Source organism: Arthrobacter sp. efr-133-TYG-104 (assembly GCF_030208915.1).
Taxonomy (GTDB): Bacteria; Actinomycetota; Actinomycetes; order Actinomycetales; family Micrococcaceae; genus Arthrobacter.
In genome coordinates this window covers 1-53470 of sequence record NZ_JARVTA010000024.1, presented here as the reverse complement: position 1 = coordinate 53470, position 53470 = coordinate 1, and the positions used below count along the sequence as shown (strand labels likewise).

The following is a 53470-nucleotide window of genomic DNA, read 5'->3' as shown; positions in this document are numbered from 1 at the left end:
TCACCAGTGCCCTGGAAGACGGCATTTCGTGGCCATACGGGGGATCAGTCTCGGGCAGGTATCACAGATGTATGGTTGTGTTGACGGGGAATACCGCAGGACCCAAGGCGAGGAAGCCACGAGGGTGCATGTATGAACGAATACGAGGCTTCGCTGGTTATCAAGTCGGGAACGGAACTGCTGTCTACGGCTTCCTCCGATCCCCGTTCGGAGGAAGGATATGCGGCGGTCAAGGCCAATATCTCCGAAGCACTCGAGCGCATAGCGGAAGCTCTTGGCAACTTTGAAGCAAGTTCAGGAGTGCCCAGCCGTTCGACCGGTTGGGTTCAGGACCTTCGCCGGATAGCGGACGACCTGGGGGAATGACAGGGCTGAAACGCCGATGACGGCCCTTGCCACTGATTAAACGGTACGGACAGCATCCGCTGGACGGCTCTGGGGCCCTGGATTCGGTGGATAGCTGTATCGTTCGAAGTCAGGAACCTTTCGGTTCCGCTACAGGAGCAATCATGGCTGACAAATCCCCCCGCCAAACAGCATCCAAGAAATCCGCCAAGAGCATCAAGGAAAAGCGCGCCGATAAGAAGGCCGCCGAGGCACCCGCCAGCTCACTTGATAAGGCCACTGCCGCCAAGTCCACAAGCCCGAAAAAGAAGTGACCGGTATGACCGGTCACCTCACCCTCGGCGTCCTCTCCAGCACGCGAAAACCTGACGAGCGGCGCCTGCCCATTCACCCGCTGCACCTCAAGCGCATCGCCCCCGAAATCCGGCAGCACCTCATTTTTGAGGAAGGCTACGGCGACCGTTTCGGCATGTCGGACTCCCATCTGGCCCCACTTGTGGGGCGCGTCGTCCCGCGCGCGCAATTGCTGGCGGAGGCCGACGTCGTCCTCCTTCCCAAACCGCAACCCGACGACCTTTCGGAACTACGTGACGGGCAGACCCTTTGGGGCTGGCCGCACTGCGTCCAGGACCGCGCCATCACCCAGATAGCAATCGATAAGAAACTCACGCTGATCGCCTTCGAGGCGATGAACCACTGGGCCAGCGACGGCGGATTCGGGCTGCACGTATTCCACAAGAACAACGAACTGGCCGGCTACTGCTCCGTGCTGCACTCCCTGGCCCTGACCGGCTCCACCGGGGACTACGGCCCGAGACTCAGCGCCGTCGTCATCGGGTTCGGCGCGACCGCCCGCGGAGCCGTCACGGCCCTCAATGCCCACGGCATCCATGACGTCCAGGTGCTGACCAACCGCGGGGTGGCCGCCGTGGGTTCGCCCATCCATTCGGTGCGGATTGTCCAGTTCGATCACGACCCCAAAGCGCCGTTCCTCAGCGAGGTCATCACCGAACGCGGACGGGTTCCGCTGGCGCCGTTCCTTGCCGAACGCGACATCGTGGTCAACTGCACCCTACAAAACCCCAATGCACCTTTGACCTACCTGCGAACCGAGGACCTTGACGCTTTCCGGCCCGGCAGCCTGATCGTGGACGTTTCCTGCGATGAGGGGATGGGCTTCAGTTGGGCGAAAACCACCACGTTCACCGAGCCGATATTCACGGTGGGGGACCACATCGATTACTACGCGGTGGACCACAGCCCCTCCTACCTCTGGAAGTCCTCCAGTTGGGAGATCAGCGAAGCCCTGCTGCCCTTCCTGGAAACCGTGATCACCGGTCCCGCAGCCTGGACAGGAAACGAAACGATCCGCCGCGCGATCGAAATCCGCGACGGCGTGATCCTGAACCCGGACGTGCTGCGGTTCCAGCAACGAAAGCCGGACTACCCGCACTTGCCTGACCAAGGCCTCTAATCGGTACCCCGGGAGGCGGCATTGCCGATTGAGGGACGCTGTCCGGACCGGTAGGCAGAGGCGATGACCGGTTCGAGTTCGTCGATCACGGTACGGTTCCCGGGGAGTACCACATGGGCGAGAAATTCCGATTCGAGCGTAGCGACGCCTGCTGCCACAGCTGCGAGTTTGGCGTCTGTCGAAAAGGCGAAAGCCTGCCAAAACCTGCGGGCACTGAGCTCTTGGGCTTTTGTTGTCACTGCCTGGCCATGGGCCTCGGCGACGTCACTCGGGACACCGGCAGTTCCATTGGGCTGCGGTAAAGAGATGACGATGCGGAACTGCCTGCCGCAGGCCCTGAACGCGATGGCGCTAAGGCACCCGCGTTGACTGAAACGAACATCGGTCGCCCCGGAGTTCATGAGCGCCCGCTCGACATGTTCCCTTGAATCGCCAACACTGAAGGAGTCACCGCGCGTGTAAAAACTCCGGGTATCAAAAGTTGCCATCATCCAACTATGCGCCCCATTGGTGCCCTTTGGCTGCTTCAGTGCGAAGCGGTGTTATCTATTTCCCGACCGTTGGCCAGCGTAATTAACTCCAGCCAGCAGCCGTGGAGGAAATCCAGTTCGCTATTAAGCGGTAGTAGGCGCATGCTGGTCCAGAGCAGAGCGCGGAATTGGTCCAGTCAACGGCCTTGGATTCGTGAACCTCAGGCGCTGATCTACGACTAGTTCACAGTTCCCTATCGGATCCGTTATGCAGTCAGCGGTTCCGACGGACTGGGACCAAGACGCGCTTCAGAGTTGCGCACCTTCACGCTTTGTCCAAGTGGGGCCAGCGTGGAGTCACTCCGCAGGCGAATCGCCCAGCACTTCCTCGGAGTAGGGTGCGTGGGGACCCGCGAGGTCGTTTATCAACTCATTCGCCGCCATCGCCAGAAGGTCCCGTTCAAGGGTGGGGATGGACAGCATTCCCTGGAGGTACGCCTCAGCTTCGAGTTCGCCCACGGACCCGCCGATGCCCAAGTAATACGGCCACAGGGCCCCGGGGCTCAGGGACGCCCTTTCCATGGCGGTCACGAGCCGTTGGCGTTGTTCCGGTTCGTGGTGGTCGAAACCCATGCCATGCTGCTTACGCTCGCGCTGCCTGGGCCGCGATCATGGGGCCGGTGCGGGGACAATGACGGTCAACCCATACGCCGGCAAGGAGGTCGTCCAGAGGAAGTTGTACCTTCATCGTGGTGTCTTTCGCTGCGCTCCGCCGGAGGCCGACCGAGATGTGCGTCAGAAGCTAGGCTTTCTTGTAGTAGCCATTCTATACGTTTAGTGGTTCCCAGGGCTGCTCTCGCAGTGATTTATTCGACGACGGTGCGCGCGTTACTGTCGAAGGATGAACCACCTGATCCGGGCTGACATTCCAACCCCTGCCATCCTGATCGACGTCGGCATCCTGGACCGCAACATCGAGCGGATGGCTGAGAGCATGCGCAGCAGGGGCATTTCGCTCAGGCCGCATGTGAAAACCCATAAAACCTTGGAAATCGCGGCCAAACAGCTCGCTGCCGGGGCTACCGGCCTCACGGTGGCCACCATTGGTGAGGCCGAGGTATTCGCCGACGGCGGTGCCTCGGATATCTTCATCGCCTACCCCCTGTGGGTGGATGCCCGCCAAGCGGAAAGGCTGCGCGCGTTGGCGGACGAGTGCCGCATCGCGGTTGGAGTCGATTCCGTGGAAGGCGCGACGGCGATGGGTCGCCAACTAGGTTCGGCAGGAAGCCGTATCGAGGTGCTGGTTGAGGTGGACAGCGGACATCACCGCAGCGGCGTGCTGCCCGATGAAGTGGTTGACGTAGCCAAAGCCGCTGCGGACTCGGGGTTGAACGTGGCCGGGATCTTCACGTTTCCTGGCCACAGCTACAAGCCCGGAATGCCGAGCGGCGCGGCAGGCAACGAAAACGAGGCACTCGCCCAAGCTGCGAGGGAACTGACCGCCGCCGGATTCGCCATCCGGACCATTAGTGGAGGTTCCACTCCCACGGTCTTGATCGGCGGTGAAACAGCCGCCACCGAGTTGCGCCCGGGGGTCTACGTTTTCGGTGACGCCCAGCAATTGGAACTGGAGCGCTGCGCTTGGGAAGACATTGCCCTGAGCGTTGCCGCGACCGTGGTCAGCCGCCATGAGGCAAGAGGGGGCAATGTCCGGAGGGTGGTGGTGGACGCCGGGAGCAAGATCTTGGGCAGCGATCGTCCGGACTGGGCTACGGGATATGGCCGCCTTCCCGAGTATCCGGACGCCCGGATCACTGCACTCTCCGAGCACCACGCCACCGTGGTCTGGCCAGACTCGGAGGAACTCCCCGCCCTGGGCGCACGCGTCAGGGTGATCCCCAACCACGTATGCCTGGCGATGAACCTGGTGGATGAAGTCCACGCGGTGCAGGACGGCGCAGTGGTGGACAGGTGGAAAGTAGCTGCCCGGGGGCGCAACAGCTAACAGGGCAGTTTCACGGAAACCCCTGCCCAGCCTCAGGTGTATCTGCCAGACTCATCCCTATGCAGTGGTTGTTCGACGGGCTCCTCCACGCCAGCCCGGTGGTGGTGGTTTCCATCGTGTTCGCGCTCGTCTTCGCCGAGGACGCGTTGTTCGTCGGCTTCGTCATCCCCGGCGAGACGGCGGCCGTGGTGTCCGGTGTTTATGCGGACAGTACTGGCATGCCGCTGTGGATCATGATCGTGGTGGTGATCGCTGCCGCCGTCCTTGGCGACACCGTAGGGTATGAGATCGGCAAGCATGTGGGCCCACGGGTCATGGCGATGAAGATCCTGGACAAGCGACGGGACGGGTTGAAGAGGGCCGAGGACTTTTTGGCCAGACGCGGCGGCCTGGCCGTTTTCCTTGGCCGTTTCACGGCATTTTTCCGTGCCGTGATGCCTGCGCTCGCAGGGCTCAGCCGCATGCCGTACCGGCGTTTTGCCGTCTGGAACTTCACCGGTGGGATCATCTGGGGATCCATGTTCGTCACACTGGGATTCGTCGCGGGCAGTTCATATGAGCAACTGGCACGGACTGTTGGGCGCGGTTCCGCGCTGGTGGTGGCCGCCGTCGGCGTGGTCATTGTGGTGGTGTGGCAGGTGCGGAAGCACCGCGCTGCGGCCCGGCCACCGGCGGAATAGGAAACGCATGCGGAAACGCCGTTGAAACACCACCACCTTAGGCTGGTCACAATCCGTTCACAGGCGCCAGCGGTAGGACGGCTGGAAGTGCCGGGCGTAAGAGGCTATAAGAGAGTAGTAGCTGCCCCGATGTCCTCGGCTGTTCCAGGCCTCGAGTATCTGACGTCTGCCGTCGCAGCCGCCCAACGTTAGGAGTATCGATGCATCTTTTGCCCCGTGAGCAGGAAAAACTCATGATCGTGGTCGCGGCTGATCTCGCCCGGCGGCGACAGGCCCGGGGGTTGAAGCTGAACTATCCCGAGGCCGTGGCCATCATCAGTTACGAGCTCATTGAGGGCGCCCGGGACGGCAAGACCGTTGCAGAACTTATGAGCTACGGAACCACGCTTCTTCGCCGCGAGGATGTCATGGAAGGCGTGCCGGAGATGATCCACGATGTTCAGATCGAAGCCACTTTCCCGGACGGCACCAAGCTCGTCACCGTCCACGACCCCATCCGATAGGACTGCCATGATCCCCGGTGAATACAGGCTCCAGCCAGGATCCATCCGCTGCAACAGCGGCCGCGAGGCAATCGCCGTCGAGGTTGTTAATCGCGGCGACCGCCCAGTCCAAGTAGGTTCCCATTACCACTTCGCTGAGGCGAACCGCGCCTTGGAGTTCGATCGGGAGGCCGCTTTTGGCCGTCGCTTGGACATTCCCGCAGGTACGGCGGCGCGCTTCGAACCCGGCGACCGCAAGACCGTGCAGCTCATCGACCTCGCCGGATCGCGCGAAGTGTACGGTCTCAGTGACGCTGTTAATGGAAGGCTCGACGGCGGCACCGGCCTTGCCGCCGAGGCGACGGAAGGAACCACCAAGTGAGCTTCGAGATCCCGCGGCGGCAATACGCGGAACTGTACGGACCAACCACCGGTGACGCCATCCGCTTGGCCGATACCGAGCTGTTCCTGGAGATCGAGAAGGATTACACGGCCTACGGCGAGGAAGTGGTGTTCGGCGGCGGCAAGGTGATCCGCGATGGCATGGGGCAGAACGGCCAGCTGACCCGGGAAGAGGACATCCCGGACACCGTCATCACCAATGTGGTGGTACTGGACTACACCGGCATCTACAAAGCCGATGTCGCCCTCAGGGACGGGCACATCTTCAAGATCGGCAAGGCCGGCAACCCGCAGATCACCGATGGCGTGGACATCGTCATCGGTGCGAGCACGGAGATCATCGCCGGGGAACGGAAGATCCTCACTGCCGGCGGGATCGATACACACATTCATTTCATCTCCCCTGAGCAGGTGCCCACCGCCCTCTGCAACGGCGTCACAACCATGGTTGGTGGCGGCACCGGGCCGGCTGATGGGACCAAAGCCACCACCATCACTCCCGGTAAATGGCACATCTCCCGGATGCTCCAGGCCGCTGAGGGCCTTCCGATCAACATCGGCGTCTTCGGCAAGGGCCACGCATCCGCCGTCGAGCCTCTTGCCGAGCAGATCCGCGCCGGCGCCGTGGGGCTGAAGGTGCACGAAGACTGGGGAGCGACGACGTCCTCGATCGACATGTCCCTCCGGGTGGCGGACGAATACGACATCCAGGTGGCCATCCACACGGACACCCTCAACGAGTGCGGGTTTGTTGAGGACACCATCAAGGCGATCGATGGCCGGGTTATCCACACCTTCCACACCGAGGGCGCGGGCGGCGGGCACGCCCCGGACATCATCAAAATTGCCGGGCTGCCCAACGTGCTTCCGGCGTCCACCAACCCCACCTTGCCGTACACCAGAAACACCATCGAAGAGCACTTGGACATGCTCATGGTCTGCCACCACCTCAACCCGGACATCCCGGAGGACGTGGCTTTCGCCGACTCGCGCATCCGCGCTGAAACCATTGCCGCGGAGGATGTACTCCACGATCTCGGCGTCTTCGCCATCACGTCGTCCGATTCCCAGGCCATGGGGCGCGTAGGGGAGGTGGTCACCCGGACCTGGCAGGTGGCGGACGCCATGAAGCGTCAGCGTGGCGTGCTGCACGACCCCACCAGTGCCTCGCACGGCGCCGCCAACGGCTTGGGCGCAGAATCGGACAACTTCAGGCTCAAGAGGTACGTAGCCAAATACACCATTAATCCCGCCATCGCGCAGGGAATGGCAGATGTGATCGGTTCCGTGGAAGAAGGCAAATTCGCGGACCTGGTGCTGTGGGATCCGGCCTTCTTTGGGGTGAAACCGGAGTTGGTGATCAAGGGCGGCCAGATCGCCTATGCCCTGATGGGCGACTCCAACGGTTCCATTCCCACTCCACAACCGCGCACCATGCGGCCCATGTTCGCCACCTACGGCGCGGCGCTCCGGAAATCGTCCATCACCTTCCTGTCCAAGGCTGCGATCGACGCCGGTGTTCCCGGCGAACTTGGGTTGCAGCGCGTCATCAAGCCGGTTTCCGGCATCCGCAACCTGACCAAAGCGGACCTGAAGTACAACGGTGAAACCCCGGACATCGCCGTCGACCCGGAAACGTACCAAGTTACGGTCGACGGCGTCGAAGCCACCTGCGAGCCCTCCGACGTGCTGCCCATGGCCCAGCGCTACTTCCTTTTCTAGGACCCACATGATCATCGAAAAAGTTCTCGGAAACCTGCAGGAACAGCCCGGTGCCTACGCCGGACACCACAAGGAAAAGGTGGTGCTCCCCAGCGCCCTTCTGGTCAAGCGCATCCAACGTGTCACTACCGACCATGGCAAGGAACTCGGCATCCGCTTGCCCCCAGGCTCTGGGGACCTGCGCGACGGCGACATTCTCGCCGTTGATGACGGGAACCTGATCGTTGTCTCCGTGCTGCCAACCGACGTACTGGTCATCGCGCCGCGATCAATCCACGAGATGGGTGTGGTGGCGCACTCGCTGGGCAACCGGCATTTGCAGGCGCAGTTCTTCGACGCTGCCTCCGAGTATGGGGCCGAGGTCATGGTGTGCCAGTACGACCACACTGTGGAGGACTACTTGAAGCACGTGGGAGCTCCCTACGAGAGGCAAGAGCGGGTCATGCCGGTGCCGTTCCGCCATGCTGAGCACTCGCACTAAGGTGCCCTACCAGCTGGCTCTTCAGCAGTTGACCGATTCCGCGCTGCCCACCGGGGCCTTCGCGCATTCCTTGGGATTTGAAACATACGTGGACCGCGGGATGGTGCACGACGAAGCCAGTTTCGGCGCTTGGCTGTACGCCTTCCTGGGACAGCAGTTGCTGTATTCCGATGCGCTGGCAATCCGGTTCCTCTATGAGGACGTGGATGTGGCGGAGCTGGATTCCATGCTGTCGGGGCAGTTATTGGCTCGGGAGGTGCGGGAGGCTTCCGTGAAAATGGGAGGCCGGCTGTTGGAGATCGGCGGCGAGGTCTTCCCCTCCACAGCGCTGGATCACTACTTGGAACTGGTTGGCCAAGGCGTGGCGGCAGGGCACCAACCCTTGGCATTCGCGGTCATTGCCTGCTCCCTGAAAGTTCCCTATGAGGAAGCGCTTGCTGCCTATCTGTTCGCGACTGTGACCTCCTTGACCCAGAACGCGGTGCGCGCCATACCGCTGGGCCAAAATGCCGGCCAGCGGGTGCTTCGCCACGCGCACGACGCCGTTGCTGCCGCCGTCGAGGATGTAGCACAGCTGTGCTGGGACGACTTCGGGGCTGTGAGCCCCGGGCTGGAAATTTCACAAATGCGGCACGAGCGGCAACGCGTACGCATGTTCATGAGCTAACCGAGGAGGACACATGACAGAACCCATCAAAATCGGCATCGGCGGCCCCGTCGGCGCAGGAAAGACCCAGCTTGTTGAACGGATTACCCGCCACATGAGCCGGGAGATCTCCATGGCGGCCATCACCAACGACATCTACACCATCGAAGACGCCAAAATCCTGGCCGCCAACGGGATCCTTCCCGAGGACAGGATCATCGGCGTCGAAACCGGCGGCTGCCCGCACACGGCCATCCGTGAGGACACGTCCATGAACACGGCGGCCATCGAAGAGCTCAAGGCCCGGCACCCGGACCTGCAGATCATCTTTGTCGAATCCGGCGGCGACAACCTTTCCGCCACCTTCAGCCCCGAGCTGGTCGACTTCTCCATCTACATCATCGACGTGGCCCAAGGTGAAAAGATCCCCCGCAAGGCTGGGCAAGGCATGATCAAATCCGACCTTTTCATCATCAACAAAACCGACCTCGCCCCGCACGTCGGGGCTGACCTGTCCATCATGGAACGGGATTCCATGGAATTCCGTGGCGACAAGCCTTTCTGCTTTACCAACCTCAAGACCGACGAAGGGCTGGACGCCGTCCTTAACTGGATCCGCCGCGACGTCCTGATGCTCGATCTGGCGCAGTGACGGAGGCCGTCGCCGTTTTGCCGGGTCCGGCTACCTTGTCACCGCGTGGTCGCCTTGAACTCGGGATCAGCGTCCGCAGCGGGCGGTCCGTGGCCTCGCAGCAGTTCCATGAGGGGGCCCTGAGGGTGCTCAGGCCGCATTACCTGGATGAGTCAGGGCAGGTTTGTTATGTCATGGTGAATCCGGGTGGCGCCTTTTTGGGGGCCGATCTGTTCCTGATTGACGTGGACGTGGAGGACGGGGCGGACCTGCTCCTGACCACGCAGTCGGCCACGAAGATTTATCGGACTCCGGACTCGTTTGCCGAGCAGCGGATGTGCGTTCGGTTGGGGGAGCGGGCCCGGTTGGAGTTGGTTCCAGACCAGGTGATTGCGTACCGGGAGGCCAGCTATCGGCAGAGTTCCCGCTTTAGCCTGGACCCGACGTCGAGCCTTGTCATGGCAGAGGTCATCACGCCGGGCTGGTCGCCGGACGGCGCGTCGTTCAGGTACGAAGAGGTGCGCCTGTGCACCGAGATCCGAATTGAGACCGGCCGCGGCAGCGAATTGTTGGCCCTTGATAACCTGCTGATCCGGCCGCCATTGAACAAAGTGACGGGCATGGGGTTCATGGAGGGCTTTAGCCATCTGGGTTCCTTGGTGGTGGTTGATCCACGGGTGAGCCATGGGCTTGCCGATGAGCTACGCGAGCTGACACGGGATTTCGATGCCTATACGGGAGCATCTTTGACGCGGTCCGTTGCAGGCACCGCCGGGCTGGTGTTGCGATCGTTGTCGAACAGCACCGAGGAGCTCAACAATTTGTTGGGTGCCTGTACCGGGCTTTTGCGCGGACGGTGGCATGGCCAGGGGCCTGTGAACTTAAGGAAGTACTGATGACTACCCTGAATGGCCTGGCCGCCATGTACCGGAACAGGGAGAAGCTCTCCTTGGGGACGCGGCTCTGGTTCACCTTCGGCGCGGTGGCCGCCTTGCACGTCGTCGCCGCCGTGCTCCTGCTGCTGGGGCTTGCCGGTGGCGGCCAGCCGCTGGCTTGGGGCCTCGTCATCACCGCCTACTTGGCGGGCATCAAGCACAGCTACGACTGGGACCATCTCGCTGCGATCGACAACTCGACACGCAAGTTCGTAGCGCAGCGGAAGGATCCGGTGAGCGTGGGTTTCGCGTTCAGCTTGGGACACAGTTCGGTAGTCATCCTGGCCGGAGTGCCTGTGGTGGCCGGCGCCACGCTGATCGGCCAGTTCATGGAGGCAGGAACCACCGGGAACAGGGTGCTTGGCTTGATCGGCAGCGGGGTGTCCGGGCTGTTCCTGCTGACCATGGGGTTGTTCAACGGATCGGCCTTTGTGCGCGCAGCGCAGGTGTACCGCAGGGTGCAGGCCGGTGGTGAAGTTCGCGCAGAAGACTTGGAAGCGAAAGGCCTGGTTGCCAGGTTGCTCGCCAAACCGCTGTCCAAGGTTGAGCGGCCGCGGAACATCTATGTGATCGGGTTCCTCTTTGGTTTGGGATTCGACACCGCCACAACCATTGGGCTGCTGGTCATCACCACGACGGCGTCCCTCGCTGGCGTGTCAGCGCTCGCGTTGATGGCCCTACCGCTCGCGTTCACCGCAGCCATGACGCTGTGCGATTCCGCCAACGGGGTGGCCATGATGAAGATGTACAAGTCGGCCATCCAGAACCCGCAGCGCAAGGTGGGTTTCAACGCCGTCATTACTGGCATCTCGGCGGTATCGGCGCTGTTCATCTCGGTTATCACCCTGGCCGGCTTCGTGGGCGAGGCGTTCGGCCTTGGCGGCCCCGTGACCACTTGGCTTGGCGGGATAGACCTGGGCGACGCGGGGCTGATTTTGGTGGGGCTCTTCATCGTGGTCTGGGCTGTGTCCGCTTGGCGGGGCAGGGCTGCACGTTAGGTCATTGGACTAGTGCATGGCCTTGCTAGCAAACATTATGCATTCGTCTATAACGAACTCTCTCGGACTTTCATAGGGTTGAAGAGATCTGCTTCACATCAGTGTTACCAGCAAGCCCCGAGCTACCAAGGATGAGATTCAAGGATGAAGAGCATCGCCCTCCTGCGCGAACGAGCCACCCGTGTCATGCCTACCGGCTCCCACTGCCCCGCATCGGGCCTGTGGAGCCCTGACTCGGACCCGGACGCTGTCCAACTCTTCGCCGAAGGCCACGTGCTGCCGGCCTACAACGGCGTCCCGACCCTTTGGCGTCGTCGGACCTCTGAAGGTTCGGCATGACCGGCGTTGGCCTGACCGGCACTAACCTGACCGGCACTGGCCTGTCCGGCACCGTCCTGAACCGACCCGCCGGCTACCGGCACGTACCTGCGGCAGAGTGGAGCGAGTTGGCCCCCGGCGATCCCGTCTGGGTCTACGACCTCGGATGGGGCGCGGGCGCGGGACGCGTGGACGATGTCTCCCAGCACCAGGAGCTCCTGTGGGTCGTCATCGAGCCGACCCGCCGCCGACTCATTTGCGGAACGGACGACGTCGAGGTCTGGACCGCCTAATGACTCGCCGAGATGGCAGATAACTCCAATATCTGAGCGGATGATTGGTGTTAAATGCCATCTCGGCGTCAGTTAATCGGCGAGTACCAGGACGCTTGGGGAACCCGTTTCCACGCGGGCCACGGGGCCGCCCGGCAGCCCTGTCTCCGGGTCCAGCGTGAACGCAACGACGTCGTCCGAGCCTTCGTTGGCAACGTACAGCCAGCCTTCACGGACCAGGTGATGGCGGGGCCATTCGCCGCCGCACGGCACCTCACCGACGGGCTCGAGGGCGGCGCCGTCCCCGGATACCTGAAGGACGCAGATGCGGTTGGAGCCTCGGACTCCGACATAGGCGAACCTGCCATCCGGGGATAACGCAATCTCTGCCCCGGCGTCGTCGTCGCTTGCTCCCGTGGTGCTTGCCGGAACCATGGCGTTGAGTTCGTAAGTGCCATCGGGCTGCATCCCCAGGGCGGCCACTTCCACCGAATACTCGGTGTCCACAAAAACGGTCCCGCTCTGGTGGCGGGCCATGTGCCGCGGCCCCGATCCCATCGGGAGGACAACCTGATGGTCCGGCACCAGGCCGGTTCCCGGCTCATACTTCCAAACCCGAACCAAGTCATGACCTAAGTCGGTGGTCATGACACGACCGTCCGGAAGCATGAGGCTCGAATGTGCGCGGCTCGGGCGGGGTTCTTCCGGTGACGCTGCCGTGTGAGGGTCGACGGCGGCCGTTGCGCTGGTGCGCGAGGTGATGGCGCCGTCGTGGTCCAGTTCGTAGAGGACCACCTGACCATCGCCCCAACACGTCGCTACGATGAATCGTCCGTGCGGATCCACGGCCACGTGGCAGGTAGCCTCACCCGCCGGCCAGGACTCGCCGAACGCCTCCAGCTCAGTCCTGCCTGTGCGGCGGTAGGCGCGCACCGTCCCGGCGTCTTCGGCCACGGCGTAAACCACCGGCAACGACGGGTGCACTGCCAGGAACGATGGCGAGTCGGCTGCAACAGCCAGCCCCATGTTGGTCAGTTGGCCGTTGTCGTCAACGGAAAGCGCGGCGATGCCCTTGCCGTTGGCGTTCCTGTCGGCAGTATAGGAGCCGGTCCAGATCAGTGTTTCCGTAGTCAAGTTCCCCATCCTTAATGGCCCTGTTCCTTAATGACCCTGCACATCGGAGTCGACGCCGGCGTCAGGCCCGGCGTCGAGCGTTTGCAGTTTGGCGAGATCGTCGTTGTCCAACTCGATGTCGAAAACGTCCAGGTTCTCCCTCATCCGCTGCGGATTGGATGACTTGGGAATGGCCACGAGCCCTTGCTGCACATGCCAGCGGAGAACTATTTGGCCTGGCGTCTTGCCGTGCTTGGCGCCGATGGATTGCAGAACCGGGGCGTTCAGCAACTCGCTGCCCGCGCCGAGGGGGCTATAGGACTCCGTGACGATCCCATGCCGTTCGTTGAAAGCACGGGCAGCAGGGCGCGGGGTGGAGGGGCTGACCTGAATTTGGTTGACCGCGGGCACCACCTCCGTTTCCCGGAACAAACGGTCCAAGTGGGCTGGTTTGAAGTTGGATACGCCGATGGAGCGGACCTTACCGGATGCCTGGAGCTCCTGGAACGTCTTCCAGGTGGAGACGAACTCATCGCGGCGCGGAAGCGGCCAGTGGATCAGGAGCAGATCCACATAGTCCAGCCCGAGCCGCTCCAGGGACCCATCCAGGCCGGCCACGGCTTTGCCTGACCCTTGGAATTCCCCGTCCAGCTTGGTGGTGATGAAGAGTTCGCCGCGATCCACTCCGGAAGCCCGGATCCCTTCGCCAACGCCCTTTTCATTTCCGTACTTCACGGCCGTGTCGATGTGCCGGTAACCGCATGACACGGCCTCGACGACGGCGTCGGCAACCTGGGAGTCGTTGAGGGGCCACGTTCCCAGCCCGATTTGGGGAATCTTGAAGCCGTCGTTGAGCCCAATTAGTGGGGCAAGTGTCATGGGGCATGATCTCCTTTGGCTATGTGGCGGACCGTGCTCACCAAGCGTAATCCTCTGGAGCCGTGCGGTGGCCAGGGAAAATTTCGTCCAAGCGCTTCAGGGCGTCGGCGTCGAGCGTGACATCCAGTGCGCGTATGGCCGAGTCCAACTGCTCCTGAGTGCGGGGTCCAACAATCGGCGCGGTAACCGCTGGCTGGTGGAGGAGCCAAGCCAAGGCCACGTCTCCGGGCTTTTGACCGAGTTCGTCCGCGAAATCCTCGTATTGGCGGATCTGGTCCTCGTGCTTGCGGAGGGTTTCCAAAGCCCGGCCTTCAGTGCGCCGCACACCTTGCTCTTCCTTCTTCAACACGCCCCCAAGCAGGCCGCCCTGCAACGGCGACCAGGGGATCAGGCCCAAACCGTACTGCTGGGCCGCCGGAATGACCTCCAGCTCCAGTTCACGCCTGAAAAGGTTGTAGATGGACTGCTCGCTGACCAATCCCGTGTAGTTGCGCCTGCGCGCCGCTTCCTGGGCTTGGGCTATGTGCCAGCCGGCAAAATTGCTGCTGCCGGAATAAAGGATCTTGCCCTGCTGGACCGCTACCTCGATCGCCTGCCAAATCTCATCCCACGGGGTGTCACGGTCGATGTGGTGGAACTGGTAGATGTCGATGTAGTCCGTCTGGAGTCGCTTCAGGCTTGCGTCCAATGCCCGGCGAATGTTCAGTGCGGACAGCTTGGACTCGTTGGGCCTGTCCGTCATGGTGCCGTAGAGCTTGGTGGCCAGGACGGTGCGCTCGCGGCGCTCGCCGCCTTTGGTAAACCAGCGGCCAATGATTTCCTCGGTCCAACCACGGTGCCCGACGCCGCCGTAGACGTTGGCGGTGTCGAAGAAGTTGATGCCGGACTCCTGTGCGGAGTCCATGATGGAGTGTGCTGTTGCTTCCTCGGTCTGGGGGCCGAAGTTCATGGTGCCCAGGCAGAGTCTTGATACTTTGAGGCCGGACCGACCCAGATGCGTGTACTGCATGTCCGTTGACTCCTTGATTTCGAGCGGGGGTTTAGAGCTGTGTGAAAGCCGCGACGGCGGGATCGGCGCCGATGCGGGTACCTGACTCCAGTGCGGTCACTGCCGCCAGTTCGGATTCGGTGAGGCTCAGGTCAGCGGCGCCAAAGTTTTCGCGCATGCGGGTGGAGTCCGCGGACTTGGGAATCACAATGGTTCCCTGCGCGAGGTGCCACGCCAAGATCACCTGGGCCGGCGTGGTGCCGTGGGTCTCTGCCACCAACGCCACTTGCTCGGCGTTCAGGTCCTGGCCCTGTCCCAGCGGGCTGTAAGCCTCCACGGCAATGCTGAGTCCACGGCACTTGTTGGCCAGATCGGCCTGCTGGAAGGTGGGGTGGAGCTCGATCTGGTTGACCGCAGGAACCACCTCGGTCTCGCGTAGGAGCGTATCAAGGTGTTCGGGGAGGAAGTTCGAGACCCCTATCGCCCGAATCTGCTTATCTTGGTACAGCTTCTCCATTTCCTTCCAGGCCTGTGTGTACAGCCCTTGGGATGGGACCGGCCAGTGGATCAAGTACAGGTCGATGACGTCCAAACCCAAAGCTTCGCGGCTGCGCTGGAACGCGTCATAGGCGTCGCCCTGTTCGCCATTGCGCAGCTTTGTGGTGATGAAAAGCTCTTCGCGGGGGATCCCGGACGCGGCGATGGCGGCTCCCACGCCGGTTTCATTCCGGTAGGCGGCCGCAGTGTCGATGTGGCGATACCCGGCGTCGAGCGCGTCTTCCACTACCTTCTGGGTTTCTTCGGCAGGGACTTGGAAGACGCCGAACCCCAGTTGCGGGATAGTGACGCCATTGTTCAAGGTCAGCTCCAGCATGACGATCTCCTTCGACGATGTGATTGGCTGGCTCTCCGACCCAGTTGGCTGGCACGGTTTTCGGGCATGTTTCCGGCGTGTCAGAAAGCGGTTTCGGAGGCTCTGCTATGAGCCTATGCAGTTTTGGCAGCTCAGTCAGTAACCCAGCCTGATCCCGTTTTTCCTAGGTTTCATAGTCCTACCCACCATGATGGCCTTTCACACATTCCCGTCGCAGAATAGAACAATGGGTCAGAGCGCCGAGTTCGGTAAATTCCTTAAAGCCATGCGTGCGCGCCTCTCGCCGGAGGACGCAGGAGCGCAGGATTCCAGCGGTTCGCGGCGCGTCCCCGGGCTGCGCCGGGAGGAGGTGGCACGCCTCTCGGGTGTGAGCACCGACTACTACACACGGCTGGAGCAGGGCAGGAATATCCACCCCTCCAAGGCGGTCCTCGACTCCGTTGCCCGCGCTTTGCGCCTGGATCCCAGGGAGCACGCGCACATGATGGACCTGATGGAACACTGTGCCAGTTCTGCAGGAAATCCCGGACCGGCACAGAAAGTCCGGCCTGCCCTGCGGCAGTTGCTCGACGCCGTCGGAGACGTTCCAGCCATGGTGCTCGGAAGACGTTCGGACATCTTGGCCGGGAACCGCTTGGCGTACCTTTTGTTCGCCGATTTCCCCGCATTGCCTGCCGCAGAGCGAAACCTGACGCGCTGGATCATCCTGGACCCCGCAGCGGGAAAGCTGTTCCGGGATTGGAAGACTGTGGCCGCCGATGCGGTCGGAGCGCTTCGCATGGATGTGGGCCGCCATCCGAACGACCCCCAAACCAACCAACTGGTCGGCGAACTCGCCGTGCAAAGTGAGCACTTCCGCCAGTGGTGGGCCGGCCATCGGGTTGCGGCGCGGCCCGCGGGCACCGTTCGGTTGCACCACCCCCTGGTGGGGGACATGGAACTGAACTTTGAGACGCTCAGTCTCCCGGACGACGCCGACCAGGCGCTTCGGGTGTATTCAGCGAAGGCGGGTTCGCCGTCGTCGGATGCTTTGATGCTGCTCAGCAGCTTTGGCGCGGTAGACGCAGCAGAGGCACTCGACTCAGTAGACACAGCGCCGCTGCCCACACCCGAACCCGCTCGCCGGGATGACAGTTAATGCCGATGTTCGTCTGAAACACCGGCATTAACTGTCATCTCGCGAGGTGGGATTAGCGTTCCAGACGGAATCCGAGCTTGATGGTGACCTGCCAGTCGGCAACCTTCCCGTCTTCGAGGTGTCCGCGGATTTCCTTGACCTCGAACCAGTCCAGGTTCCGCAGGGTCTGGGAGGCTGTCTCGATGCCATTCCTCACGGCATCGTCCACGCCCTCAGTGGAGGTTCCTACGATTTCCGAAACGCTGTATGTGTGGCCAGCCATGGTGCTCCTCATCAATAAATGCGGTTCTACGTCATTGGATCTTGTTATTCCGGCCGGGGCGGCCGTCCATGCAGACTAGCCCACGGATCACCGTGCGGCCATAGCTTGCCTTGGCTCAGCTTTCCCGCCAGTCGTGGCTGGTGATGTGCGAACCCGCCTGCGGTCCCATCTGCAGCATTCCGCCGTCCACGGGCCACGAGGCGCCGTTGACATAGCTGGCCGCAGGCGAGGCAAGGAAGGCGACGACGGCGGCAATTTCGTTTGCGTGGCCGGGGCGTCCCAAGGGAACTCCTGGCCGTTCTTCCTTGGTGGGATCCTCGTCCGTCTGCCCCGTCATCGGGGTGGCAATCTCGCCGGGCGCCACGTTATTGGCGGTGATTCCGTGCTCGGCGAGCTCCAGAGCCATGGTCTTGACCAAGCCGCCCAGGCCATGTTTCGAGGCATCGTAGGCTGAGGCTCCTACGCGAGGCTGGAACTCGTGGACACTCGTCACGGCGATGATGCGGCCACCGCGGCCGGCCTGCACCATCCGCTTGGCCGCAGTCTGCATTGCCACGAAGGCGCCGTTGAGGTTGGTGTTGAGGGTTGTCATCCACGTTTCGTAGTCCAGGTCAAGGAACTTTGTGCCATCGCCGGTTCCGGAGTTGTTGACGAAGACGTCCACGCCGCCCAGTTCCTCCGCGATCTGGTCCACTGTCGCCGCTGTTTCGGACGGCTTGGTGGTGTCCAATTGCTTCACCACGGCCTTGCGTCCCAGGCTGCGGATCTCTTCCGCCGTCGCCTCCGCCCCCTGCTCATCAGAGTGCCAGGTGACGCCAACGTCCATGCCGGCCTGCGCCAACGCCACAGCTGTGGCACGGCCGATACCCGAATCCGATCCCGTCACTATGGCGGTCCGCGGGTCAAATGCTTGCTCTGCCATGATCTTGCCTTTCGGTCGTGTGATCGTTCCGATGATCTATCCCTACCCGGCCGCGCGTCGTCGTAAACACTCCTGCGGCATCGCTTCCGTGCCGGGCCGCTGATGCCGTGTAGATTCGTGGGGCAGCACCCAGTGAATCTGAGACCCAGGAGAACACATGACAGAAGTTATCGTCGTCGGCGTTGACAACAGCGAAACGGCCAAACGTGCAGCAATGGCGGCAGCGAAGCTCGCCACAGCCATCGGAGCCGAGCTCCACGTGATCAGCGGCTTTTCCGACGACCGCATCGAGGAATTCGGCAGTGGCAGCGACCGCATCATTGTGTCCTCGGCCGATTCCGCGGAATACGTGGCCCGTCAGGTATCCGAGGCGCTCGATGTTCCCAAGGGCAAGGTCAAGTACTCCGCCGCCCGTGGTACTCCGGCCAATGCCCTGATCAGCTACGCCGAGGCCACCGATGCTTCGGTGATCGTCGTCGGCAACAAGCGGATGAAGGGGCTGGGCCGGGTATTGGGCAGCATCGCCAACAGCGTGGCTCACGGTGCCCCCTGCAACGTGTACATCGTCAACACCGAGGTTGACGCGTAGCCTGCTCCACCCACGTAGAGCCCATCCAAGTAGGCTGTTGCTACTTGGATGGGCTAACGGGTTTGGATGGGCTAACGGGGCGTCTTCCTGGATGCAAGCGCTTCACCGCCAGAACCGCCCCGGCACCTACCGCCCACCCGGGTGTCTGGCCTCCACGATCGCTCGCATTTTGCCGCCTAGTTAGCTCGCTATCGATACCGTCAAGAACGCTAAGCCTGCTTATTATCTGTGTCTAGCCCCTCCGAGTGGCAGCAGGGACCAGCACATACGTCTTCAAGTCATCCAAGGTCTGCTGCATGTGCCCGTCCATCGCGAGCCGGGCCTCGTTGGAGTTCCGCGATTCCAGCGCAGCGGCGATGTTTCGATGATGGCTGATTGCGTGTTCCTGGATCTCGGCAAAGGCGGAAGTCTCAGCCCGGCGGGCCTCCAGGACGCGGTGCAAGGGTTCGAACAGGACGGCCACGAAAACGTTCCCGGATGCGTGCAGTATGACGTCATGGAAGGCGAGGTCGGCTTTGACGAAGGCGTCGAGGTCATTGCTTTCGTGGGCCCCCCGCATCTTCTCCAGGTGCCCTTGAAGGTCACTGAGCTCCTGGCCTGAGATGCGTTCGGCGGCCAGTTCACAGGCGCCGGTTTCAAGCATGCGGCGCAGCTCGATCAGCTGGACGGCCGCGACGGCGTCGTTGGTTCCTTCGGACGCAGCCCGCAGGACGGCTTCGAGCGAGCCCCACTGGTTGAGCGGGGTTACGAAGGTGCCGCGCCCCCGCTCTACGCTCAGAATCCGCTGGGCTTCGAGGGTTTTCATGGCCTCCCGGACGGTCATACGGCTCACCTCATGCTTGGCACTGAGCTCAAGTTCGCCGGGGACCACACTTCCGGGCGGAAACTCGCCCGCGATGATCCGGTCCAGTAGCTCATCAGCTACGACGCCGACAAGCGACTTGCGTGCCATGTGTCCCCGTTTCCTCAACTCCAGCCCGCGCCCGAGTCCTCCTATGGCCGCAGGGATGTCAGACATCTTACGCTGGTGGAGGCCCGCTGGATCTCCAGAACCCGCCTAACGCCGCGGCGCATTCGCGGGGCCGTTCCCAGTGCACGCTGTGCCCAGCCTCGGGAACCACCGTCAGCTGCCGCCCCGGTTTAGCCTGGACAAAGGCCTCCATTTGGTCCATGGACCGCACCCGGTCACCCGATCCCGCGATCACCAGCAAGGGTGCGTGAACACGCCCGGGCACTGAAGGTTCGACGCCGGTCATGGCCGCGGTGGCGCTGGCGGACAGTACGGGGAAGGGCACATCAAAACCTCTGCTGAGCAGCTCCCTGTCTTCCTCCGGCAGGAGAGGCCCGAACCAGGAGTCCATGAGCTTTGCCTTGGTCCCGGCGTCGACGAACCCTTGCTCCACTTGCGAGAGCAGGAGGCGCTTAAAGGCCTCGTTCGGCGGAGCCGGAACCATGCCCACCAACGTCACCGTGGCCACCAGGTCCGGTCGGTCCGCTGCCAAGGTCAGGGAAACGCTGCCTCCCATCGAGTGGCCCACGAGGTGTACCGGCACCTCGGTTCGGGCCGCGATGGCTGCGGCCACAGAAGCAGCCGCGGATTCCAGCGTCCATTCACGGCCGGATGGCCACAACTCGCCGGGATGGTAGCCCGGAAGGTCAAGAATCCAGACTGGCCAACCGGCGTCGAGCAGTGTCGAGGCCAGCGGTTCCCAGTAGACCGAGCCGGACGCCCACCCGTGAATCAGTACGGCGGGCGCGGCGTCGGCTGCGGGTCTTGCTGGTCCGCGGACATCCACGAACGGAAGGGGGACCGAAGAGCCAGCCATGCGTCCATCCTAGCGACGGTTGAGCCTAGCGAAACGTTGCGCCCCGAAGGGCCCTGTGCCACACTAAAAAATGTTAAATGTCTGACATCTTACATTCCACCATCGCCGCGCATCCCGACGGAGTGACACATGATCCTTGAAGCTGAGATTTTGGCCGGTTTCCCGCCCGAGATCCGGATTCCCGCGCAGCTGGTTGCCGACGCCGTCGCGGCATCGTCCGTAACTAGTCCCCGAGTCCTGGTAGTCCTCGACGACGACCCCACTGGAACGCAGTCCGTCGCCGACCTCCCCGTGCTCACCCGTTGGGACGAAGCAGACTTCATCTGGGCCTTCGCGCACATCCGTGAGAACCGGACCAGGCCCGCCGTGTACGTCCTCACGAACACCAGGAGCCTGGACCCCGAAGAGGCCGCAAGCCGTAACCAGGAGATCGTTCGCAACGCCCTTGCCGCTGCCGCAACGGCCGGGCTGATGCTGGGTTTCATCAGCCGCAGCGACTCGACCCTGCGTGGGCACTACCCGCTGGAACCGGACGTCATCGCTGCCACCATCGCCGTCGAAACCGGTGAAACCACTGACGGGGTGGTGATCGCTCCGGCATTTCCCGACGCCGGCCGGGTCACCATCGGGGGTGTGCACTACATGCGGGGCTCCGGAGAGGACTCAGGCACCCTCACCCCCGTTGCCGAGACGGAATTCGCGAAAGATGCATCCTTTGGGTTCGCCAACTCCGAGTTGGCCAAGTACGTCGAAGAGAAGTCGCAGGGCCGCTTCCCTGCGAACCACGTGATTGTCCTGGACCTGGCCATCATCCGCGCCGGCGCCGCTGCCAACGATCCAGCAATCTCCGCTAACGCCATTGCCGATGCCCTCGAACCGGCCACCAACTCCACTCCGATAGTGGCCGACATCGTCACAGAAAACGACTTCCGCGCCCTGGCCCTGGGTCTTGAGGAGGCGGAACGCCGCGGCAAGAAACTCCTCTACCGCGTGGGTCCACCATTCGTGCGTGGCCGAATCGGGCAGGAAATCCGCGCCGCACTGACCCCTGACGAAGCCTACGCAGGCGACTCTCCCTCAACAGCCGGGGGCCTGATCGTCGTCGGCTCCCACATCGGCGTGACCACCCGCCAACTCAACCATCTCACCGCCGGGCACCGCTCGGCGCGGACCGTAGAGATCGACGTTGAACAAGTGCTGGGCGCAGAAGCCGACGCCTATATCGCAATGGTGGCATCCGACGTCGTCGACGCCCTCCATCAGGGCGACGTCATTGTCCACACCAGCCGCTTGCTCATCAAAACAGACGACTCCGCGGCGAGCCTGAAGATCGCGCGCACTGTCTCGGCCGCCGTCGTCGCCGTCGTGAACCGCACGCTAAAGGCGTTCCCGCCACGGTTCGTCATTGCAAAAGGCGGCATCACGTCCTCCGACGTTGCAACGCGCGGACTCGAGATCCGGCATGCGGTGGTCCGCGGTCCCATGCTCCCCGGCATCGTTTCCCTCTGGGAGCCGGTGGACGGACCCGCGAAGGGCATCCCGTTCATCGTCTTTGCCGGGAATGTGGGCAACGACCAATCCCTGACCGACGTTACGCGCAAGCTCAGCAACACCTTCTGACCAGCACATCTCAATGGAGAACATGATGACCAGCAACAACTTCACCGTCGCCGTCCTGGGCCTCGGCGCCATGGGCCTACCGATGGCGACTCGCCTCGCAACCGAATTAACGGTCCACGGCTTCGACATCGCCGACGCCCGGCTGGAGCTCGCCGCGAAGTCCGGCATCAAATCTTTCGGCTCTGCCCGCGAAGCATCCGACGGCGCCGACGCTCTCCTCCTTGCCGTGCGCAACGGCGAACAGCTCACCGAGGTCCTCTTTGGTGACGACGGCGTGGCCTCGGTCCTGAAGCCGGGCGCCGTCGTCATTCTTGGCAGCACCGTAGGCACCGAAGCCATCCCCGCAACGGTGGCGCAGCTTTCCCGGCACGGCGTGGCGCTGGTGGACGCTCCGCTGTCCGGCGGCCCGAAGCGCGCCGGGGAAGGCGACCTGCTGATCGTGGTCGGGGCTGCGCCTGAAGCACTCGAAAAAGCCCGGCCCGTGCTCGAACTGCTGGCGTCCACCCTGAGCGTCGTGGGCGACAAGCCCGGAGACGGCCAGGCACTCAAGACCGTCAACCAGTTGCTGTGCGGCGTCCATATCGCAGCCGCCGCTGAAGCGATGGCCCTCGCCGACGCCCTTGGCCTTGACCAAGCCAAGACCCTCGCCGCACTCGAAGCCGGAGCTGCCGGGTCCTTCATGCTCTCCAACCGCGGCCCGCGGATGCTTGAGGCCTATAACGACGACGGCGCAGAGGTCCTCAGCCGCCTGGACATCTTCGTCAAGGACATGGGCATCGTGGGCAAAGCCACCCGCTCCGCCGGCCTGGCCGCCCCTGTGGCGGCTGCTGCTGAACAGCTCTACCTTCTGGGTCAGGCCCAAGGCCTTGCCGCCGCAGACGACTCCGCCGTTATCAAGGTCGTTGCCCCGACCAAGCGGAATCCGGAGGCTAGGATCAAGCCATGACACTGGCCTCCCTGGTATTCGCATTCATCGCTGCCGTGCTCCATGTGTACATCTTCACCATGGAATCCATCACCTGGACCAAGCCGGCCACGTGGAAGCGATTCAGCCTCACCTCGCAGGCCGACGCCGAGACCACGAAGTCGCTTGCCTATAACCAGGGCTTCTATAACCTGTTCCTGGCTGTCGGCGCGCTGATCGGCATCGTTGCGGTGGCCATGGGCGCTCCGCAGGTCGGTTGGACGCTTATTTTCGCCAGTTGCGGTTCGATGCTGCTTGCCGCGCTGGTCCTCGCGGCCAGCGGCAAAAAGTACCTCCGTGCGGCCACCATCCAAGGCACGACGCCGGCGCTCGCCGTCGTGCTCGGCGTGCTTGCTGTGACCCTGGGTAGCTAAGGCCACGGGGCTGGCTTGCTGGCCCAAGTACCACTGCGGGAGCAGAATGGAGGCAACACGCACGGGCGTGCTTCATAGGGAGAGTCATGGAGCGGAACGGGCACCCGGCTGCCGGGCAGCAGGCTGCGCACGGCGAGCCGGCACCGGAGAGGGAACCGGCACGGCAGAGGGAGCCGGCCATCGACCTTGTCCGGTTTACTTGCCTACTCTTGGTGGTGGCTGCCCATTGCCTGATGGTCAACCCCGTCCTGCATAAGGACGGAACGGTGACAACCCGGAACACCCTGATGGACCAGAGTTGGTTCGACCCCGTGGGGTGGGTGTTCATGATCGTGCCGCTGTTCTTCGTGCTCGGCGGTGAAACCGGGCTCCAATCATGGCGGCGCCTGCGTGCCCGCGGCGGTAACGGATTCGACTTCGCCCAAATCCGGCTCCTACGCCTGGTCCGCCCGGCCATGGCCCTGCTCGCCATGATGTGGGGAGGCCTGTGGGCGGCGTTGCTGCTGGGCGTTGACCCCAGGGTCATCCAGCTGATGACCACCGGCGCCGCGATGCCGCTCTGGTTCTTGGCGGCGTACCTCACCGCCCAACTCAGCATCCCGGTCATGTCCCGGCTGCACGGCCGTGCGCCGATGCTGACTTTGGCCGTCTTGGTGGTGCTCATCATCGCGGTCGATTCGCTGCGTGGCGCCCTTCCGATTTTGGCATTTATCAACATGATCTTCGTCTGGTGCGCGGTACAGCAGCTGGGGTTCCTCCGGGCCGACGGGTTTTTCGACAACCGCGGCCGCACGTGGCTGGTTGGCGCGATCGCATCAAGCAACGTCATCTTGGGCCTCGTCACGGGGGTGGGCGTCTACCCGGGGAACATGGTGGTGAACCTCAATCCTCCCAACCTGTGCCTGCTCCTGCTGGCCATCTCGCAAACCGCGTCCCTCCAGCTCCTCCGGAATGGAATCGATGCCGTGGCGAAGGTTCGCTGGGTCCAGATGGTCATCGCCGTGGCAGGTAGGCGTTCCATGACGGTCTACCTTTGGCACCTTCCGGTCTTGGTGGCACTTTCCGGGCTGCTGTTGCTCACGGATATTTCCCTGCCTCCGGACGATGCCGCCGACTGGTGGTGGGACCGGATCCCGGTCTTCTTCGCAGTCATTGCCGTGTTGTTGCCCGTCGTTTGGATTTTCGGGCGTTTGGAAAACCGTCCGACGGCGGCCAGCCACGCGCGCGGCCCGTCGCGTGTCGCTGTGGTGACGGCCGCCGTCGTGGTTTTTGTCCCTGTGGCGGACGCCGCTTTCAACGGCCTGACGCTGGCGTTGCTGGGCGGGGGAGCGGCATGTTTCGCCCTCGCGGTGCTGCTTCTGGGCAGGGTTCCAACCCCTGTGCTGCCTCCCTTGGAGGAAAACGTTCCGGAACCGTCAACGGAAATTCGGGCCACGTTGCCAGAGTCGGGTTTACGTGCCAACCTCGAGTCATGAGCGAGTACACGGATTCCCTGGCAGAGTCGTTCCCGGCGGGGGTTACCACCACACGAAACGACAAATTCCACCGCTACGAGCTTCATGTCGGTGGCGAGCTGGCAGTGATTTCACAGTTCCTCGACCGGCCTGGCCACATCGACTTCACACATACAGAGACGAAGCCCGGGTTCACGGGCCAAGGCCTGGCCAAGGTGCTCGCCCACTTCGCACTGGATGACGTCGTGGCGTCGGGCAAACGGATCATTCCGCATTGCCCGTACATCGCGGCCTACTTGCAGAAGCATGAAGGATACGGACAGGATGTCGACTGGCCTTCGGAGAAGCCCGTCGGCGAGCCGGATAACGACTGACCGCGGCTGCTAGGAGTAGAGCCGCACCCGAGCTTCGCATTCCTCGCTAACTTCCTGCCCTTCACCCGTGGTGGCCCTGACTGCCACTCCGCTCACCAAGTCCGCCCCGCGGCGAACGTCTTGCGAAGTAATGCAATAGCTGAACCTTTGGGAGCACATGTCGCCCGCTTCCAGGGTGCCCAACAGATGCGGCGAGCAGGGCAGTGACTCGAAATTGCCGCTGTTGGCGCGGGCTTTGTTCCGCGACTTTCCCAGCCGAAAGTAGTGAACCAGGGTGATCCCCCGCAAGGGCGTTTCGCCGTCGTTCATGACATCCGCGGTGAAAGTGACAACTTGGTCCGCGCAGGCATCAAACACGTCCGGGGTGTGGATGACTGTCAGTCCTGGCACAAAGGCGACCGCCTTACTGCCCCCGAAATCGGGGCCGCAGGCGACGTTGAGTCCGGTGGTGAGCTCACCCAGCCTGGACAACCAGAGCCGGACCGTATCCAAGGGAACGCCCAGGTGTTCGGCTACTTCATAGGGGCCGACCCCTTCGGCCACCGCCGCTAGGAACTCCCTTCGGACGGAGCTCATAACGCTGGAATTCGGCATGCGAAAGCCCCCTGATCGCTTGCCTCCTGCGTGCCCTTTGTCATGTTCACCGTATCCGTCGGCGAAAGAACCGGCAACTGACACGGTACGGTCCAGGGCGGGCTCCGGTCCGGGTCCGATGGTGGGACTGGTAGTCATCAATTAGGAGTGCTGGAGGGTCCTTCGACTTCCAAAATGCCCAGATGGCCGGGCCTCGGTCGCGGTGCGCGGCGGCGGGGCAGGAGAGGCGGGAGGGTGGCGGATGCCCGGTATGGCAGCCCGTTCCTGGTGGCTCCGAATGGCCAGTCCTTCCGTGAACCACTGAGGGAGACAATGGCGTCATGCTCGTCGGTAATGACCTGCCCACGGCACGTGGCCCGCACCTGCATGGCGCTGATCACGCTGCCTCCGTGGAGGTGGTCCGAATCGGTCACCAAGTAGGAGAAGCTCCGCATCACGGATTGGCCGGGACCCAGCAGCGCAATCTTGAGATCGCGTTCCACCGGTTCGGAGGTGTACTCAAGCATCTCCATCCCTTCATTGGTGAAGGAACGGGGTATCAGGCGGACGTCCTTGAGGTGGCTCCGGGAATCGTTGGTAATCCACGCCGTAAAGACGACGACATCTCCCGGTATCGCCATAGGTCTGTCCGCTCCATAAACCAGGGCAATATGCCCTGCGTTCTTCTTTTTGGCCAGCAGGGCCGAGCGATGTGCGGGCAGGGTACGCACTATAGGGGTCTGTTCCTGCCTGGCATCGTTATGGATGGCTCGCATCAGCTTGAGGAACGGGCGGCGTCGAGCATCCATGGAAGCACGGAGAGATCCGGCGACGTCGCCGAGGTTACCGGTGTCAGGGGTCATGCCCTAGGAGTGCGGCAAGGGGCCGAATCGTGACGAAAAATAGTTAGGTTCTCTACAGGTACTTGGGCTCCGATTCAAGTCCCACAGGTTGTGATGTCACACTACTGTTTATGGATCAACTATTTGCGGTCGGAGCCGATGGGGCGTCTCCGGACTTGGCGAGGGCCAAGGACGACGATCCCCATATCATCGCCTTGGTCCGCCAAGGCGTAACCGATGCCTTTGACGTGCTCTACGAGCGCCACTTGAAGGTGGCCCAGTATGTTGCCCGAGCGCAGACGGACAACCCCAGCGACGCCGATGATGTTGTGGCGGAGTCCTTCGCCGCGGTCTTCCAACTGCTGCGGGAAGGAAAAGGGCCCAACGAGTTCTTCCGCTCCTACCTCCTCACCGTGGTGCGCCGTACAGCCCACGATCGGAACCGTAAGGCCAGGAGGATGGCGACCGCAGCCGATGATGCGATCCTCGATACCGCCGTGACCGATTCGGATCCTGTGATAAGTGATCTTGAGTCGAGCATTATGGCCAAAGCGTTCAAATCGCTGCCTGAACGCTGGCAGGCAGTCCTTTGGCACGTTGACATTGAAGGCCTGAAACCTGCGGCCGCGGCCCCCCTGGTGGGCCTCAGCCCCAACGGTGTCTCATCGCTGGCCATCCGTGCGAGGGAGGGCCTCCGCCAGGCCTACCTGCAACAGCACATCAGCCAAACGGTGGATGCGGCCTGCGGAGAATTCGCCAGCCAACTGGGTCGCTACGCCCGCAACGCACTGAAGCGAACCTCCCAAGAAAAGGTCAGTGCGCACCTTGAGACGTGCGCTAAATGCACCGCGCTGCTCATTGAGCTCAACGACGTCCAGGGTGGAATGCGGGCAGTCCTGATTCCGCTGATCACCGGAATCGCATTCACCCCAGGCGTTGCAGCGTCTCTGGCATCTGCCGCCACGGCGATGGGGCCATCCTCAGGAGCGGGCAGCACAGCGGTGCCCGCCCAGACTCAACGGCCCGGAGGCCTGAGCCGGCTGGTGAGGTTGGCGGGGGCTATCGCATTGGGCGTCGTGGCGTTGACGGCGGTTCTCGTCTGGTTTGTCCAAGCAAGTTCGACCACGCATGCTCCCGCGGCCGCCGACGAAGCCAGCAAAGCCCCTGCCGGGCCAACCGCCGGTAACCCGTCACCCAACGCCACGGCCAACGCCGGGCCCACCGTCACGCCCAGTGTCCCTATTTCGCTGCCGAGTTCGACGCCGGAACCCGGCTCCGTGCCGTCGTCGCCTGCTGCAGCGGTGCCGGCTGAGAGGCCTGCAGTGTCTGGGCCGCAAGCGCCCGCCGTCGTGGTCCCCGGCGTGGGGCTGCCGCCGCGGAGTTCCACGGTGGTGGACTCCGGTCTTGTGTCCTCAACGACTACGCCCCAGGCGGTTGCCGCGGCGTCAACCGAAACTGTCGATGCAACGTTCGCTTCTTCGATGGGTCCATCGGCGGCTGAGCGGCAGCTTCAGGTGCAATTCAGTTTGCAGGGTAATGGAACTCCGACCACCGCCGAGGTGGTCTTCACCTTGCCGGACCAAGCTGGCTTCGTTCAAGGAAGGACGCTGGCACCCTCCGGGTGGACCTGTGCCGAGACGGGCTCTGCCGGCAAACAGATTCGGTGTTCCACCGATGCCGTGGATCCTCAACAGCTTGCATTCATGCTCGAGGTTTCTTTGCCGGCTGGCAGCGGCAGCGGAACCCTGAACTACCAATTCGGCGGTCAAGGGATCGTCCCAACCACGTTCTCCAACACCTTCAACTAGAAGTTAAAAACTTCTTTCGATTTTCGCGTCACGATTTACGTAGTCCTGCCACTGTGTCTTTGGGCTCCTCTTGTTTGGGCGCCCTGGCCGACCGCAGACTGTGCTTCGGCCGCAAGAATGTCGGTTGAGCCAGTCCTATGGAGAAGTACGAGAATCATGAAGCTCACACGCCCAGCGAGGATGCTGGCGACCCTCGTAGCCGCAGCGGCCATCTCCTTGGGAGCGGGCGGCGCACTGTCAGCGCCTGCCCAAGCGTCGGTTCCCGCCCAAGCATCGGTTCCCGCCCGAGCGGGAGTGCTGGTCCCCACTACGGCGCCCGGCACACCCGGGGCCACCCAGCCTGGGGCGGTCATCTACTCCGAAGACTTCTCCAACCAGGACGCCAGTGGCGGCGCCATCAGCATCCTTGATTACGTTGGAGGGCCGGCCGCCGCAGATGAGACCTACAGCGCCGATCTGCCCTACACGCCGGCCGGCGGCCAGTGCGACGGGTGGATCCTGAATTCCTCCAGCCCGTTGCCAACCTCGGATGCAGGTTGCGCCCACAACCAGCCCAACGGATGGAACGAAGTCCGCGACATGGCTGTGAAACTGGGCCTTGCGCAGGGACAAACGCCAGCGCAGGCGGCAAAGAACCAGATTTTATCGGAATACACCAACAGCACGTCCGGAGCAATCACGGCCGGAAGTGAACTCCGGAGTGGAAGCGCGGGAATTCCTGCCATCGCCGGCCACTACTATGCAGTCTCGGGCTACTTTGCCCAAGTCAACTGCCAGGCGACGCACGCCAGGGAGACCTTCAGCCTCCTCGTCAACGGCTCGCCCGTGGTGCTCGGTGCCGGGCTCGACCCCTGCGGGGCCAACACAACCCAAGGCGGCAGCACTGAAATCACCAAGCTGGAGTCCGCTGCCTACCGGATCCCCTCCGGCCCGGCGATTTCCCTTGGTCTGGACATCAGGAATGAGGCGAGCAGCGGGATCGGTAACGACGTCGCCGTCGACCTTCCGCAAATCGTAGACGTCACGCCGCAGGTGGATAAAGCGTTCACGCCGGCATTGATCGCTCCGCACGGAACTTCCACGTTAACGCTGACCGTGACGAACACTGATGACCTCAAGGCCAAGCCCGACTGGTCCATCACCGATAACCTCCCGGCCGGGCTGGCTGTTGCGGCGGTCCCGAATATCGGCGGTACGTGCACCCAGGATCCAGGTACCAACCCGTATGCGGCCACTGCGGCCGCGGGGAGCAACTCCGTGACTGTTTCGGGGGGTGACTTGGCCCAGGGTGTTTCCTCATGCACAGTGACGGTGGATGTCACGGCGCAGGGGGAGGGGACATACACCAACGGGGTCGCCAACGTTGTGACTAATTTGAACCCGCCGGCTAATGCCGCCCTCGTCGTACGTGCGCCCAGGATCGCGCTCAGCGGTGCATTCGCCACGCCTCGGCTGAAGGATGCCGACCAATTCACCATGGAGATCCACAGCGGTTCCCCCGACGGCCCAATCGTGAACGACCCCACCGCTTCCTCGACCACCGGTTCGGGCTCCCTGGTATCCGCGGGCAGTGGAGATACCGGCCGCTACATTGCGGACACCGGAACCGCGTACTATCTGAGCGAGTCCGGCGTCGATCTTTCCGACTACGCGAGGTCCATCACCTGCACCGATGCCAATGGTTTGCAGCCGGGCCTGCCCGCTGGCGCCTCCCTGTCCGGCTCTTTGGCCGTGAGGCCTGTGGCAGGAGCGGACATCAGCTGCGTGGTGGCAAACACCGCAATCGCGTCACCGGGCCTTACGTTCGCAAAGTCGGCCGACGTCGGCAGCCTCCATTTGCCGCCGCTCGCCGGTGACCGGATCACGTATGCGTTCACGGCGAAGAACACCGGAAATGTCACGCTGCTGGATGTGGCCGTCGAGGATCCGATGCCCAGCCTCCCGGCCTTGGCCTACGCTTGGCCGGGCACCCCGGGCAAGCTGCTTCCCGGCCAGGCTGTCACTGCAACAGCAACGTACAGCATCACCCAGGCGGACATCGACGCCGGACACGTCGCCAACAGCAGCACGGCCAGCGCAACGCCCGTCGTAGGACCCGGGTTGCCTGTTGCTTCAAGTTCCACCGACACTCCCTTGGGTGGCGCACCGGCCATGTCATTTTCCACAGTGGCAGATCTCTCGGGGATGCATTCGCCGTCGGTCGTGGGTGACCCGATCACGTACAACGTCACAGCGAAGAACACCGGAAATGTCACTCTGAAGAACATCAACATCGTGGACCCGCTGCCTGGTCTCGCGGCCCTAAGCTACGCCTGGCCAGGTGCCTTGGGGGAGCTGCTGCCAGGCCAATCCGTCACCGCCACGGTCAAATATGAAGTGAAGCAATCGGACATCGACGCCGGGCACTTGCTGAACAGTGTGACGGTGGGCGGCGCTCCTCCCTCCGGGGTTCCCCTGGCGCCTCCTCCGGTGGTCGTGGACACTGCGTTGACGCCAAACGTCGGCCTGCAGTTTGCGAAGACTGCCGATGTTTCACGGGTCGGCGATCCGGCACGCAGCGGGGATGTCATTACCTACACGTTCACCGCCCGGAACGTAGGCGCTGTCAGCCTGCGTGCGGTCGCAATCAACGATGCGCTGCCTGGACTTTCGGCCCTGGCTTACAGATGGCCGGCTGCTCCGGGAACATTGCTCCCGGGCCAAACGATGACAGCCACTGCGACCTACGTGATCAACGGAGCTGATGTGATTGCAGGCGCTGTTCGCAACACAGCCACGGCCAGTGGTACCACTCCCGCCGGCCCAAGGACCACTACACCCCGAGCCAGCGTGGTTGTCACCTTCCCCTCGCTTTCACGCTCGGATTCCGGTGGTGCGGGCAACGGGAGTGCAACTTGGGGATCTCCGGGCACCGGAGCAGCAACCGGGGGAATTGGAACCGTCAGTTGGGGAGTGCCGGGGGTCGGAACGGGCGGATCCGGAGCCGGCGCGTCGGCCGGGCAAGGGATGTCCAGTAACGGCGCCCAAGCCTATGGCTCCTTGGCCTTCACGGGCGTCGCACTTACCGCGATACCCGTTGCGCTGGTTGCCATCGGTGCAGGCATGTTCCTTCTCTTGATGCAGCGTCGGAGAGCCCAGCGCCGGAGAATTCGGGTCTGAATAGCCAGCTTCAATAGGCAGCGCCAAACAACTCAGGAGCGTGAAGCGCGTAGTCTGGGCGGATGACGACTCGAGCCAATGAACTCACTGCCTTGGTCACTGGTGCCAGCGCCGGCCTGGGCGCCGAATTTGCCCGTCAACTGGCCGAAGCGGGGCATCATCTGGTGCTGGTAGCCCGTGACGAGCAGCGCCTTGCCGCTAAGGCGGAGAAGCTTGAACGTGACTTCAGCATCTCAGTGGAGATCCTCCCGGCAGACTTGACTACCGACGTCGGGGTTTCAGCTGTTGCAGACCGCTTGCGGGACGCTGGACGTCCTGTGGATGTGTTGGTCAACAACGCGGGGATCGGGCTGTTGAAGTCCTTCGAGCTCAACAGCGTGGATGAGGAGAGGCGGCATCTTCGGCTCCATGTCCAGACGCCAATGGAACTGTGCCACGCCGCTCTGGAGGTGATGCTGGCGCGGGGGAAGGGCCGGATCATCAACGTGGCCAGCGTTGCCGCCTTCGCCAACCGCGGCACTTATTCGGCAGCCAAAGCGTGGCAGGTGACGTTCAGCCGATGGGCGAACACCGCGTACGGGAAGTCCGGGGTGCAGATCACCGCGGTGTGCCCGGGCTTTACGCATACCGAATTCCACGAGCGCATGGGCATGGACAAGAGCGTGGCTCCCCGTTTCCTCTGGCTCACAGCGGAGCGTGTGGTTCGCGAAGGGTTGGCCGACAACGCAAAAGGCATGGGTGTTTCCATTCCCACTCGCCGGTACAAGGTGGTCAGCTTTTTCGCGAGGGTGCTGCCCGCCAAGCTCACGTCCGGTCCGCCGCGCCGTCCACTGGCCGGTTAGAGGCGACTGGCCGGTTAGCGGCGCCGCTGGACCGCCACCGCCGTCGCTATCCCTACCGTTGCTCCCACGAAAGTTTCAATCGCGCGTTCAGTCACCAGCACACCGGGGTTTATGGGTGCCGCGAGTTGCCCGACCAGAAGGATCACGGGCGTAAAGAACACCATGGCCCAGCCGTAGTGCCTGGCCATGAACAGTTCGGTGGGGAATTGGCAAAGGATCACCACCGCGGCGAGCACCACAGCGGCGTGACCTGGAAAGTATTGCAACGGCGACAGCGGACCCGGGAAGAGTACGACGGCGACCACCACCAACCCGAGGAACGTCCCCACAATGCGGTGGATACCGCGGTGGACGCGGCTGGGCAGGTCCGCGCCGGCAAGCGGAACAGCCGCGGCAGCCATGGCCCAGTGCGGGTGGCCGCTGCCGGTAAGGACGCCGATAATGCCTGTGACGCCCACAGCCAATAAGTAGCGTGCGGCATGTACCAGGCCCGCCCGGTTCAGGGGGCCGCGGAGCAAGGAAATATTTCGGGTGGCACCCGCCAGCCACGTCCGGCGTCGGAACCAGCCGGCAAAGCCGATCACCACGGAGAAGGCGGCAGAGGCCGCTGCGATGAGTACCGCGACGGCCCATGGGACACTCGTTGGGACGGAAGCGCAGGCACCCAACGCCAAGATGCCGAAGAAGGGCCCGATGGGTTTGAGCCGCACCGCGTCCGCATACAGGGACCCGACTCCAGCGAAAAGTGCCTCTATCAGCACGAGCCACCAGGAATGGATGTGATTGACGGAGAGGGCCACCCCAATGCAGACGCCACCAAGGAGCATCGCGGCGGCTTGGCCTTGGTGCTTAAGGCGGAGTTGGTGGGATTCATGGCGGCCGTACATGCCTGTCAGTGCGCCGAAAACCGCGTACATCATCAGCTCGGGCCGCCCGACCAGGACCAGGAAAACCCCTGGCACAGCAACGCTGACAGCAACCCTCAGGGCCGAGAGCTTGTCGTTGTTCGCTGGGCCCATCCTGTACAGATCGCGGGCATGCCCCAGGAACGTCGGCACGGGTACACCGCCAATCATTGTGGGTCGTGAGCGCATTGTGGGTGGTGAGCGTCATTGCCTGTTACGAAAACTATCAGGATCGTGCGTGGCGATGCCATCGGGCATTCACAACCCGTAGCAAGTGTGCGGCGCAAGCGGCCCCGGTTCTGGGAAGATCGAGGTATGCCAGTAGCTTTCGTCTGCCGCACCCGATCCTCCATGTTGCCGCAAGAGCTCTTTGATCTCTCCCGCAACATCGACGCCCACGTTGGGTCAATGACGCGGAGCCGGGAGAAGGCAATCGGCGGCGTTACGTCGGGACTGATCTCCGAAGGGCAGACCGTCACATGGCAGGCATGGCATCTCGGAGTGAGGTTCCGCATGACCAGCCGCATCGTACGGATGGAGGCACCGGCGTCGTTCTCTGACGAGCAGGTGAAGGGCCCTTTCAAGTACCTCCGGCACACGCACGAATTCCGGCCCGACGGCAGCGGGACCCTCATGGTGGACACCGTGGAGTTCGCAGCGCCCTTCGGGCCGCTGGGTCGGTTGGTGGAGAAGTTGGTCCTGGCCCGCTACCTGCAGAACCTCATTGAGAAACGCAACGAATTCCTGGTGGGGCAAGCACCGGACGCCCACCAATGATCAGGCTGGCGCACGCGGATGACCTGGTCATCATGCAGCAGATTGAACGGGCCGCCGGAGAGACCTTCCGGAGCTTGGGGATGGACGCCATCGCCGATGACCAACCGTTCTCCGTGGAGAAGCTGAACAGCTACGCAACCACCGGCCGGGCATGGGTGTACGTCGACGGGCTCGACTATCCGCTCGCTTATTTGCTGGCCGACGTTGTGGACGGTGACGCACATGTTGAACAGGTCAGCGTCCACCCGGATCAGGCACATCAGGGCCTGGGCCGGGAACTGCTGGACGCCGCCCGGATTTGGGCCAGGGGCCACGGGATGCACCGACAGACACTCAGCACTTTCCGCGATGTGCCGTGGAACGCCCCGTATTACAGGCGCCTGGGGTTCGGAGTGCTCGACGCCGGCAGCTGGGGACCGGAGCTCGCTCGCCTCATGAACGACGAGGCTGACCTGGGGCTGACCCATTGGGCGCGCGTGGCGATGTGGCGGCCCGCGGTTCCACCGGGTCGCTAATCGGCTACCAACTCCACCTCGTAGCTGTCGGTATTGAGCAGGTACGCGGCGTAATGATCGGGACCGCCGGCGTGCGGGTACTTTGACTCGAACATCTCATACCAGCCGGCATCGGCACCGAGCGCCCGGATCCTGTCCACGTTTTCCCGTGTGCCCGCATGGAAGGCCACGTGATTTACGCCAGGATCGGTGCGGCGATGCGCGGTGCCGGTGATGGCGTCGGTTTGTTCCACCACGACGTACGTGCCATTGAGCTTCCAGCTGCATCCGGTGGGCCATTCCTGGAACGGCTGATAGCCCAGTTCGCCCAGGAGCCACCCCCACTCATCGCGGGCACGCTCAAGAATCGGTACCCAGATTTCAAGGTGGTGGATGGACCCTACAGATCCCGTAGCAGCAATGTCTCGCATGCGCCGAGTCTACGAGGTCCTTGCCCGTTCCACATCGGCAGCACTCTGGAGATCGCCGCGTGCTTGGAGTCCGGCGATGACGCCGCTGACATCAGCCGGAGCCCTGTTTTGGCTGAGTTTGGTCTTCGCCTCCACTCTGCTGATCACGAGTTCGACGCCGACAATCGCCCTTAGCTGCCCGGCGATGAACCGTTCGGGTGCTTCGTCCACAGTCCACGGGTGCTGCATCTGCGCCTCGTGGTTGTTGGTCAAGCGCCGCACATGCCGGGCGAGCCAGTCGACGTCGTCGTGTATCACGAGCTCGCCGTAGACGTGCGCGGTGGAGTAATTCCACGTTGGCACCACGCGGCCATGCTCAGCTTTGGAGGCATACCAAGATGGCGAAATGTAGGCATCCGCACCTTGCAGGATCATGAGTGCCTCTCCCGTGACCGGGGCCGACCACTGGGTGTTGTTGCGGGCCATATGCGCCTGCAGGGCTCCGTGCTCGCCGACCGAGGGGTCGTAGGCGAACGGCAGCAGGGTGGCAAGCAAGCCGCCCGGCGACATCGTGATGAGGTTGGCGGTGCCGGAGTTGTGGAGCAGGGAGTCAACGGCTTCAGGGGAGGCGGCGAAATGCGCGGGGGTGTACATGGAGGCGTCCTTTCAGGGGGCAAATAGCTTCAAGGGGATGTTAGGAGTTCGACGGCGGCCCAAGCCTCACGCGGACGGCAGCACCAGCACAGAGGATCACCGCGAGGCCGCCCACCACGGTGGTCCAGGTCATCGGCTCGCCGAGCAGCAGGCCCGCCCATGCGATGCTCAACACTGGCTGGACCAGTTGGATCTGGCTGACCTGCGCCATGGGCCCGATGGCCAATCCGCGGTACCAGGCGAAGAAGCCCAGGAACATACTCACCACACCGAGATAAGCGAAGGACAACCATTGGGCGGCCGAAGCGGAAGGAGCTCCCGCACCAAGGGAAACAATTGTCAGCAGGATCATCACCGGAGAAGCCACCACCAACGCCCAGGAGATGGTTTGCCAGGCTCCGAGTTCCCGGGCCAACAAGCCGCCTTCCGCGTAACCGATGGCGGCAGCCACCACCGCCCCGAGCAGCAGCAAGTCCGCCCAGTGGAGTGAGCCGAAGCCGCCGGACTGGACCAAGGCGAACACGAGGGCCGCGATCACGCCGATTGCTGTCAGGACCCAGAACAGAGGACGTGGGCGTTCACGCCCCCGGATCACCGCTACTGTTGCCGTGGCTGCGGGCAGTAGCGCGATGACCACGGCCCCATGGCTGGCGCTGGTGCTTTTCAGGGCGAAAGTAGTGAGCAGCGGGAATCCGGCAACAATTCCGCCCGCTACAACGGCCAAGCGGAACCATTGCGAACCAGCCGGCAAACGTTGCTTGGTCAAGCCGAGCGCCAGCGCTGCCAGCAAAGCCGCTACCACGGCCCGGCCCGCGCCGATGAACAGCGGGGACATTCCCTCCACAGCCATGCGAGTTAGCGGCACGGTGAAGGAGAAGGCCACGACGCCGAGCAGGCCCCACCAGATTCCGGTCGACGTCCGGTGGATACCACTGGCTGCGAAAGAGTAGTAGCGCTACTATTGTGACTCATGAACAACGATAGCAGTTCCCGAATCGCCTTGCGCGTCAAAGAATGGGTCGCAGGGGCGGCGCCGGGAGCCAAGCTGCCATCCACCAGGCAACTTGTGGCTGAATACCAAGCGAGCCCGGTAACGGTCCAGAGGGCCCTGAGGACGCTCACGGCACAGGGCTTGATCGAAAGCCGTCCCGGTGTGGGAACCTTCGTGCGCGCTTACCGGACGGCGAGGCCGTCGGATTACGGGTGGCAAACTGCGGCCCTGCGCTCGGCGCAGGTAGCCCGGCCCCTCAACTCAGCCGCAATGCGCAGTGCCTCGAACGACGTCATCGCGTTCCACTCCGGCTACCCGGCCCGGGAACTGTTGCCGGAGCGCCTCGTCCGCGCCGCGCTCACCCGCGCAACAAGGGGAGATGCGGCCCTGTCCCGGCCGCCCGCGCAAGGGCTTCCCGAGTTGCAATCATGGTTCGCCCACGAACTCAGTGTGTCCACGCCGGTGGGCGTCACGCCACCCCAGCCGAGCGACGTCGTGGTTCTTCCCGGAAGCCAAAGCGGACTCAGCTCCATTTTCCGCGGCCTGGTGGGTCACGGGCAGCCTCTGCTCGTGGAATCGCCCAGTTACTGGGGTGCGCTGCTCGCTGCCGGCCAGGCGGGCGTGAACGTCATTCCGGTCCCCAGCGGTCCGGAGGGCCCTGATCCGGATGAACTGGCCCGGGCTTTCGAGGAATCAGGCGCCCGGCTGTTTTATGCACAGCCCAATTTCGCCAACCCCACAGGCGCCCAATGGTCCGCCAAACGGGGCGAAGAGGTGCTGCGGATTGTGCAGCAACATGGGGCGTTCCTTGTGGAGGACGACTGGGCCCATGACTTTGGCATCACCGCGCCGTCCGTTCCCATCGCTGCCAAGGACGATTCCGGCCATGTGGTGTACATTCGCTCGCTGACCAAGAGCGTCTCGCCATCCATCCGCATCGCTGCGATCATCGCACGCGGCCCGGCCCGTGAACGGATCATGGGTGCCCAAGCTGCTGAGTCCATGTACGTCAGCGGCCTGCTCCAAGCCGCAGCGCTCGACGTCGTCACGCAGCCCGGCTGGCAGACCCACCTCCGCGGACTCAGCCACCAGCTGCAGTCCAGGCGCGACCTCCTGGTTACGAGCCTCGCCGAACAGGTCCCGGAGGCGCACCTCAGCCACCTGCCCAAAGGCGGCTTGAACCTGTGGTTGCGGATGCCGGACGGGTTCGACGTCGAACAACTCACCAAGGACTGCGAGGCGGCAGGGGTGCTCATTGCCGCTGGAACCGAGTGGTTCCCCGCCGAACCGGAGGGACCCTACATCAGGCTCAACTACGCCGGCTCCAATCCGGGCGCCTTCCCGGAAGGCGCCCGGATCATCGGCCAAGCCGTACGGGGCTTGCTGCCCGCATAGCCGAGGCCGCCGTCGAACGCTTCCTAGGTGGAGGCGAGATCCTTGTTACCGTTGCCAAAGGCGGAATCGTCGATGGGCCGGCCGTCGAACGGCATCTGGTCCAGGTTGATGAGCGGGTTGGTATCCTGCGTCGCCACAAGCTCCCTGGCCTCCGCCGCGGTGTCCACGCTGGGCATCGATCCCGGCAGCGGGCGCTGGGCTGATTCGCGGAGGAAGTAGATCGCGATCGCACCAACGATTGACGTGGCCATCAGGTAATACGCCGGCATCATGTCATTGCCGGTGCCCTCGATGAGGCCTTGGACGATGAACGGGGTGGTGCCTCCGAAGATTGCTACCGAGAAGTTGTAGGCGATCCCCATTCCGCCGTAGCGGCTGGACGTCGGGAACAGCGCCGGCAGCGCAGAAGCCAGGTTGGCCACATAGAACGTGACCGGGAAAGCCACCAGCGCAAGCCCTGCCAAGGTGGACCAGATCTCCCCGATCCCAATCAACATGAAGGCTGGGATGGCGAAGACGATGGTGCTGCCTGCGCCGATCCACAGCACGGGACGGCGCCCGATACGGTCCGAGAGCTTACCCGTGAGCGGGATGCACACTGCCATGATCACGAGGACAGGGATGGTCAGCAGGGTGCCGTGGACGGGGTCGTAACCCTTGGAATCGGTGAGGTATGTGGGCATGTAGGAAGTCAACGCGTAACCTACCGTGTTGGCTGCCGCTGCGAGGATCATGGCCAGCACGATCTGGCGCCAGTATGCCTTGATGATTCCCACCGGGCCCTTGGCGACGGCGACGTCCTGCGAGGCTGCGTCCTTGGCGAGGGCTTCCTGCGCATCCAAGGTTGCTTGGAATTGGGGGGATTCCTCGATTTTGCTCCGGAAGTACACGGCGATGACTCCCAGCGGGCCGGCAATGAGGAACGGAAGCCGCCAGCCCCAGTCCTCCATCACGGACTGTCCCATGGTGAGCTGCAAGACCGAAACCAGGGCGGCACCCAAGGCAAAGCCGATGTAGCTGCCCATATCCAGGAAGCTCGCAAAGTAGCCGCGCCGCTTGTCCGGGGCGTACTCACTGACGAACGTGGTGGCGCCGGCGTACTCGCCACCGGTGGAGAAACCTTGGATGAGCTTGAGGATAACCAGCAGCGCGGCAGCCCAAATGCCGATCTGCGCGTACCCGGGCAAAAGGCCGACGGCGAACGTGCTGGCCGCCATGAGCATCAGGGTGGTCGCGAGGACCTTTTGCCGGCCCACCTTATCGCCCAGCCAACCGAACACAACCCCGCCAAGCGGGCGTGCCAGGAAGGTTGCAGCGAAGGTTCCAAGCAGGAAGAGAGTCTGGACCGACTTGTCCGCTTCCGGCAGGAAGACGGGTCCCATGGTGGTGATGAGGTACCCGAACACGCCGACGTCGTACCACTCCATCGTGTTGCCGACGATCGTGCCGCCGAGGGCTTTGCGCAGCATCGGCTTGTCCACCACGTTGACGTCGGATTCTTTCAGCCGGCGCTTGGGGCGGAGCTTAATTTTCTTGGAGTTCTTTGCTGGGTTCCCAGCGTTGGGCAAACCGGGGGTAGGGCTCGCCGATCCTTGATTCCCGGCGGCGTTCCTTGCGCCGTTCGGGGAGACGGTGTTGCTTTGGTCTGTGGGCATTTGGGCTGCTCCTAGGGAGGTCATTTGCTTGCGACTTCTGCTGCCCCGCTCTGGGCAGGGTTTCAATTTTACGGGGTTGGATGGAAAAACCCGAGTTGAGATCCGATTTTTAGGCTGTTTAAGGGTGCAGATTGCCTAGTTGTGTGGCATCTCATTGCCCTCTTTTGCCCTGCGACGGCGCGGGAGTCGGGTGATTTTTGCCCTTCAGGACACCTTGTTGCCAAATTGTTGGGCTGAGCCCGCACTATGGGCCGGTTTAGCCTCTAAAACTTTTGATTGCAGGTAGGGAAGGGACTGTTCCCACTACCACCGTGGCGTCGAGATCCTCGTCCGTGACCACGCCCGCCACCAAGCCCGCCCGGGTCATGATTCCGGCAGTTTCGGGCGCCTGCCGCCGCGAAGACTCGATCAGGAGCGAACCACCCGGCGCTAACCACTCAGCCGCCCCGAGCGCGATCCGACGCTGCACATCCAAACCGTCAGCGCCGCCGTCGAGCGCCACTATCGGCTCGTGGAGCCGCGCTTCCGGGGGCATCATGCTGATGGAGCCGGTCGGGACATACGGGGCGTTCGCCAGGAGGAGGTCCACCTTGCCGAGGAGTTCCCGTGGGAGGGCCGCGAAGAGGTCGCCGTGGAAGACTCGCCCGCCGCGGGCTTCAACATTTCGTCGCGCGCACGCAACTGCGGCGGGATCAATATCGGCCGCGTAGAGCTGGCAGTTACCTAGTGCGTCGGAAACGGCCGCACCGATGGCCCCCGAGCCGCAGCAAAGGTCGACGACGACGGCACCCGGTGTGGCAAGCAATGCCGCGTGGTTGACCAGCAACTCAGTGCGCCGCCTCGGCACGAAGACGCCGGGACCCACCATGATGCGGCTGCCGCAAAAATCAACCCATCCCACGATGTGTTCCAAGGGCAATCCGCGTACCCGTAAGTCCACAAGCCGGGACAATTCCTCCGGGTCATGTGCGGCGTCGAGGAGGACCTGGGCTTCCTCCTCCGCGAAAACGCAGCCCGCGGCACGGAGGGTGGTGACGATCGACGTTGTCCGGATCACGAGTGCAATGCTAATCGAAGGGGTTCACAAACGTCCCGGAGTTTCGTTAGGGTATGAAGCATGGGAACACTGATTTTTGATTAGACCGGCCGTGCCCTCCCAAGGAGGATTCCGCCGCCTAACAGAAGACAAAAATCCATGCCTGTTGAGGCTTGCCTCCATGCCGTTCCCGTTGTCGCCGACTTCCTCTTGAACCGAAAACGCCACGGGATACGTGTCTCTTCAGGACTCACACACTTTAGGAGTCCAAATGACTGCCAACCCTTCCGACAATAAGAACCAAGCTGCTACCGGTGGGATTAAATCCAAGCTCACCGATGCCCAAAAGGCGATGCTCGCCAGCAAGTCCGGCGGCGGAGCACCAGCCGGTTGGCAAAGCACAGGCAAGGGGCACAAGCCCACATCGGCCAGCGGCAAGCAGGCAAAGACGGAGAAAAAGGTCCGCTGGTAGACCCACCGGACAGGACACTGGAGAGAGGAAGAGTCATGACCGCGAATCATGAGCCGGAGAACATCGATGCCGGATTGGCGCGTCACCTAGCGGAGTCCATGGGCAAGGCTCCCATGCCTGCGCAGGCAACCATTGCCTTGGCTTTGGGCAATGACCAAGGAGCACCCTGGCCGGACGGGAACGGTAAGCACCGGCACCACTTGGGTTCCGGGGCCGACCCGGGCCACGGGCGCTTGGGCCAAGGTGCGGCGGTGACGGCAGTCCACCGGACCAGCCGCCCCCAAATGCCGCACTCCTCCTAGCCGCAGTCCCGCGTCCCGCCCACCCCAAGCGCCGCCCCACCCAGCTGAGTCGCGACCTAGTTGGGTGGGAGGACGTCCTTTGGCGTCTTGTCCGTTCGCCAACCGCGCCACACGGGATGGCGTAGCCGCCCGGGACCGGTCCAGTTGCCGAACGCCACCTCTGCTACGAGGTCAGGCCGCACCCAACGGGCACCGGCAGCGTCCTCACGCGGGATGTCCGCGAATGGCGTTTCGCTGACCGTGCGCGACTCGAGCGTTGCCTGGATTTCACGGAGCTGCCAGTCCTTGAAGCCCGTTCCCACCCGTCCCACGTAGCGAAGTTTGGCACCGTCGGGGATGCCCAGCAGCAGGGAACCGATGGTGCCGCTCCGCGCTCCGAACCCCGGCCGCCAACCACCCACCACCACTTCCTGGCTCTGCTCCAGCTTGAGTTTGATCCAGGACCTGCTGCGGCGCCCCACTACGTACCGGCTGTCGGCCTTCTTTGCCATGACGCCCTCAAGGCCCAGTTCCGCCGCGCTCTTCATGAGGTCATCCACGTCGTGCTCCAGGACGGCCGATACGTGCAGCGGGCCGTCATCCTTCAGGTCCTTCGTAAACGCCGACAGCCTGTCCCGGCGCTCGCGGTACGTCAGGCCGGTGAGGTCGGCGCCGTCGTCGTACAGAAGGTCGAACAGCATGAGCTGCACGGGCACCGAAGCCCGCGCGCGTTCTATGTCTGCGGTTTTGACCAGGTTCATCCTCAACTGCAGGCGCCCGAAGTCGGGCACGGAGCCCTTGCCGAGGGCCACGATCTCGCCGTCCGCCACGAAGTTGCCGTCGGGCCACAACCCGCGGTCCGTGAGCTCGGGGTAGGCAGCCGTGAGATCGTTACCGTTGCGGCTCGTCAATCGGATCCCGCCGTGGGTACCCGTGATGACAGCCCGGATACCGTCCCACTTCAACTCGAAGAGCCAACCCTTTCCGCGCGCGTCGGCTACCGTTCCTGCAGTCGCCAGCATGGGGGCGTAGTCCGGGATTGGTTGGGGCGTGGGCTTCTTGTCCGGAGGAATAGTTTTCGACGGCGAAGGCCCGGCTTTGGTGACGGGCGTTCCGTGACGTCTTCCGGGCTGGTCCTTCATCAAGTGGATGAGCCACCGGTCTCCGGTGTTGATCAGCGCCAAGCGCTTGGTTCCGCCCAGGCCACCTCCGGGCTGGCCGGTCAGCGTGGCAATCACTTCCTTGCCGTCCCGCCATTTTTCGCAGGTGAACTCGCCGCTGTCCCAGATGCTGACCGTTCCGGCGCCATACTCGCCGTCAGGAATCACCCCCGCGAAGTTCGCGTAATCCATGGGGTGGTCCTCGGTATGGACCGCAAGATTGTTCCGGTCAGGGGTCTCCGGGACGCCCCGCGGCAGGGCCCAAGATACCAGGACGCCTTCGTGCTCCAACCGGAAGTCCAGGTGGAAGCGGCGGGCATGGTGCTCCTGGATGACGAAGATGCCGCCGGGCGGAGGCGGATCGCCGGGTTTCGGTTGCTCGGAGGATGCGGCGGCGGACACCTTTGAAGAAGCAGCAGACGACGCCGGAAACGGTTCGGGTGTCTTCTCCGGATCGCGCATCCCAACGTACTTGGCAAGACGGCTCTCCACGGTCACCACCCTCTCGCGTGGCGGGGCGGAGCCTTCGGATGCATGGCCCCCGCCCGCGCTGCCGCCCGCGCCGTCGTCGTCCGCTTCTTCGCTGTGGGGCGGCAGGTGCCGTTCGGAGATAGGCGCAAAAAGGTCCTTGCCGGTTCTTACGCGCTTCATGACAGCCGAGTAGTCGAGGTGGTCAAGCGTTGGCGAGGCGAGTTCGCGCCACGTGCGCGGCGCCGCCACCGTGGGGTGGGCCTTGCCGCGGAGGGAGTAGGGCACGATGGTGGTTTTGTTGCCGCTGTTCTGGCTCCAATCCACCAGGACCTTCCCGTGCCGGAGCGACTTTTTCATATCGCTGACCACGAGATCGGGGTGGTCCGATTCCAGCGACCGGGCGAGTTCGTGAGCGAAGGCGGAGACGTCCTCGGAGCGTAGTGTCCCGTCCAAGCCGGTATACAGATGGATGCCTTTGCTGCCGCTGGTCACAGGAACCGGCTCCATCCCCATGTCCTGGAGGATGGAGCGTGCCAGCTTGGCAACTTCCACGCATTCGGGGAGCCCTGCGCCAGGACCGGGGTCCAGATCCAGGACGAAGCGATCGGGCCGGAGCGGTTTTCCGGACGGATCCACCTGCCACTGCGGAACATGGATTTCCAAGGACGCGATTTGGGCCATCCACGTGAGCGTTGCAAGGTTATTGACCAATGGGTAGTCGTTGACATGGTCAGAGTGCTGGATGGTGGCGCGAGGAATCCACTTCGGTGCTGATTCCTCCAAGTTCTTCTGGAAAAAGACCTGGCCAGGGTGCGCAACGGTGCCCACTCCGTTGACCCAGCGCTTGCGGGTGACCGGACGGTTCGCTGCTGCGGGGATCAGGAAGGGCGCCACGGCCGCGTAATACTCCAGCACTTCAGCCTTGGTGGTGCCGGTTTCCGGGTAAATGATTTTTCCAAGATTGGTGAGGGTCAGTTGGTGCCCCTCCACGGTCACCCGCTCCTGCTGCTTGCCTGCCACCTCTTCTCCTCTGCTGCTATGTGCTGTTGACTGGGTGCATGAGGGCCATCTGGAAGGGATCTATCGCGTTCGGTCTGGTCAACGTACCAGTGAAGCTTTACAGCGCCACGGAAGATCACGATATTAGCTTGCACCAAGTCCACAATGAGGACGGCGGGCGCATCCGTTATCAGCGTAAATGTGAGATTTGCGGTGAAGTTGTTGCTTATGAGGACATTGACAAAGCGTATGAGGAAGATGGCCGCACAGTGGTCCTCACCTCCGCTGAATTGAAATCCCTGCCCGAGGAAAACAGCCGCGAAATCGAAGTGGTGGAGTTTATCCCTGCTGAGCAGTTGGATCCGATCATGTACGAGCGAAGCTATTTCCTGGAGCCGGATTCCAAATCTCCCAAGGCCTACATGTTGTTGCGGCAGACTCTCGAAGATACTGACCGGATAGCGATCGTGCAGTACGCCCTGCGCCAAAAGACCCGCCTGGGCGCGCTCAGGGTTCGTGGAGATGTGCTGTTGCTCCAGGCGCTCTTGTGGGGGGATGAAGTCCGGGAAGCAAAGTTCCCTTCCTTGGAGACGGACATCAAGATCACGGACAAGGAGATGGAGATGTCTTCGGCTTTGGTGGATTCCATGGCCCACGACTTCGATCCGGAAGAATACACGGATGATTACCAAGCACAGTTGAAGACCTTGATCGAGGCCAAGCTTGAGAAAGGTGAGGCCTTGGATACCGAGGCCACGTTCGGCGCGGTCGAGGGCGAAGGGGAGGGCGGGGACGTTATCGACCTCATGGAAGCCCTCAAACGGAGTTTGGACAAGAAACGTGGCAAGGAAAAGGCGTCCGACGACGACGCTGCCGCCGACAAAGCTGCCAGCAAACCCAAGGCGCGGGCGAAGAAAAAGGCATGACCCGGCGTCGAACGCCCAACTAAGCTGCTACCTGGTTGGGCCGGCGGAGTCAGTGGTTCCGCAACATCGAGATAAGGTCGGATTTCTTCTTGTCGGAATAACCTTTGATACCTAATTCTTTTGCGCGGGACTTCAGCTTGGCAACGGTCCAATCGTCGTAATCCCCGGCCTTTCCACCTTTGCGGCCTACTTCCTTGCGTCCTTGGGCCGCAGCCGCATTGGAGATGCGGGCAGCTTTCTCTTTGGACGCGCCATCCTCCCGGAGTTCTTCATAAAGCTCGGGATCTTTCAGGCTTGGGTTTTTCTTTTGCGGCATCTTCTTGTTCCTTCCCAGCAGCGGGTTTATGGTTTCTGCGCAGTTCTAGGATTCTGGTGCAGGGGTGTGTCCCTCGCCCTCGTCCCGGGCACGGCGTTGCAACCACAACGGCATGCCCACCACAAAAACGAGCACCACCAAGAGAATGCAACCGCCGGCCACCAACCCCGCAGTCCTGCCCACTGTCACGTCAAAGACCAAGGAGGCCGAGCCGGTAATCAGGATGGCAACACCGGCCAGCGCCCACTTGGTGATGATGTCCGCGCTGGAAACGAGGACGGCCTTGAGCCCGCGCCGGAAAAGCCTGCGGTGAACACTGACCGGCAGAACGATGAGGACCGTGGTCAGCGCAGCGGTCATCACGTTGAGGAGGTACAACGTCCGCTGCCACTCGTCCAGGCTCGCGAAGCGCGCTTGAAAAGGCAGTGTCAGCAGGAAGCCGCCCAGGATCTGAACCCCGGTTTGCAGGACGCGCAATTCCTGGATTAACTCCATCCAGTTGCGGTCCATCCGTTCTTCCGTGGACTCGTTCCGTCCGGTCCGCGGGCCCTGTTCCGCCTCAGACATCGTCTGCTCTCCGCCGTTTGGGATCGGCGCCAGACGCGAAAGGGCTGTCCCGGCGTGCAGTTCGATTGCGGCTCGGACAGCCCTTACGGCCGGCGTTGGTTTATACGGTGTGGCCCCGGCGGCCTGACACGTAGTTCAGGATCCAACCGATGACCGCGACGACCAAGAGGATTATTCCCACCCACAGTAGCCAGCTCACTGCTTGGGCGAACCCGCCAACGAGGAGAAGGACAATCGCAACGATGCCAGCAATAATCAGAAGCGTATTCATGGTCAGCACATTCCTTTCCGGGGGGATCTTCAACCTTTGTCTCGGTCCCCGACGATGCGTTCCCTTTTACTTCGGTTCCATATTTTGAAGCCCTCGGTGCGCATAAACTCCCCGCGGGCTTTATCGTTTCCACGAATCGGCGTTTTCCCTAACGGAAGTTCGCCGACCGTGAACAGCAACCACACTTCATTGTACTACTAAGGGTCCTTATGAAAGGGTGGGGAGAGTCGTCATCTGATGATCTGGCGGTTGCCGAGGATTTTGGGTGGCAACGCTATTCGCTCGCATGACCGTCCACGAGAGGAACACCATGAAAGCGTCGCAACAGCTCGCTGACAACCTTCAAATCGTCCTGACGGACCTGATCGAGCTCCAACTCCAGGGCAAGCAGGCTCACTGGAACATTGTGGGCCCTAACTTCCGGGACTTGCACCTGCAACTGGACGAGCTCGTCCTGGCCACCCGCCAGTTCGCGGACGACACTGCCGAGCGGATGCGCGCCCTCCATGCCCTCCCGGACGGACGCAGTGCCACGATCGCCAAGGGCACCCGCTTGGAGGAGTTCCCGGCTGGCTTGGTCAACACCAAAAAGGCCGTCAAGTTGGTGACGGACCGCGTTGAACGTGCCGTGCAGACCATGCGGGATGTCCACGACGAGGTTGATGAAGAAGACCCCACGACGGCGGACCTCTTGCATGCGTTTATCGCCCGGCTGGAGCAGCTTGTTTGGATGATCAATGCCGAGATCATGAGTGCCGACACCGCGGTCACGGACCCGGATGAGGCCTAGGCATAGCGGAATCCGGCTAACGCGAACGGCTGAGCGGCATGCCCCGGCTACGGCGCAGCGACCTTTCCAAGCCCGGCATAATACGCCGGAAAGCCGGCAAGGGATTCAGCTACAGACACCCTGACGGATCGCCGGCCAGTAAGGAGGATCGCCAGCGCATTAACGCGCTGGCGATCCCGCCTGCTTGGACCGACGTCTGGATCAGCCCTTTCGAGCACGGCCACATTCTGGCAACGGGGGTGGATGGTGCAGGCCGGAGCCAGTACATCTACCACCCGCGCTGGCGCGAACAGAAGGACGCCGAAAAGTTCATCCGCGCCGCACAGCTGGGGTTGGTCCTGCCCTCGGTGAGGCGCAACGTAACCGTCCACCTGCAGGACAGCACCTCGCCGCGGCAACAAACCCTCGCCGCCGCTGTCCGCCTGATGGATTTGGGGGCGCTCCGGGTGGGCTCCGAAAGCTACATGAAGCAAAACGGTTCTTACGGGCTGACCACTCTTCGGTGCCGTCACGCACGCGTTGATGGCGCCGACGTCTATCTGAAGTTCCGCGGTAAGAGCGGACACCTCTGGGATACCTCGATCCACGATCCTGCGCTGGCCGCCTTTTTGGAGCCCCTCGCGGAACGTCCCGGCAAGGAACGCTTGCTTGCATTCCAAGCCAACGGTTCGTGGGTATCGGTGGATGCCTCCATGATCAATGAATACCTGCGGGGCATCGCAGGGGCCGCTTACACTTCCAAGGATTTCCGCACGTGGAAAGGGACTGCCGCAGCTGCGATATGCCTGATCAAGTCCGGCCACAAGGGAACCCCAAGGCAATCGATAGTGCGCGCCATCAAGGAGGCTTCGGAGCTTTTGGGTAATACGCCGGCAGTAGCGCGATCGTCCTACGTGGACCCGCGGATCATTGAGGCCTATCTCGACGGCGGACTCCAGGATGTGAAGCCAACGGAAGCTTCAATAGCCTCGTTCCTCAATGGTGTGGATGACTGAGGCCATGACGCACAGCAAGAGCCTGGACTGACCCATGTGGGGTCTGCCCAGGCTCTTGCTTTACGGTCTTGGTTGGCCGAGCGGTCGCGGGACCGAGCCGGCCGAATGCCGCCAGCGTCCGGCGAGCTATTCGGCGTCGTGGTCCGTTTCGAGAATCTTCACCAGGCTGTCCAGTGCTTCGTCAGCTCCTTCGCCTTCAGCGCGCAGCACCACGACGTCGCCGTGCGCGGCACCCAAGCTCATCAACGACAAGATGCTTGCCGCATCCATGGCGTCGTCGGCGGGCTCGCCTTGGCGGGCAATGGTGACCTCGACATCCAGGTCGCCTGCTGCTTCTGCGAAGATGGCGGCCGGCCGGGCATGGAGGCCGACGCGGCTTGCGATGGTGGCTGTACGTTCAGGCATTGGTGCTCCTTTGTAAGTGAACGGTCTTTGTTGGGAAGTCTAGACGCTGACGGTAGCTGCCGTCGGCGCTGTTTCCGACTCTACGGGCTTCTTGACGGCCCAGCGCTTGAGGGCGATGACCAAGAGTGCGGTGATGACCACTCCCACAGCGATGGACAGGAAGAACAGCAGGAAGTTGTCGATCGCGAAGAAGACGAACAGGCCACCGTGGGGAGCCTTTGACGTGACTCCGAAGGCCATGGACAGCGCGCCGGTGACTGCGCCTCCCACCATGCTGGCCGGGATGACGCGCAGGGGATCGGCGGCGGCAAACGGAATGGCACCCTCAGAGATGAACGAGGCTCCCAGAAGCCAGGCTGCCTTGCCGTTCTCACGCTCTGCGAGGGAGAAGAGCCTCTTGTCGAGGACGGTTGCCAGGGCCATTGCGAGCGGGGGAACCATGCCTGCCGCCATAACTGCTGCCATGATTTGCCATGGTGCCTGGTTGGTGACAGACGCAGCACCCAGCCCGGCCACCGCGAAGGAGTACGCGACCTTGTTGACGGGACCGCCGAGGTCGAAGCACATCATGAGGCCCAGGATGATGCCGAGAATGATGGCGCCGGCCCCTGTGAGGCTGGAAAGGCCTGTGTTCAGGGCCTTTGTCAATGCCACGATGGGTGCGCCGAGTATCAAGAACATGAGGCCGGATGCCACGAGGGAGGCGATCAACGGGATGATCACCACGGGCATCAGGCCGCGAAGCCAGCGCGCCACATTCAGCCTGCCCAGTTGGTGCGCGACGTAGCCTGCCAGGAGGCCGCCCACGATGCCGCCGAGGAAGCCGGCGCCCATGAATCCGGCCACTGCACCGGCGACGAAGCCCGGGGCAATGCCCGGACGATCAGCGATGGCATAGGCAATATATCCGGCAAGTGCGGGCACCAGGAAGCCGAGGGACAAGGCCCCGATCTTGAACAGGACCGCGCCCAGATAGGCGCCGAGGGGACCCCAGGCGTTGTCAGGGAAAGCTGTTGGGAGATTGAAGATGCTGTTCTCCACCACAATCTTGTCCGCGAAGCCCGTGATCAAGTACCCGCCCATGAGGAAGCCCAGTGCAATGAGCAAACCTCCACCGGCAACGAACGGAATCATGTAGCTGACGCCGGTCAACAGGGCACGCTTCAGCTTCTGGCCGATGTGCTCGCTGCCTTCTTCCTGGGCACGCTCGGCTTGCTCCTCGGCGCCAAAGTGCGGCACGCGGCGTGCGTGGGGATCGTCCGCAGCGGCGAGGGCTTCCTGGACCATCTTGGTGGGCTCGTCGATGCCACGCTTTACCGGTGCGTTGATGACAGGTTTACCTGCGAAGCGCTCCTTGCCGCGAACATCGACGTCGACGGCGAAAATCACCGCATCCGCGGCGGCGATGATCGCCGGGTCCAGCGGCTTGGCTCCTGAGGAACCCTGGGTCTCCACCTGAAGATCCACGCCCATCTCCTTGGCTGCGGCCACGAGCGAGTCAGCTGCCATGTAGGTGTGGGCGATGCCGGTGGGGCAGGCGGTAACGGCGACGAGGCGCTTGGGTGCTGAAGTAGCGGCTGCTTCGCGCTGCCCAACCACTCCGGGACCCCCACTCGCGGCCTCACTGGTGCGCGGAACATCGCTGATGGCGCCATCAACCAGTTCCACGATTTCTTCAGGGGTGGAGGCGGAACGCAGCGCTGCCGTGAAGTCCTTCTTGATGAGGGAGCGCGCCAGCTTGGAGAGCAGCTTCAAGTGCTCCTGATCGGCGCCGTCCGGTGCTGCGATGAAGAAAATGATGTCAGCCGGGCCGTCCTTGGCGCCGAAATCCACCTTGTGGGACAGGCGTGCCATGGCGAGGGTTGGTTCCGTCACAGCGGCCGAGCGACAGTGTGGGATGGCGATGCCACCCGGGACGCCGGTGGCGGTCTTCTGCTCCCTGGCGAAGGCGTCTGCGAAGAGTCCTTCGACCTCGGTGGCGCGGCCGGCGGCGGCAACTTTGCCTGCCAAGACACGGATGACGTCCTCTGGCGAGCCGCCCAGGTTTTGGTCGAGGGTGACCAATTGGGGTGTGATCAGCTGGGTCACTGTGAGTCCTTCTGAAGGGCCGTGATGGTTACGGCATGGGGGGTTGTTTGGTGGACTGCCGGGACAGTGGAGCCCGGCAGCGAAGCAGCAGCGGCACCATGTGCCACGGCTTGACGGAGGCAGTCCTCTGCGGAACCGCCCTGGGTTTGGGCCAACAAGTAGCCGGCAAGGGAAGAATCCCCGGCGCCCACTGTGCTGACGGCCTTAATCGGTGGATGAGTGGCAAGCCACGCACCATCTGCGGTCACCAGCACTGCGCCTTTGGATCCGAGCGTCGCCAGGACGGCACCTACACCGCTGGCAACGACGGCGGCAGCGGCTTGGGCAGCTTTTTCAGGATCTGCCTCCAGCTGCTCAGCTGTGGAGACGTTGGTGAAGCCGGCCGCGGCGGCGAGCTCGGCGAGCTCTTCCGCGTTCGGCTTGAGGAGGTCCGGCTTCCCTGCCGCATCGCCCACCAAGGCCGCCGCAAGCGGGGGTCCGGAGGAGTCGATGGCGATGCCGGGGGCTGCCGTTCCGTTTGCGTCCGACCGAAGCCGGCGTGCAATCGTGGCGTAGAAATCCGCAGGGACTCCTGGTGGGAGGGAGCCTGCGAGGACAACCCAGCTGGCACCACGGGAGCTTTCCAGCAGCAGCCCGATCAGGGCTTCTTGCTGTTCTTCGCTCAATTCCGGGCCGGGTTCATTGATCTTGGTGGTGACCCCATCGGGTTCGGTGAGGGTGACGTTGCTGCGCAGCGCCTGCCCGATTGGCAAGGCAGCAAACGGGACACCGGCGTCGTGCAGTCCTGAAAGAACCGGGTCCGCGGCGGCGCCGGGGAGCACCGCCAGGGTCTTAAGTCCGGAGGCCACGAGCGCCCGGGAGACGTTGACGCCCTTGCCGCCGGACTCCTGGTGAACGGCGACGGCACGCTGCACTTCTCCGCGGACCAGTGCTCCAGGAAGTTCCACGGTGCGGTCCAAGCTGGGGTTGGCGGTCAATGTGACGATCATGCGACCACCACCTCGACGCCGGCCTCGGCCAAGGCTTCCGCCAGGTCCCGGGAAGGTTGCCTGTCTGTAATCAAGGTGTCAACGTCCTTCAAAGTAGCGAACTGGACCAGCGTTTCAGCGTCCAGCTTGGAAGAATCGGCCAACGCAACCACCCGGCGGCCGGATTTTACGAAAGCGGCTTTTACCGCGGCTTCCTCGGGATCCGGGGTGCTCAATCCAAAGGTCGGGTGGATGCCGTTAGCGCCGATGAAGGCGATATCAGGCCGAAGCCGGTAGGCCGCATCCACGGTGGATTGTCCGACGGCGGCCTGCGTTAGTCCGCGGACGCGCCCGCCGAGTGTCTGGAGGGCGATCCCTTGGGCTGAGGAGAGCTTGCCGGCGATGGGAATGGCGTGCGTAATCACCACGAGCTCGCCGCCCCCAAGGGAAGAAGGGGCCCGCTGGGCCAAGAGGTCCGCGAGGATTTCCGTGGTGGACCCTGCGTCCAACAGGATGCTGGCGCTGGCGCCGGGGACCATGGCCAAGGCAGCGCTTGCGATACGGAGCTTTTCGGATTGGCGCTGGATGGCGCGTTCGAAGATGCTTTCTTCCCGGGTGGTGAGGCGGTCTGTGGGGACTGCGCCGCCATGAACGCGACGTAGGCTCCCGGAGTCCTCAAGGGCAGCGAGGTCGCGGCGGATTGTCTCAGTGGTAATGCTGAAGCGCTCAGCGAGGTCCGTGACACTCACCCGTCCGCGCTCTGTGACGAGCTCGGAGATCAGTTGCTGGCGTTCTTCGGCGAACACTTGCCCTCCATTGCGATGAACCGATGAGTCGAACTTCCAGTGGGGTGACCAGAGTCACACGAATGTGGAATTGATTGACTATATCTTTGTTTTGATGGACAAGTCAAGGCATATCAACAAAAACAAAGATTGATCGGCGTGAGCCAGAAGCACGAAGGTCGAGGGCAAAAAATCGAGGGCGTGCTGCACTCCCTGAAGTGCGGCACGCCCTCTTTCTTCAGGCCCCGGCGCGGAGCGCCGAGGCCCGGCCTGTAGGGGTGGTGTGTGTTTAGTGCAGTGATGAGGGGCGGAAGTTACGGCCGCCGTGGACTTATGAGTGGGGTAGTGGCCTGAGGCGGCTCCGGCGGTCCCGGGGAAACGGTGATGCCGAAATGCGGGGATCGACGCCGGTTCCCGGGTAGTCGATGGGAAGGTTGTCCGGATCCGGCGGGTCCGGTACTTTGTGCTTGGTCGATCCCGGCGCGGCGGCCGCGGCCTTGGATTCCGTCCTTTTCGGTTGTGTGTGCATTTGAACTCTCCCGATAGTCATGGGACCTGCCGGTAGGCGTGCCCCGTTGCCTGTTCCCGACGGTTAGTCGGGGATTTCCATGCGGAATCCGCAGTGGCAGCCGAGGATTCGCGTGTTGATGCAGGTCTCATAAAGCTGCTCCGAGGACCTTGGCTCCAGTGCAAGGAGGCACTGGATGCGACGCAGTTCGTGGCTCTGGGTTTTCATGGGTTCGCCGCAATGAAGGAACTGGCCTCCAAACTGCAGCACCCCTGGCGTGACTCCAGGGCGGTTCAACACCAATGCCACGCGTTGGATGGAGGCAGTGTGCTCATAGGAGTACCTGCAGGCGCTGCACTCGTAAGTCACGTCCACCACGTTGGGCAGGGGCGGGTAGTGCGACTGGATGGAATCCACCGAAAGATGCTGGTCCGCGTCGCAGTGTTTGCACCACAGAGGCTCATCCGGCGGCTGCTGTGCTTCGTCCGGAACGCGTGATGCTGGCTGGGCCGGCATGGGTCACCTCTGCAATGATGCTGCGGGGCGCCCAGCTGCTTGAGCGGAAGAAGGTCCGGTCAATGTTGCATGACCGTAGCTAGATTCTGCACTGAGGTATCCGCGGAAAGCAAGGATTCGCGTTGACTCATGGAAAAGGTCCGCGGAGCCGGGTACGTTGCCTCATCGGAAAA

Annotated in this window: 61 protein-coding genes; 33 read left to right on the top strand and 28 right to left on the bottom strand. The window is 62.9% G+C overall.

What is annotated here, in order from left to right; genetic code table 11:
- The first annotated feature begins 132 nt into the window (after window positions 1-132).
- From QRN04_RS16320 to QRN04_RS16310, 3 genes are all read left to right on the top strand, one after another.
- The gene (locus QRN04_RS16320) at window positions 133-366 is read left to right on the top strand and encodes a hypothetical protein (protein WP_284977077.1); all 234 of its coding nucleotides are present in this window, start codon (window positions 133-135) and stop codon (window positions 364-366) included.
- Window positions 367-509: 143 nt separating this feature from the next.
- Window positions 510-659: a hypothetical protein gene (locus QRN04_RS16315; RefSeq protein ID WP_284977076.1), complete on the top strand. Its 150-nt coding sequence runs from the start codon at window positions 510-512 to the stop codon at window positions 657-659.
- 5 nt (window positions 660-664) lie between these two features.
- Window positions 665-1819 (top strand): N(5)-(carboxyethyl)ornithine synthase, encoded by a 1155-nt coding sequence (locus tag QRN04_RS16310; protein ID WP_502868814.1) that lies wholly within the window; start codon window positions 665-667, stop codon window positions 1817-1819.
- On the opposite strand, the gene QRN04_RS16305 is transcribed toward QRN04_RS16310, so the two are convergent.
- Window positions 1816-2310: a hypothetical protein gene (locus QRN04_RS16305; RefSeq protein WP_284977074.1), complete on the bottom strand. Its 495-nt coding sequence runs from the start codon at window positions 2308-2310 to the stop codon at window positions 1816-1818. The two genes, QRN04_RS16310 and QRN04_RS16305, sit on opposite strands and share 4 nt — an antisense overlap.
- A gap of 336 nt (window positions 2311-2646) precedes the next feature.
- Window positions 2647-2922, bottom strand: a complete 276-nt coding sequence (locus tag QRN04_RS16300; protein WP_284977073.1) for a hypothetical protein — start codon at window positions 2920-2922, stop codon at window positions 2647-2649.
- A gap of 268 nt (window positions 2923-3190) precedes the next feature.
- Here QRN04_RS16300 and QRN04_RS16295 point away from each other — a divergent pair, with 268 nt between their 5' ends.
- From QRN04_RS16295 to QRN04_RS16240, 12 genes are all read left to right on the top strand, one after another.
- A complete protein-coding gene (locus QRN04_RS16295; protein ID WP_284977072.1) occupies window positions 3191-4294 on the top strand; it encodes a D-TA family PLP-dependent enzyme in 1104 nt (367 codons plus the stop codon).
- Between the two features lie 59 nt (window positions 4295-4353).
- Window positions 4354-4974 (top strand): DedA family protein, encoded by a 621-nt coding sequence (locus tag QRN04_RS16290; RefSeq protein WP_284977071.1) that lies wholly within the window; start codon window positions 4354-4356, stop codon window positions 4972-4974.
- Between the two features lie 200 nt (window positions 4975-5174).
- The gene (locus QRN04_RS16285) at window positions 5175-5477 is read left to right on the top strand and encodes an urease subunit gamma (protein WP_284977070.1); all 303 of its coding nucleotides are present in this window, start codon (window positions 5175-5177) and stop codon (window positions 5475-5477) included.
- 7 nt (window positions 5478-5484) lie between these two features.
- On the top strand, window positions 5485-5838 hold the full coding sequence (locus QRN04_RS16280; RefSeq protein WP_284977069.1) for an urease subunit beta: 354 nt from the start codon (window positions 5485-5487) through the stop codon (window positions 5836-5838).
- Window positions 5835-7580 (top strand): urease subunit alpha, encoded by a 1746-nt coding sequence (gene ureC, locus QRN04_RS16275; protein ID WP_284977068.1) that lies wholly within the window; start codon window positions 5835-5837, stop codon window positions 7578-7580. Before QRN04_RS16280 ends, ureC begins: the two co-directional genes overlap by 4 nt.
- A gap of 7 nt (window positions 7581-7587) precedes the next feature.
- Window positions 7588-8061, top strand: a complete 474-nt coding sequence (ureE, locus tag QRN04_RS16270; protein WP_284977067.1) for an urease accessory protein UreE — start codon at window positions 7588-7590, stop codon at window positions 8059-8061.
- Window positions 8042-8728, top strand: coding sequence for an urease accessory protein UreF (locus QRN04_RS16265; RefSeq protein WP_284977066.1), 687 nt, complete (start codon window positions 8042-8044; stop codon window positions 8726-8728). The genes ureE and QRN04_RS16265 overlap by 20 nt, the downstream gene beginning before the upstream one ends.
- Before the next feature lie 13 nt (window positions 8729-8741).
- Entirely contained in the window at window positions 8742-9359 is a 618-nt protein-coding gene (ureG, locus tag QRN04_RS16260) for an urease accessory protein UreG (RefSeq protein ID WP_284977065.1), read from the top strand.
- Window positions 9356-10234, top strand: a complete 879-nt coding sequence (locus tag QRN04_RS16255; protein ID WP_284977064.1) for an urease accessory protein UreD — start codon at window positions 9356-9358, stop codon at window positions 10232-10234. The genes ureG and QRN04_RS16255 overlap by 4 nt, the downstream gene beginning before the upstream one ends.
- The gene (locus tag QRN04_RS16250; RefSeq protein WP_284977063.1) at window positions 10234-11271 is read left to right on the top strand and encodes a HoxN/HupN/NixA family nickel/cobalt transporter; all 1038 of its coding nucleotides are present in this window, start codon (window positions 10234-10236) and stop codon (window positions 11269-11271) included. The genes QRN04_RS16255 and QRN04_RS16250 overlap by 1 nt, the downstream gene beginning before the upstream one ends.
- A 144-nt stretch (window positions 11272-11415) precedes the next feature.
- A complete protein-coding gene (locus QRN04_RS16245) occupies window positions 11416-11610 on the top strand; it encodes a hypothetical protein (RefSeq protein WP_284977062.1) in 195 nt (64 codons plus the stop codon).
- On the top strand, window positions 11607-11882 hold the full coding sequence (locus QRN04_RS16240; RefSeq protein ID WP_284977061.1) for a hypothetical protein: 276 nt from the start codon (window positions 11607-11609) through the stop codon (window positions 11880-11882). The genes QRN04_RS16245 and QRN04_RS16240 overlap by 4 nt, the downstream gene beginning before the upstream one ends.
- Window positions 11883-11954: 72 nt before the next feature.
- Here the strand turns inward: QRN04_RS16240 and QRN04_RS16235 are convergent, their stop codons facing one another.
- Genes QRN04_RS16235 through QRN04_RS16220 form a run of 4 tightly spaced genes read right to left on the bottom strand, consistent with a single transcriptional unit; the run spans window position 11955 to window position 15715 of the window.
- On the bottom strand, window positions 11955-13004 hold the full coding sequence (locus tag QRN04_RS16235) for a lactonase family protein (RefSeq protein WP_284977060.1): 1050 nt from the start codon (window positions 13002-13004) through the stop codon (window positions 11955-11957).
- A gap of 18 nt (window positions 13005-13022) precedes the next feature.
- Entirely contained in the window at window positions 13023-13853 is an 831-nt protein-coding gene (locus tag QRN04_RS16230; protein ID WP_284977059.1) for an aldo/keto reductase, read from the bottom strand.
- 37 nt (window positions 13854-13890) lie between these two features.
- Entirely contained in the window at window positions 13891-14862 is a 972-nt protein-coding gene (locus QRN04_RS16225) for an aldo/keto reductase (protein WP_284977058.1), read from the bottom strand.
- Window positions 14863-14893: 31 nt separating this feature from the next.
- Window positions 14894-15715: an aldo/keto reductase gene (locus QRN04_RS16220; protein ID WP_284977057.1), complete on the bottom strand. Its 822-nt coding sequence runs from the start codon at window positions 15713-15715 to the stop codon at window positions 14894-14896.
- 226 nt (window positions 15716-15941) lie between these two features.
- Between QRN04_RS16220 and QRN04_RS16215 the strand changes: the two genes are divergently transcribed.
- Entirely contained in the window at window positions 15942-16853 is a 912-nt protein-coding gene (locus tag QRN04_RS16215) for a helix-turn-helix transcriptional regulator (protein ID WP_284977056.1), read from the top strand.
- A 52-nt stretch (window positions 16854-16905) separates the two neighbouring features.
- Here QRN04_RS16215 and QRN04_RS16210 read toward each other — a convergent pair whose 3' ends face one another.
- Both QRN04_RS16210 and QRN04_RS16205 read right to left on the bottom strand, forming a co-directional pair.
- A complete protein-coding gene (locus QRN04_RS16210; RefSeq protein ID WP_284977055.1) occupies window positions 16906-17115 on the bottom strand; it encodes a dodecin in 210 nt (69 codons plus the stop codon).
- A gap of 115 nt (window positions 17116-17230) precedes the next feature.
- A complete protein-coding gene (locus QRN04_RS16205) occupies window positions 17231-18037 on the bottom strand; it encodes an SDR family oxidoreductase (RefSeq protein ID WP_284977054.1) in 807 nt (268 codons plus the stop codon).
- A gap of 157 nt (window positions 18038-18194) precedes the next feature.
- Here QRN04_RS16205 and QRN04_RS16200 point away from each other — a divergent pair, with 157 nt between their 5' ends.
- Complete coding sequence (locus QRN04_RS16200; protein ID WP_284977053.1) at window positions 18195-18626, top strand: universal stress protein; 432 nt, start codon at window positions 18195-18197, stop codon at window positions 18624-18626.
- Window positions 18627-18858: 232 nt separating this feature from the next.
- Here the strand turns inward: QRN04_RS16200 and QRN04_RS16195 are convergent, their stop codons facing one another.
- Together QRN04_RS16195 and QRN04_RS16190 are read right to left on the bottom strand one after the other, a co-directional pair.
- Window positions 18859-19578 carry a FadR/GntR family transcriptional regulator gene (locus QRN04_RS16195; protein ID WP_284977052.1) on the bottom strand — a complete coding sequence of 240 codons (720 nt, stop codon included), beginning with the start codon at window positions 19576-19578 and terminating at the stop codon, window positions 18859-18861.
- A 67-nt stretch (window positions 19579-19645) separates the two neighbouring features.
- Window positions 19646-20452 (bottom strand): alpha/beta fold hydrolase, encoded by an 807-nt coding sequence (locus QRN04_RS16190; RefSeq protein WP_284977051.1) that lies wholly within the window; start codon window positions 20450-20452, stop codon window positions 19646-19648.
- A gap of 129 nt (window positions 20453-20581) precedes the next feature.
- Between QRN04_RS16190 and QRN04_RS16185 the strand changes: the two genes are divergently transcribed.
- From QRN04_RS16185 to QRN04_RS16165, 5 genes are all read left to right on the top strand, one after another.
- Window positions 20582-22072 carry a four-carbon acid sugar kinase family protein gene (locus QRN04_RS16185; RefSeq protein ID WP_284977050.1) on the top strand — a complete coding sequence of 497 codons (1491 nt, stop codon included), beginning with the start codon at window positions 20582-20584 and terminating at the stop codon, window positions 22070-22072.
- Window positions 22073-22097: 25 nt separating this feature from the next.
- Complete coding sequence (locus QRN04_RS16180) at window positions 22098-23018, top strand: NAD(P)-dependent oxidoreductase (RefSeq protein WP_284977112.1); 921 nt, start codon at window positions 22098-22100, stop codon at window positions 23016-23018.
- On the top strand, window positions 23015-23410 hold the full coding sequence (locus tag QRN04_RS16175; RefSeq protein WP_284977049.1) for a DUF1304 domain-containing protein: 396 nt from the start codon (window positions 23015-23017) through the stop codon (window positions 23408-23410). The genes QRN04_RS16180 and QRN04_RS16175 overlap by 4 nt, the downstream gene beginning before the upstream one ends.
- An 86-nt stretch (window positions 23411-23496) precedes the next feature.
- The gene (locus QRN04_RS16170; RefSeq protein ID WP_284977048.1) at window positions 23497-24885 is read left to right on the top strand and encodes an acyltransferase family protein; all 1389 of its coding nucleotides are present in this window, start codon (window positions 23497-23499) and stop codon (window positions 24883-24885) included.
- Window positions 24882-25238, top strand: a complete 357-nt coding sequence (locus QRN04_RS16165) for a GNAT family N-acetyltransferase (RefSeq protein WP_284977047.1) — start codon at window positions 24882-24884, stop codon at window positions 25236-25238. The genes QRN04_RS16170 and QRN04_RS16165 overlap by 4 nt, the downstream gene beginning before the upstream one ends.
- Window positions 25239-25247: 9 nt before the next feature.
- Here the strand turns inward: QRN04_RS16165 and QRN04_RS16160 are convergent, their stop codons facing one another.
- Entirely contained in the window at window positions 25248-25814 is a 567-nt protein-coding gene (locus tag QRN04_RS16160; RefSeq protein ID WP_284977046.1) for a helix-turn-helix domain-containing protein, read from the bottom strand.
- Between the two features lie 155 nt (window positions 25815-25969).
- Complete coding sequence (locus tag QRN04_RS16155) at window positions 25970-26674, bottom strand: hypothetical protein (RefSeq protein ID WP_284977045.1); 705 nt, start codon at window positions 26672-26674, stop codon at window positions 25970-25972.
- Between the two features lie 110 nt (window positions 26675-26784).
- Between QRN04_RS16155 and QRN04_RS16150 the strand changes: the two genes are divergently transcribed.
- The 3 genes from QRN04_RS16150 to QRN04_RS16140 all read left to right on the top strand — a co-directional run bounded on the left by QRN04_RS16150 (window position 26785) and on the right by QRN04_RS16140 (window position 32462).
- Window positions 26785-28461, top strand: a complete 1677-nt coding sequence (locus QRN04_RS16150; protein ID WP_284977044.1) for a sigma-70 family RNA polymerase sigma factor — start codon at window positions 26785-26787, stop codon at window positions 28459-28461.
- 156 nt (window positions 28462-28617) lie between these two features.
- Complete coding sequence (locus QRN04_RS16145) at window positions 28618-31620, top strand: CLIPPER-2 domain-containing protein (protein ID WP_284977043.1); 3003 nt, start codon at window positions 28618-28620, stop codon at window positions 31618-31620.
- A 62-nt stretch (window positions 31621-31682) separates the two neighbouring features.
- On the top strand, window positions 31683-32462 hold the full coding sequence (locus tag QRN04_RS16140; protein WP_284977042.1) for an SDR family NAD(P)-dependent oxidoreductase: 780 nt from the start codon (window positions 31683-31685) through the stop codon (window positions 32460-32462).
- Window positions 32463-32476: 14 nt separating this feature from the next.
- On the opposite strand, the gene QRN04_RS16135 is transcribed toward QRN04_RS16140, so the two are convergent.
- Window positions 32477-33538, bottom strand: coding sequence for an FUSC family protein (locus QRN04_RS16135; protein WP_284977041.1), 1062 nt, complete (start codon window positions 33536-33538; stop codon window positions 32477-32479).
- A 144-nt stretch (window positions 33539-33682) separates the two neighbouring features.
- Between QRN04_RS16135 and QRN04_RS16130 the strand changes: the two genes are divergently transcribed.
- Window positions 33683-34144, top strand: a complete 462-nt coding sequence (locus tag QRN04_RS16130; protein WP_284977040.1) for an SRPBCC family protein — start codon at window positions 33683-33685, stop codon at window positions 34142-34144.
- Window positions 34145-34176: 32 nt separating this feature from the next.
- Window positions 34177-34659: a GNAT family N-acetyltransferase gene (locus tag QRN04_RS16125; protein WP_284977039.1), complete on the top strand. Its 483-nt coding sequence runs from the start codon at window positions 34177-34179 to the stop codon at window positions 34657-34659.
- Here QRN04_RS16125 and QRN04_RS16120 read toward each other — a convergent pair.
- From QRN04_RS16120 to QRN04_RS16110, 3 genes are read right to left on the bottom strand one after another with little or no spacing between them, the layout of a single operon-like run.
- Entirely contained in the window at window positions 34656-35069 is a 414-nt protein-coding gene (locus QRN04_RS16120; protein ID WP_284977038.1) for a VOC family protein, read from the bottom strand. The two genes, QRN04_RS16125 and QRN04_RS16120, sit on opposite strands and share 4 nt — an antisense overlap.
- Before the next feature lie 9 nt (window positions 35070-35078).
- Complete coding sequence (locus QRN04_RS16115) at window positions 35079-35702, bottom strand: FMN-binding negative transcriptional regulator (RefSeq protein ID WP_284977037.1); 624 nt, start codon at window positions 35700-35702, stop codon at window positions 35079-35081.
- A 40-nt stretch (window positions 35703-35742) separates the two neighbouring features.
- On the bottom strand, window positions 35743-36630 hold the full coding sequence (locus QRN04_RS16110; protein WP_284977111.1) for a DMT family transporter: 888 nt from the start codon (window positions 36628-36630) through the stop codon (window positions 35743-35745).
- Window positions 36631-36672: 42 nt separating this feature from the next.
- Here QRN04_RS16110 and QRN04_RS16105 point away from each other — a divergent pair, with 42 nt between their 5' ends.
- Window positions 36673-38088 (top strand): aminotransferase-like domain-containing protein, encoded by a 1416-nt coding sequence (locus tag QRN04_RS16105; protein WP_284977036.1) that lies wholly within the window; start codon window positions 36673-36675, stop codon window positions 38086-38088.
- Window positions 38089-38111: 23 nt separating this feature from the next.
- Here the strand turns inward: QRN04_RS16105 and QRN04_RS16100 are convergent, their stop codons facing one another.
- A complete protein-coding gene (locus tag QRN04_RS16100) occupies window positions 38112-39743 on the bottom strand; it encodes an MFS transporter (RefSeq protein WP_284977035.1) in 1632 nt (543 codons plus the stop codon).
- Between the two features lie 256 nt (window positions 39744-39999).
- Complete coding sequence (locus QRN04_RS16095) at window positions 40000-40800, bottom strand: putative protein N(5)-glutamine methyltransferase (protein WP_284977034.1); 801 nt, start codon at window positions 40798-40800, stop codon at window positions 40000-40002.
- A gap of 250 nt (window positions 40801-41050) precedes the next feature.
- Here QRN04_RS16095 and QRN04_RS16090 point away from each other — a divergent pair, with 250 nt between their 5' ends.
- Window positions 41051-41251 (top strand): hypothetical protein, encoded by a 201-nt coding sequence (locus QRN04_RS16090; RefSeq protein WP_284977033.1) that lies wholly within the window; start codon window positions 41051-41053, stop codon window positions 41249-41251.
- Between the two features lie 35 nt (window positions 41252-41286).
- Window positions 41287-41553, top strand: a complete 267-nt coding sequence (locus tag QRN04_RS16085) for a hypothetical protein (RefSeq protein ID WP_284977032.1) — start codon at window positions 41287-41289, stop codon at window positions 41551-41553.
- A gap of 56 nt (window positions 41554-41609) precedes the next feature.
- On the opposite strand, the gene QRN04_RS16080 is transcribed toward QRN04_RS16085, so the two are convergent.
- Window positions 41610-44183, bottom strand: coding sequence for an ATP-dependent DNA ligase (locus QRN04_RS16080; protein WP_284977031.1), 2574 nt, complete (start codon window positions 44181-44183; stop codon window positions 41610-41612).
- 38 nt (window positions 44184-44221) lie between these two features.
- Here QRN04_RS16080 and ku point away from each other — a divergent pair, with 38 nt between their 5' ends.
- Complete coding sequence (gene ku, locus QRN04_RS16075) at window positions 44222-45088, top strand: non-homologous end joining protein Ku (protein WP_284977030.1); 867 nt, start codon at window positions 44222-44224, stop codon at window positions 45086-45088.
- 49 nt (window positions 45089-45137) lie between these two features.
- Here ku and QRN04_RS16070 read toward each other — a convergent pair whose 3' ends face one another.
- The 3 genes from QRN04_RS16070 to QRN04_RS16060 form a co-directional block, all read right to left on the bottom strand.
- Window positions 45138-45404 (bottom strand): DUF7218 family protein, encoded by a 267-nt coding sequence (locus QRN04_RS16070; RefSeq protein WP_284977029.1) that lies wholly within the window; start codon window positions 45402-45404, stop codon window positions 45138-45140.
- A gap of 45 nt (window positions 45405-45449) precedes the next feature.
- Window positions 45450-45971, bottom strand: coding sequence for a DUF6328 family protein (locus tag QRN04_RS16065; protein WP_284977028.1), 522 nt, complete (start codon window positions 45969-45971; stop codon window positions 45450-45452).
- Between the two features lie 100 nt (window positions 45972-46071).
- A complete protein-coding gene (locus QRN04_RS16060) occupies window positions 46072-46242 on the bottom strand; it encodes a hypothetical protein (RefSeq protein ID WP_284977027.1) in 171 nt (56 codons plus the stop codon).
- Window positions 46243-46552: 310 nt separating this feature from the next.
- On the opposite strand from QRN04_RS16060, the gene QRN04_RS16055 reads away from it, so the two are divergent.
- Together QRN04_RS16055 and QRN04_RS16050 are read left to right on the top strand one after the other, a co-directional pair.
- Window positions 46553-47032: a Dps family protein gene (locus QRN04_RS16055; protein ID WP_284977110.1), complete on the top strand. Its 480-nt coding sequence runs from the start codon at window positions 46553-46555 to the stop codon at window positions 47030-47032.
- Between the two features lie 38 nt (window positions 47033-47070).
- Window positions 47071-48027, top strand: coding sequence for a DNA topoisomerase IB (locus QRN04_RS16050; protein WP_284977026.1), 957 nt, complete (start codon window positions 47071-47073; stop codon window positions 48025-48027).
- A gap of 126 nt (window positions 48028-48153) precedes the next feature.
- On the opposite strand, the gene QRN04_RS16045 is transcribed toward QRN04_RS16050, so the two are convergent.
- The 6 genes from QRN04_RS16045 to QRN04_RS16020 form a co-directional block, all read right to left on the bottom strand.
- Complete coding sequence (locus QRN04_RS16045) at window positions 48154-48432, bottom strand: HPr family phosphocarrier protein (protein WP_284977025.1); 279 nt, start codon at window positions 48430-48432, stop codon at window positions 48154-48156.
- A gap of 39 nt (window positions 48433-48471) precedes the next feature.
- Window positions 48472-50520 carry a PTS fructose transporter subunit IIABC gene (locus QRN04_RS16040; protein WP_284977024.1) on the bottom strand — a complete coding sequence of 683 codons (2049 nt, stop codon included), beginning with the start codon at window positions 50518-50520 and terminating at the stop codon, window positions 48472-48474.
- On the bottom strand, window positions 50517-51509 hold the full coding sequence (locus QRN04_RS16035; protein WP_284977023.1) for a 1-phosphofructokinase family hexose kinase: 993 nt from the start codon (window positions 51507-51509) through the stop codon (window positions 50517-50519). The genes QRN04_RS16040 and QRN04_RS16035 overlap by 4 nt, the downstream gene beginning before the upstream one ends.
- Window positions 51506-52294, bottom strand: coding sequence for a DeoR/GlpR family DNA-binding transcription regulator (locus QRN04_RS16030; RefSeq protein ID WP_284977022.1), 789 nt, complete (start codon window positions 52292-52294; stop codon window positions 51506-51508). Before QRN04_RS16030 ends, QRN04_RS16035 begins: the two co-directional genes overlap by 4 nt.
- 310 nt (window positions 52295-52604) lie before the next feature.
- Complete coding sequence (locus QRN04_RS16025) at window positions 52605-52802, bottom strand: hypothetical protein (RefSeq protein WP_284977021.1); 198 nt, start codon at window positions 52800-52802, stop codon at window positions 52605-52607.
- 63 nt (window positions 52803-52865) lie between these two features.
- Complete coding sequence (locus tag QRN04_RS16020; RefSeq protein WP_284977020.1) at window positions 52866-53297, bottom strand: hypothetical protein; 432 nt, start codon at window positions 53295-53297, stop codon at window positions 52866-52868.
- Window positions 53298-53470 lie beyond the last annotated feature (173 nt).

Bases quoted from the DNA above. Each gene is read 5' to 3' on its own strand.
- QRN04_RS16065 (WP_284977028.1), bottom strand. From the start codon at position 45,971: ATGTCTGAGGCGGAACAGGGCCCGCGGACCGGACGGAACGAGTCCACG.
- QRN04_RS16220 (WP_284977057.1), bottom strand. From the start codon at position 15,715: ATGCTGGAGCTGACCTTGAACAATGGCGTCACTATCCCGCAACTGGGG.
- QRN04_RS16145 (WP_284977043.1), top strand. From the start codon at position 28,618: ATGAAGCTCACACGCCCAGCGAGGATGCTGGCGACCCTCGTAGCCGCA.
- QRN04_RS16150 (WP_284977044.1), top strand. From the start codon at position 26,785: ATGGATCAACTATTTGCGGTCGGAGCCGATGGGGCGTCTCCGGACTTG.
- QRN04_RS16120 (WP_284977038.1), bottom strand. From the start codon at position 35,069: ATGCGAGACATTGCTGCTACGGGATCTGTAGGGTCCATCCACCACCTT.
- ureE (WP_284977067.1), top strand. From the start codon at position 7,588: ATGATCATCGAAAAAGTTCTCGGAAACCTGCAGGAACAGCCCGGTGCC.
- QRN04_RS16250 (WP_284977063.1), top strand. From the start codon at position 10,234: ATGACTACCCTGAATGGCCTGGCCGCCATGTACCGGAACAGGGAGAAG.
- QRN04_RS16285 (WP_284977070.1), top strand. From the start codon at position 5,175: ATGCATCTTTTGCCCCGTGAGCAGGAAAAACTCATGATCGTGGTCGCG.
- QRN04_RS16190 (WP_284977051.1), bottom strand. From the start codon at position 20,452: ATGGCTGGCTCTTCGGTCCCCCTTCCGTTCGTGGATGTCCGCGGACCA.
- QRN04_RS16300 (WP_284977073.1), bottom strand. From the start codon at position 2,922: ATGGGTTTCGACCACCACGAACCGGAACAACGCCAACGGCTCGTGACC.
- QRN04_RS16130 (WP_284977040.1), top strand. From the start codon at position 33,683: ATGCCAGTAGCTTTCGTCTGCCGCACCCGATCCTCCATGTTGCCGCAA.
- QRN04_RS16115 (WP_284977037.1), bottom strand. From the start codon at position 35,702: ATGTACACCCCCGCGCATTTCGCCGCCTCCCCTGAAGCCGTTGACTCC.
- QRN04_RS16265 (WP_284977066.1), top strand. From the start codon at position 8,042: ATGCTGAGCACTCGCACTAAGGTGCCCTACCAGCTGGCTCTTCAGCAG.
- QRN04_RS16225 (WP_284977058.1), bottom strand. From the start codon at position 14,862: ATGCAGTACACGCATCTGGGTCGGTCCGGCCTCAAAGTATCAAGACTC.
- QRN04_RS16045 (WP_284977025.1), bottom strand. From the start codon at position 48,432: ATGCCTGAACGTACAGCCACCATCGCAAGCCGCGTCGGCCTCCATGCC.
- QRN04_RS16240 (WP_284977061.1), top strand. From the start codon at position 11,607: ATGACCGGCGTTGGCCTGACCGGCACTAACCTGACCGGCACTGGCCTG.
- QRN04_RS16025 (WP_284977021.1), bottom strand. From the start codon at position 52,802: ATGCACACACAACCGAAAAGGACGGAATCCAAGGCCGCGGCCGCCGCG.
- QRN04_RS16020 (WP_284977020.1), bottom strand. From the start codon at position 53,297: ATGCCGGCCCAGCCAGCATCACGCGTTCCGGACGAAGCACAGCAGCCG.
- QRN04_RS16105 (WP_284977036.1), top strand. From the start codon at position 36,673: ATGAACAACGATAGCAGTTCCCGAATCGCCTTGCGCGTCAAAGAATGG.
- QRN04_RS16175 (WP_284977049.1), top strand. From the start codon at position 23,015: ATGACACTGGCCTCCCTGGTATTCGCATTCATCGCTGCCGTGCTCCAT.
- ureG (WP_284977065.1), top strand. From the start codon at position 8,742: ATGACAGAACCCATCAAAATCGGCATCGGCGGCCCCGTCGGCGCAGGA.
- QRN04_RS16235 (WP_284977060.1), bottom strand. From the start codon at position 13,004: ATGGGGAACTTGACTACGGAAACACTGATCTGGACCGGCTCCTATACT.
- QRN04_RS16160 (WP_284977046.1), bottom strand. From the start codon at position 25,814: ATGAGCTCCGTCCGAAGGGAGTTCCTAGCGGCGGTGGCCGAAGGGGTC.
- QRN04_RS16125 (WP_284977039.1), top strand. From the start codon at position 34,177: ATGCAGCAGATTGAACGGGCCGCCGGAGAGACCTTCCGGAGCTTGGGG.
- QRN04_RS16215 (WP_284977056.1), top strand. From the start codon at position 15,942: ATGGGTCAGAGCGCCGAGTTCGGTAAATTCCTTAAAGCCATGCGTGCG.
- QRN04_RS16210 (WP_284977055.1), bottom strand. From the start codon at position 17,115: ATGGCTGGCCACACATACAGCGTTTCGGAAATCGTAGGAACCTCCACT.
- QRN04_RS16245 (WP_284977062.1), top strand. From the start codon at position 11,416: ATGAAGAGCATCGCCCTCCTGCGCGAACGAGCCACCCGTGTCATGCCT.
- QRN04_RS16195 (WP_284977052.1), bottom strand. From the start codon at position 19,578: ATGGCACGCAAGTCGCTTGTCGGCGTCGTAGCTGATGAGCTACTGGAC.
- QRN04_RS16280 (WP_284977069.1), top strand. From the start codon at position 5,485: ATGATCCCCGGTGAATACAGGCTCCAGCCAGGATCCATCCGCTGCAAC.
- QRN04_RS16035 (WP_284977023.1), bottom strand. From the start codon at position 51,509: ATGATCGTCACATTGACCGCCAACCCCAGCTTGGACCGCACCGTGGAA.
- QRN04_RS16100 (WP_284977035.1), bottom strand. From the start codon at position 39,743: ATGCCCACAGACCAAAGCAACACCGTCTCCCCGAACGGCGCAAGGAAC.
- QRN04_RS16315 (WP_284977076.1), top strand. From the start codon at position 510: ATGGCTGACAAATCCCCCCGCCAAACAGCATCCAAGAAATCCGCCAAG.
- QRN04_RS16070 (WP_284977029.1), bottom strand. From the start codon at position 45,404: ATGCCGCAAAAGAAAAACCCAAGCCTGAAAGATCCCGAGCTTTATGAA.
- QRN04_RS16320 (WP_284977077.1), top strand. From the start codon at position 133: ATGAACGAATACGAGGCTTCGCTGGTTATCAAGTCGGGAACGGAACTG.
- QRN04_RS16135 (WP_284977041.1), bottom strand. From the start codon at position 33,538: ATGATTGGCGGTGTACCCGTGCCGACGTTCCTGGGGCATGCCCGCGAT.
- QRN04_RS16140 (WP_284977042.1), top strand. From the start codon at position 31,683: ATGACGACTCGAGCCAATGAACTCACTGCCTTGGTCACTGGTGCCAGC.
- QRN04_RS16170 (WP_284977048.1), top strand. From the start codon at position 23,497: ATGGAGCGGAACGGGCACCCGGCTGCCGGGCAGCAGGCTGCGCACGGC.
- QRN04_RS16050 (WP_284977026.1), top strand. From the start codon at position 47,071: ATGCCCCGGCTACGGCGCAGCGACCTTTCCAAGCCCGGCATAATACGC.
- QRN04_RS16295 (WP_284977072.1), top strand. From the start codon at position 3,191: ATGAACCACCTGATCCGGGCTGACATTCCAACCCCTGCCATCCTGATC.
- QRN04_RS16165 (WP_284977047.1), top strand. From the start codon at position 24,882: ATGAGCGAGTACACGGATTCCCTGGCAGAGTCGTTCCCGGCGGGGGTT.
- QRN04_RS16305 (WP_284977074.1), bottom strand. From the start codon at position 2,310: ATGATGGCAACTTTTGATACCCGGAGTTTTTACACGCGCGGTGACTCC.
- QRN04_RS16230 (WP_284977059.1), bottom strand. From the start codon at position 13,853: ATGACACTTGCCCCACTAATTGGGCTCAACGACGGCTTCAAGATTCCC.
- QRN04_RS16185 (WP_284977050.1), top strand. From the start codon at position 20,582: ATGATCCTTGAAGCTGAGATTTTGGCCGGTTTCCCGCCCGAGATCCGG.
- QRN04_RS16055 (WP_284977110.1), top strand. From the start codon at position 46,553: ATGAAAGCGTCGCAACAGCTCGCTGACAACCTTCAAATCGTCCTGACG.
- QRN04_RS16085 (WP_284977032.1), top strand. From the start codon at position 41,287: ATGACCGCGAATCATGAGCCGGAGAACATCGATGCCGGATTGGCGCGT.
- QRN04_RS16180 (WP_284977112.1), top strand. From the start codon at position 22,098: ATGACCAGCAACAACTTCACCGTCGCCGTCCTGGGCCTCGGCGCCATG.
- QRN04_RS16290 (WP_284977071.1), top strand. From the start codon at position 4,354: ATGCAGTGGTTGTTCGACGGGCTCCTCCACGCCAGCCCGGTGGTGGTG.
- ku (WP_284977030.1), top strand. From the start codon at position 44,222: ATGAGGGCCATCTGGAAGGGATCTATCGCGTTCGGTCTGGTCAACGTA.
- QRN04_RS16205 (WP_284977054.1), bottom strand. From the start codon at position 18,037: ATGGCAGAGCAAGCATTTGACCCGCGGACCGCCATAGTGACGGGATCG.
- QRN04_RS16200 (WP_284977053.1), top strand. From the start codon at position 18,195: ATGACAGAAGTTATCGTCGTCGGCGTTGACAACAGCGAAACGGCCAAA.
- QRN04_RS16310 (WP_502868814.1), top strand. From the start codon at position 665: ATGACCGGTCACCTCACCCTCGGCGTCCTCTCCAGCACGCGAAAACCT.
- QRN04_RS16090 (WP_284977033.1), top strand. From the start codon at position 41,051: ATGACTGCCAACCCTTCCGACAATAAGAACCAAGCTGCTACCGGTGGG.
- QRN04_RS16060 (WP_284977027.1), bottom strand. From the start codon at position 46,242: ATGAATACGCTTCTGATTATTGCTGGCATCGTTGCGATTGTCCTTCTC.
- QRN04_RS16155 (WP_284977045.1), bottom strand. From the start codon at position 26,674: ATGACCCCTGACACCGGTAACCTCGGCGACGTCGCCGGATCTCTCCGT.